Genomic DNA, 43,858 nt, shown 5'->3' on the forward strand with positions numbered 1-43,858 from the left:
CAACCGCCGCTTCGCCGAAGCCACCTCACGTGCCGCCGCGCGCGGCGCGACCGTGTGGGTGCAGGACTATCAGCTACAGCTGGTCCCGAAGATGCTGCGCGAACTGCGGCCCGACCTGACCATCGGCTTCTTCCTGCACATCCCCTTCCCGCCGGTCGAGCTGTTCATGCAGATGCCATGGCGGACCGAGATTGTCGAGGGCCTGCTCGGTGCCGACCTGGTCGGATTCCATCTGGCCGGCGGCGCGCAGAATTTCCTGTTCCTTTCCCGGCGGTTGATCGGCGCGAACACATCGCGCGGCGCGGTCGGGGTGCGGGCGCGGTACGGCGAGGTGGACCTCGGGTCCCGTGTCGTTCGGGTGGGCGCCTTCCCCATCTCCATCGACTCCAGTGCACTCGACCAGACGGCCCGACACCGCGGTATCAGGCGGCGCGCCAAGGAGATTCGGGCCGAGCTCGGCAACCCCCGCAAGGTGCTGCTCGGGGTCGACCGGCTCGACTACACCAAGGGCATCGATGTTCGCCTCAAGGCCTTTTCGGAGCTGCTCGCGGAGGGCCGCGCCAAGCGCGACGACACCGTGCTGATCCAACTGGCGACACCGAGCCGCGAACGGGTGGACAGTTACCAGCAGCTGCGCAACGACATCGAACGCCAGGTCGGCCACATCAACGGCGAATACGGCGAAGTCGGGCATCCGATGGTGCACTACCTGCATCGACCGGTCCCCCGCGACGAACTCATCGCGTTCTTCGTGGCCGCCGACGTCATGCTGGTCACCCCGCTGCGCGACGGGATGAACCTGGTCGCCAAGGAATACGTCGCCTGCCGCAGCGATCTCGGCGGTGCACTCGTCCTGTCCGAATTCACCGGCGCCGCCGCCGAATTGCGGCAGGCGTATCTGGTCAACCCGCACGACCTCGAAGGGGTCAAGGACATGATCGAGGCCGCGCTCAACCAGACCGTCGAGGAAGGACGGCGGCGCATGCGGTCACTGCGCCGCCAGGTGCTCGCTCACGACGTCGACCGGTGGGCGCGGTCATTCCTCGATGCGCTCGCCGAGGCGCGACCCCATGATGCCGATTAGCCCGGATACGCAAGGACCCATGGTGTTTGCGCGCCAACGCTGTGATACTCAAATCAGCGTGCTGGGAGGAATCACATGAAGCTCCGTCACGGACTTGCCGCGGGTGCCGGCATTTTCACGGCCGTCGTAACGGGAATCGCGCTGCAATCCGGCGAACCGGCCAAAGCGCTCGGGCCGCCCGCGGACGGCAACTACTCCTTCAACGAGGCGGGGGTGTCGGGGGTTACCTGGACCGTCACGGCGATATGCGATCAGCCCTCCGGAACGCGCAACATGAACGACTATTCCGACCCCATCGTATTTGCCATGAACTGCGCGCTGAACATCGTGAGCTTTACGGATGAGCGGATCAGCGCCGCCGACAAGCTGCAGAACTTCAGCGGCCGGGCGCGGATGTCCGGCATGCTGTGGACTTTCAAGATCGACAAGGACAACGGTGTGTCCTGTCCGGGCGGCGGCACCGCACAGTCCACCGAAACCTTCGCGTTCAGCGACGAAACGATGAGCGGCACCCACACCACGCTGCACGGCGCCGTGTGCGGGCTGCAGCCGGAGATGAAGAAGCAACCGTTCTCGCTGGCGATGACCGGGCCGCCGCCCAGCCCGGTAGAACGTTACCCGTTGTACTGCAACGGTATTGCGATGTGCTACTGACTTCGACCGATTACCGGCGGGACTAGATCGGCGTGATGTAGGCGATCAGCCACTGCTTACCGATCTTTTTGAAGTCCACCCGCAACCGGCTGCCGTCGTATAGCGGCTGGCGTGACTTGTCGGTGACCGTCCGGTTCATGTAGACCATCACAGCTGCCGACTCCCGTTTGGCGGACATGACTCCCACGCCCACAACGTTGGCCTGCACGACCACTTCGCGCTTCTTGGCCTCGGGAATGATCTGCGTGTTGGCGCTCTTCTGGAACTCCGCACGATAGTCGGGGGTCAACAGCGGGTACGCGGCCGACAGGCTCCGTTCGACGGTTTGGTAGTCGTAGGCGAAGACCTCGGGTATTTCCTTCGCCGCCAGGCCGGGCAACACCGCACGAGCCGACTGCTCACCGCGAACCTCGACCCGCTCCCAGTACATCCAGCCGGCGACCGCGGACAGCCCGACGAACGCCACGGCCAGAAGGTAACCCGCGACGATGAGCAGCCGACGGCGCCATCGCATCAATTACCCCCGTCTGGGTACTTCAGGTCGTAGCCGCTCATCCGTCCGGCGTCGTCTTCGTGCACGATGACGCGCAACCGGTAGGGCATCGACGGCTTGTTGACCCCGTCGATGTCGGCGACCGTAACGCGCACCGACACCAACACCGAGGCGTTATCACTAACGGTGTCAATGCCTTCCAGTGCGGCGCCGTTGACGACGGCTTCGGAAGTCGCGTTGGTGGAGCGGAACAGTGCCTTGAGGTTCTCGGCGTTGTTGTTGGCGCCGAGCATGCCCCGCAGTGGGCCACTGGTGCCGTTGATGAAGCGGTTGACGCTCTCGTCGATGTTGTCCTGCTTGTAGCTGAACATGTTGACGACCGTCTGCGTGGCGGTGTCGACGAAACGCTGATCGCGTGCCTGCGCGGCGGTGGCGTGGCGGTGCTGCACGATCAGCAAGGCCACGCATCCGGCCAGCACCCCCACCGCCAACAGCGCCGCCGCAAACGAGATCCACGCGACCAGGGTGCGGTGCGGCTGCCGACGTGGCGGCGGCTTGATGGACTTGAGGGCCTTGACGGGTTTCGCCGGCTTCTTCGGCGTGGCCGGAGCATCGGTCTGGACCGTGACGTCCTGGGTCGACTCACCCTTGGCGGGACCCGCCGCGCGCGACGCTCGGCGACGAACACGCGGCTGGGTTGTTTGTTCGTCCGCCACGGCAGGGTCCACTCCAGCGTCCATTACATAGGCCTTGGATCAAGCATCAGGTCCACCCACTTCTCGGCACCGGATGTGCCAGTGGCGCCGGCCGCGAAGATACCAGTGCCGCCGGCCGGATCGACAAACGCGCCGGTCTTTTCGTCGTAGGTGGCGTAGGACGGGCCGCTGGCCTGCGGCTGCGGCCCAGGCGGGGGACCCCACGGCTTCTCCGGCCCCGGGCCCGCCGGCGGCGGATTGATCCCCTGCGGCGGCGCCGGAGGGGGCAGCCACTTCGGATACGGCAGCTGGGGCGGCACCGGGGGTACCCCGGGTGGCTGCCACGACGTGAATGGCGGCGGCGGCCCATTGTCGTTGGGGGGCGGCGGATCGTAGGCCGGCTGCTTGTTCGGCAGCGGACCCGGACCGGGCACCACACCCGGCGGCGGCGGTCCGACGATCGGGGTACCGGGGTCGGGTTCAGCACCCGGCGGGATATAGGGAAACTTGTTGGGCGGCAATGTGTTCAACCCATTGGTCACCGGTGTGTCGTAGGGCACCGGCGGACCGCGCCACGGGTTGCGACCGATCGGCACGTACCCCTTCGGGTCGCGGCAGAGCTGAATAGTGGGGGCGCGCTTCCCGGGGAACTCCTGGCACGGGTAGTTGCGGGCGCCACGCACGGTACTGGGATCGTTTTGCGCGGTCTTGCAGTACATGTCTTTCGGAAGTTCACGCACCGTCTCGTCGGCCGGGGTGCGCATCAACGGCGGGGGCAGGAAGCCGACGGCGCATGGCGGCGGGTCGTTGAGGTCGAGCTTGAAGTCCAGCTTGCCGCCCTCGTCGAGAGGAGGACCGCCCGCCATCGTGATGATCGCGGCGAACAGCGCCGGCAGGACCACCAGGAGTTGCTCGATCGACTTGTGGTAGATCACGCCGACCCGACCCAGGTTGGCCAGGCTGGCGGCCAATGCCGGGAAGCTCGGGCGGATACCGGAGAACGCGGTACTGGCCTCGTCGGTGGCGCCCGGGGCGGTCGTCAACGTGTCGCGAAGCTGCGGGTCGGCCTGACGCACCTCGGAGGTGAAGCGCGCCAGCCCATCGGACAGCGACTTAATGTCACCCCCGGCACGAATCTGGGCCTGCAGGAACGGGCCGACCTGATCGATCAACTGCGAGACCTGCGGATAGTTGGCGTTGGCCTCGTCCACCAGCAGCCGGGCCGACTCGAACAGCCGGGCCAACTCGGGGCCGGAGCCATTGGCCGCGATGAACGTCTCGTGCAGCAGCTCACGCAACCGGGTGTCGCCCAGGCTGTTGACCAACGTCTCCGAACGCTTCAACAGGTCGGCGACGTCCTGGCCGATCCGGGTGTTCTGCCGCTCGATGCGAGATCCGTTGCTCAGCTTGCTCGATGCCGGTGCCTTCGGGGGCACCAGGTCGATGTACTGCTCCCCGACGGCCGACACACTTTTGACGGTGGCGGTGACGTTCGACGGGATGGCGGTCTCGCTGTTCAGCCGCATCTGAGCGATCACGCCGTTGGGACTCAGGCCCACCCCCTCGACGCGGCCGACGGCAACGCCGCGGTAGGTGACATTCGCGTTTTTGTACAGGCCGCCGCCGGCAACGAAATCGGCGCTCACGCCGTAGGTTCCGATACCGAAGGTCGCGGGCAGCCGCAGGTAGAAGATCGCCATCACGGTCAAGGTGATGACCGTGATCACGGCGAAGATCGCCAGCTGGATCTTGGTCAGTCTGTCATGCATCTGCGTCCGCCCCTACCGTCCCTCAGAACCCGAAGCCGTGCCGGGCGGAATCTTGAACGGATCCGCGGCCTGTCCGGACAGGTTGGCCAGTTCCCCGGTCAAGAAGTCCGGTGGGTTGAGGATCTCGTCCATGTGGGCCATGTTCGGGTCGAAATACGCCGTGGTGAAGAACGTTTCACCGAGCCGGCGCAGGGTGAGGTCGAACGTGGTGAACACGTTGAGGTAGTCACCCCGCACGGCCTGTTTGATGCCGTAATTGGGGAACGGGAATGTCAGCAAGATCTGCAACGAGGTGACGAAGTTCTTTCGGTTGTCGTTGAGCGCCTTCACGACCGAGTACAGGTCCTTCATATCGGCGGCGAAGTCCACCTTGGTCTTTGCCAGGATGTGCGAGGTGACATTCGCCAGTTTGTGGAGCGCGCCGAAGGCCTCGACGATGTGGTCGCGGTTCTTGTTGAGCACACGAACCGCTTCGGGCAACGTGTCCAGCGCCCGGCCGAGGTTGTCCTTGTCGCGCGCCAGGGCCGCCGAGAATCGGTTCAGTCCGTCGACCGCATCGATGATGTCGTTGACCTGACGGTTCAGCCCCGAGGTCAATTCCGCCAGCCTGGGGACCAAGCCGACGAACTGGTCCTGTCGGCCCGCGACGGCCCGGTAGGTCTCGTCGGTGATCTCTTCCAGGGCACCGACATTGCCCTTGTTCACCACGACGCCGAGCGCCGAGAGCACCTCTTCGGTGGTGGGGTAGCGACCGGTGTTGGCCTCCGCGATCTTCGACCCGTCGGTCAGCCGGCCGACGGCCGGCTTGTCCTTGGGCCGTGCCAAGTCGATGTGCATCGAACCGAGCAGCGATGTCTGGGCGACCGTCGCGGTCGAGTTGGCGGGCAGCGCGACGTTTTTGTTCAGCGCCAATTTCACTGCCGCATAAAACGATCCGTCGGCCCGTTGTTCGGCCGCAATACCGGAAACACTGCCGACGGTGACGTCGTCGACCATGACCGGCGAGTTCTGCGGCAACGTCGCCACGTCGGGCAGCTCGACGGTGACTGAGTAGGCGCCACTGCCATGACCGGCGGTGCCGGGCATCGCCAACGAGTTCAGGCCGTTGAACTGGCATCCGCCCAGCAGCATGGCACCCATTGCTAATCCGCTGGTGCGCAACCACATTCGGTTCATCCGCCACCACCCAAGCCGGCGGCCGGTCCGCCAGGCGCCTGGCCCGGAGGCGGACCCGGCAGCGGGCCGAACGCGCTTCCGGGAGCGGGGCCAGGGGCGGGCGCGGCGCCGGCCGGCGCGGGACCGGCGGGCGGGGCCGGCGGGATCAGCAACGCCTGCAGATCCGCCGGGTTCTGGGCGCCCGGATTCTGGGCGCCCTTGGCCGGGACCCAGGTCAGCTCCGGGACCGGGGTCGCCGCCTTGGCCTGGGTTTCCGGGGTGTCGTAGATGATCTGGCCCTTGTACGCCGTGATGGTGTTGAGCGGGTGGAACATCAACGGCGGATAGTTCGCGGTGAGCCGGCGCAGCACCGGCCCCAGCCGCTCGCGACACAGCTCGGCGCGCTTGAAGTAGTCCGGTGCCCTCGGCCCCGCCGCGGTCTCGAAGGAGCCGCCACAGATGAACTGCACGGGGTTGGCGAATTCCGGTATCGACAACAGACCGTTGAGCGTGCCCTGCGCGGGGTCATAGATGTTGTAGAAGTTGGCGATACCCGGCCCCGCCACGTGCAGCACCTGCTCGATGTTGTCGCTCTGGTCGCTCAACGTCTTCGCGAAGACGTTGAGGTTGTTGACCGTATCGATGATCGTCGAGTTGTTTTCGTGCAGGAACCCACGGATGTCTGACAGCGCCGTGTTGAGGGTCCCCAGGGTGCCGTCGAGATGGCGCGAGCTGTCGGCGAGCACCTGCGACACCGAGGCGACGTTTCCGGCGAATTGCACGATCTGTTCGTTGCTGGACGAGAGCGCGTTGACCAGCACCTGCAGGTTCTTGACGGTGCCGAAGATGTCGCCCCGCGAATCCCCCAGCCGCCCGGCGGCTTGCGAGAGCTCGCGCAAGGCGCTGTGGAACGACTGGCCCTTGCCGTCGAAGGTGTCGGCGGCCTGGTTGATCGCCGAGCCCAGCGGACCCTGCATCGATCCGGCCGTCGGGCCGAGTTGGACAGCGAGCTGGGTCAGCGACTCCTTGACCTCATCCCATTCCACCGGGACTGCGGTGCGGTCCTGGCCGATGCTGGCGCCGTCGGCCATCGCCGGCCCGCCGGTGTATGCCGGTGTCAACTGGATGAACCTGGCCGCCACCAGGTTTGGCGACATGATGACGGCCTTGGCGTCCTTCGGGACTTTCACGTCCGTGGACACCGACATGGTGATCTTGACGTCGGACGGCCGCGGCTCGATCGTGTCGATGGTGCCGACCGGAACCCCCAGAATGCGAACCTGGTCACCGGGATACAGACCCACGGCCGATGCGAAGTAGCCGACGATCTTGCGGTTATTTGCCTGCGACGACAGCACATACACGCCACCCACCAGCACCGCGACGAGCGCGATGATGGTGGCATAGCGCAGTCCCCGACTGCCGGCGATCCGCTGCATCATGGTGACTTCGGCCTGATGACCCAGCGTTCCTGAATCAACCCGCGCAGGTAGTCGGCGAGGCTGGCCGGCATCTTGCCCGGCTGGTAGAAGAAGTCGAACATCGTGGCAAGCAGCGGCGCCGGGATCACACCGTAGACGTTGACATTGAAGCCGGGGCCAGACCCGACCACCTCACCCAACTCGGTGGCATAGGTGGGCAGCCGCTTGAGGGCCTCGGCGATGTAGTCGCGACGCTCATTGAGGTTGGACAGCACGTCGTTGAGTTTGCTCAGCGCGGGCCCGAATTCCTTGCGGTTGTCGGCGACGAAGCCGGAGATCTGCGCCGAGAGATCCTGGATGCCCGAGATCAGCTGACCCAGGGCATGGCGGCGTTCGTCGAGCGCGGCGAACAACTCGTTACCGTCGTCGACCAGCTTGTCGACCTGTTCGGCGCGCTGGGACAACACGCCGGTGACCGACTTCGCATGCGCCAGTAGGCTTTGCAGCGCCTCGTCGCGGCGGTCCAGGGTGCGCGACAGCGACGTGACGCCGTCCAGCGCGCCCCGCAGCTCCGGGGTGGCTTCGTGCAACGTGTCGGTCAGCACGTTCAACGCCTTCTCGAACTGCGGCTTGTTCAGGTTACTCGCGTTGGAACCCAAGTCCTCGAGCGCGCCGGCGAGCGTGTACGGCGTCGTGGTGCGGCTGAGCGGGATGGTGGTTGCCTTGCCGCCGCCGGCCGGGCTCACCGAGATCGAGCGCTCACCGAGGATGGTGTCGGTGCGGATCGCGGCCAGCGACTGGTCACCGACCGCGACGTGGCGGTCGACGCTGAAGCTGATCTTGGCGCTGTCGCCGGCCAGACCCACGGAGGTCACCTTGCCGACTTTGAAACCCGAGACGTAGACGGCATTGCCGGGGTTGATTCCGCCCGCGTCGGTGAAGTAGGCGTCGTAGATTTTGCCCTGCGGCCAGAACGGTAATCCGGCGTAGCCGAAGGCAATGAGCACGACGCAGACCACCAGCACCACGCCGAAGATGCCGGTGCGCAGGGGGTCACGTTCGTGCTTCGCGTTACTTGGCAAAAGCGCACCTCCCCTTGCTGGGATCCAGCTGACCGCCCAGCGGCAGCAAGATGTCGCCACCGGCCGGGCCGTTGATCTTGATCGTCACGGAGCAGAAATAGATGTTGAAGAACGACCCGTAGGCGCCCAGGGCGGCCAGTCGGAGATAGTCCTCGCCCAGCTGCTCGATGTCGTTGTTCACCTCGGCCTCGCGGTTGTCTATCTCGGTGGCCAACGGGCGGGTGTTCTCCAGGATGCCCTGTAGCGGCCGGCGCGAATTCTTCAGCAGCTCCGTCAAATCCGTCGTCGTCGAGGCCAGCGGGGGGATGGCACCCGCGATGTCGTCTTTGTGCTCGGCCAGCCCGGTGATCAGTTGTTGCAACTGGTCGACGCTGGTCGAAAATTGTGCGCTGCGTTGGTCCACGGTCGTCAGCACCGTGTTGAGGTTGTTGATGACGTCACCGATGAGCTGGTCGCGCTGGCCCAGCGCCGAGGAGAACGCGCTCGTGTCGGCCAGCACATTCGACAACGCCCCGCCCTGGCCCTGCAGCAACTGGATGACCGCACCGCTGATGGTGTTGACCTTGTCGGCGTCAAGGCCTTTGAGCACCGGCCGCAGGCCGCCCAGCAGCGCATCGAGATCCAGTGCGGGCTGGGTGTGCTGGCTGTTGATCGTTCCGCCCGCCGGTATCCTGCGCAGCTCCCCCGGGCCGGAAGTGATCTCCAAATATCGGTCGCCGACCAGGTTTTCGTAGCGGATCACCGCGCGCGTCGACGAGTAGAGCGTGTAGCGCTTGTCGACCCCGAACGCCACGTCGATGGTGTTGTCGTGATTGAGCTTGATGTCCGACACCGCACCCACCGGCACCCCGGCGATGCGCACCTTCTGGCCGGACTTGAGCCGCGATACGTCGGTAAACGTTGCGTGGTAGGTGCTTTCGGGGCCGAACCGGAAGTCGCCGAAGACCACCACCAGCCCCGCCGACACCAACAACATCGCCACCGCGAAGATGCTGACCTTGATCATCATCGAGCGGTGCGACGGCATTCCGGAGGCGGCCATCAGAAGTCGTCCCGTTCCGCGAAGGCGCCGTGGAACAGGAACTGCAGCGTCGAGGGCGCGTCGAACTGCAACTCGGTGAACGGCTCGTACGGGATATTCGCGTTGTCGGTGACCAGGAACGGCGCCCGGTACCACGAGCCGCCGTGTTGCTTGTTCGGGATGTCGGGCAGCCCACGGCAGTTCGGACCGCCCGAGGCGTTGACGATCGGCAACGATTCCGGGTAGGTGTACGACGGCGCGCCCAGCACGAAGCTCGACGACGTGAACAGGCCCGCCTTGCGAACACCGAGAATCGGTCCGAACTCTTTGAGGCCCCGGTCGATACCGCCGAACAGGCAGCCGAATTCCGGTGAGTACTCACCAGCCACCTTGAGCGGGGCTCGCAACCGGTTGATGGCGTCGATGAAGTCCTGTTCGGCCGGCGCCAACGTGTCATAGGCGTTGTTCGACAGGCCGATGGTGGCCAGAAGCGTGTTGTCGAGATTCTTCTGCTGGTCCACGACGGTCTTGTTGATCGTCGGCAGGTTGTCGACCACGGTGGTCAGGTCGGGGGCGGCGTCGGCGTAGACGTTCGCCACAACCGCGGCCTTGCGAAAGTCCTCCTGCAAGGCGGGCAGCTTCGGATTCGCTTGGCGCGTCAGCGTATTCAAACCCGACAAGATGCCGCCCAGGTCGTCGCCATGGCCACGCAGGCCTTCGGCGAACGCGCTCAGCGTCCCGTTGAGTTCGACGGGGTCGACCTTGTGCAGCAGGTCCATCAACGACTGGAACAAGGTGTTGACTTCCAGCTGCACCGCCGACGCCGCGACATGCGCGTCGGGACGAAGTGAAGTCGGCGAAGGCGATTGAGGCGGAAGGAATTCCACCGCCTTGGCACCGAAAATGGTGTTGCCCGCGATATGCACCGTCGCATTGGACGGGATGAAATGCATGTCATCGCTGTCGATGCCGAGCGTCAGCCGGGCCTGGTCACCGGAATAATCGATCGTCTCGACCTTGCCGATCTGGATGCCGCGGTACTTGACTTTGGCGCCCTTCTCCATCACCAGCCCGGCCCGCGGCGCCGACACGGTGACCGTGTCGATCGACGCGAAGGCCGCCGTGTACGAAAGGTAAGTCAGCACAGCGAAAGCCACCATCAGGCTGGCCAGCACCGCTGCTGCCAGCCGGACGGTTGTGCGTTTCGCCCCTGTGTCTGCCATGTCCTTTTAAGCGGTCCTCTTATCCGGAGAGGTTGAAGTTACCGGACGCCCCATACACAGCGAGCGAGATGAACAAAGTGATGACGACCACGACGATCAACGACGTCCGCACGGCCTGGCCGACCGCGATCCCGACGCCGACCGGACCGCCGCTGGCGTTGTAGCCGTAATAGGTGTGCACGAGCATGACCGCGATCGACATGACGATGGCCTGCAGGAACGACCATAGGAGGTCCGACGGGATCAGGAACGTATTGAAGTAGTGGTCGTAGAGGCCTTTCGACTGCCCATTGATGTACACCGTGGTGAAGCGGGCGGCGAAGAAGGCGGCCAGCACCGACAGCGAGTACAGCGGAATGATCGCGATCAGGCCGGCGATCAGGCGGGTCGATACCAGGTAGGACACCGAGTGCACCGCCATGCACTCGACGGCGTCGATCTCCTCCGACACCCGCATGGCACCCAATTGGGCGGTGGCGCCGGCACCGATGGTGGCCGCCAGCGCGATACCCGCGATCACCGGCGCGACCACCCGGACGTTCAGGAAGGCGGACAGGAACCCCGTCAGTGCCTCGATGCCGATGTTGCCCAGCGACGAATACCCCTGTACGGCAATGACCCCGCCGGAGGCCAGGGTCAGGAACGCCGCAACACCGACCGTGCCGCCGATCATGACGAGAGCTCCCGCGCCCATGGTCATCTCGGCGATCAGCCGGATCGTCTCCTTGCGGTACCGGGTGAGTGCGTTGGGGACATACCGCATGGTCTGCCCGTAGAACAACGCCTGCTCACCGAAGTCGTCAACCGGCTCTTGCAGCCGCGAAAAGACGCGACGAAATCGCAGCGTGACGTCGTAACTCATTGCGTGCTCACCCGTCTCGTCACTTCGCCGAAATTCGCACGCCGACGGCGGTCATCACCACATTGATCACGAACAGACAGATGAAGGCGTAGACCACGGTTTCGTTGACCGCATTACCCACGCCTTTGGGGCCGCCCTTGACGGTCAGGCCGCGGTAACAGCCCACCATCCCGGCCATCACACCGAACAGCAGCGCCTTGACCTCGGCGAGAACCAGCTCGCGCAGACCGGTCAGCACGGTCAAGCCGTTGATGAACGCGCCCGGGTTGACGCCCTGCAGGAAGACGGAGAACACGTAACCACCGGAAAGACCGATGGCGCAGACCAAGCCGTTGAGCAGCAGCGCCACCACCGTCGACGCCAACACACGGGGTACGACGAGTCGCTGGATCGGGTCGATGCCCAGCACCCGCATCGCGTCGATCTCCTCGCGGATCGTGCGGGCGCCGAGGTCGGCACAGATCGCGGTGGCACCGGCGCCGGCCACCACGAGCACGGTCACCACCGGACCCAGCTGGGTGATCGTGCCGAATGCCGTCCCGGCGCCGGACAAGTCGGCGGCGCCGATCTCGCGCAGCAGGATGTTGAGGGTGAAGGCCACCAACACCGTGAACGGGATGGACACCAGCAGCGTCGGAACCAGCGACACGCGAGCGATCATCCACGTCTGATCGAGAAACTCACCAAATTGGAACGGCCGGCGAAAAGCCGCCCGGCCGGTGTCCATCATCATTTCGAAGAATCCGCCGATGGCGCGGGCGGGGACCGAAAGTTGCTCAATCAACTCGGTTCCCCCCTCGGCTGGTCTCGGCGAAGTCTATGGCTGGCTTTCGCGTTGTCTACGGTCGCACGGGGCTCGGTGTGAGCCGGATCATATTAACTCAGAACAAGTTCACCGTGTCAATGAACAGCACTTCTTATCCCAACCGTTAATTCGCCAGGTCAGACGCACTTGTCACGTGTCAAACTGACACACGTTCTACCTGGCGATTCCCCCCAATCGATCGGCCGCGAATGGCTATTGTGCCATCAGTCCGCTCGCCGAAAAATTGTGCTCAGGATCACGGCCAGCAAAGTAATCCTGCAATGTCGCGCTCAGCTGCGCAGGGTCCCAAGCGGCGCCGTTGGCGCTGAATTTGCGCTCCACGGTCGGCGCAGCGACCAATGTCACCTGTGGACCGTAGACGATGAACACCTGGCCGTTGACTTCCGCTGCGGCCGGAGACGACAGGAACTTGACCAGGTTGACGACGTGCTCCGGCGACAACGGGTCGATGCCCCCCGCTTCCGCATCCGGTGCGTCGCCGAAGACGTCGGCCGTCATCGCGGTGCGCGCGCGGGGGCAGATGGCGTTGGCGCACACGCCGTAGCGGCCCAGCGCCCGCGCGGCCGTCAGCGTGAGGGAAATGATGCCGGCCTTGGCGGCGCCATAGTTGGCCTGCCCGACCGGGCCGACCAGGCCGGCCTCCGACGCGGTGTTGACGATCCGGCCGAAGATCTGGCCGCCCGCCTCCTTGGCCTTGGAGCGCCAGTAGGTGGCGGCGTTGCGGGTCAGCAGGAAATGACCGCGCAGGTGCACGGCGATGACCAGGTCCCACTCCTCGTCGGACATGTTGAACAACATCCGGTCGCGGGTGATCCCCGCGTTGTTGACCACGATGTCGAGCCCACCCAGCCCGTCGGCCTGCGCGACCAGCTCGTCGGCCGTGGCGCGTTCGCTGATGTCGCCGGCCACGGCAATCGCCTTCGAGCCCGCGGAGTTGATTTCGTCGATGACGTCGGAGGCATCCAACGCGGCGGCGATGTCGTTGACGACGACGGTCGCTCCCAGGCGTGCCAGGCCCAGCGCCTCGGCCCGTCCCAGGCCCGCGGCCGCACCGGTCACCACCGCGACCTTGCCGGAGAGATCGGTCGCGTTCGTGCTGCTAGTCAATTTATGAATACCTCTAGTTTCGGGTTGCGCGCTCTGGGCTCGGATTAGTCGCCGCGGGAAAGCGCGGCGCGCGGGCATTCGGCGATCGCCTGCTCGACCAACTGCTCCTGATCGGCGGGAATGGGGTCGAGTTTCACCACGGCGTAGTCCTCGTCGTCCAGGTCGAAGATATCGGGTGCAATTCCCAAGCACACTGCGTTACCTTCGCACCGGTCACGGTCCACGATCACCCGCACAGCACACCCTCCTTGAACCTGGCCGTCACCGAGGACACGCCTCATCTGTATGTAGGTCCACCATAGGGCCCCGACACCTCTGGCGAAACGGTCGCTGGATTCCCAGACTAGAACGTGTTACAACCGGGAAGGCGAACGGGTAGCCGTTGGTCAAGCTGCAGCCTGTGACGAGGCTTGTTACTCCGACGTCGTTAACGTGAAGGACGGCTGAAATGCGTATCAGTTACACCCCGGAACAGGAGGAGCTGCGTCGCGAGCTGCGGTCGTACTTCACCACGCTGATGACCCCGGAACGTCGCGAGGCGCTGACCTCGACACAGGGCGAGGTCGGGACCGGCACCGCCTACCGTGACACCGTCGCGCAGATGGGCAAGGACGGGTGGCTCACCCTGAACTGGCCCAAGGAGTACGGCGGCCAGGACCGCTCCCCGATGGACTCGCTGATCTTCACCGACGAGGCCGCGATCGCGGGCGTGCCGGTGCCGTTCCTGACGATCAACAGCGTGGCGCCGACGATCATGGCGTTCGGCACCGAGGAACAGAAGAAATTCTTCCTACCCAAGATCGCCGCAGGCGAGCTGCACTTCTCGATCGGCTACTCCGAGCCGGGCGCCGGCACCGACCTGGCCAACCTGCGCACCACCGCCGTGCGCGATGGCGACGACTACGTGATCAACGGCCAGAAGATGTGGACCAGCCTGATCGCCTATGCGGACTGGGTGTGGCTGGCGGTGCGCACCAACCCCGAGGCCAAGAAACACCGCGGCATTTCGATGATCGCGGTGCCGACGACCGCCGAGGGCTTCTCGTGGACGCCGGTACACACCATGGCCGGTGTGGACACCAGCGCCACCTATTACTCCGACGTGCGCGTCCCGGTGACCAACCTGATCGGCGAGGAGAACGGCGGCTGGAAGCTGGTGACCAACCAGCTCAACCACGAGCGGGTCGCCCTCGTCTCTCCGCAACCGATCTTCCTGGCCCTGCGCGAGGTTCGCGAATGGGCACAGAACACCAAGGACGCCGGTGGCGCCCGGCTCATCGACTCGGAGTGGGTGCAGCTCAACCTGGCCCGGGTGCACGCCAAGGCCGAGGTCCTCAAGCTGATCAACTGGGAGCTGGCATCGGCAGCGAGTGAAGCCCTGTCGCCCGCCGATGCATCGGCGGCCAAGGTGTATGGCACCGAGCTGGCCACCGAGGCCTACCGACTGCTGATGGAGGTGCTGGGTACCGCGGCGACGGTGCGCCAGAATTCGCCGGGCTCGTTGCTGCGCGGCCGGGTCGAGCGGATGCATCGGGCCTGCCTGATCCTGACCTTCGGCGGCGGCACCAACGAAGTGCAGCGCGACATCATCGGCATGGTCGCCCTCGGCCTGCCCCGAAACCGTTGAGCCGCTAGGTAATAGAAGGACGGACGTTCATGGATTTCACCACAACCGAAGCGGCGAACGACCTCGGCAACCTGGTCGACACCATCGTGGACTCGGTATGCACACCCGAACACCAGCGTGAGCTCGACGGGCTCGATCAGCGGTTCGACCGTGACCTGTGGCAAAAGCTGATCGACGCCGGCATCCTGTCCAGCGCGTCGGCATCATCGCTGGGCGGCGACGGCTTCGGCGCGCTCGAGCAGATCGCGATCCTGGTCGCGCTGGGACACCAGCTGGCCGCGGTGCCCTACCTGGAGTCGGTGGTACTGGGCGCCGGGGCGCTGGCCCGGTTCGGCTCCGAAGAGCTGCAACAAAGCTGGGGCGTGCCGGCGGTCAACGGCGAGAAGACGCTCGGCGTCGCCCTCGACGGCGAGATGGGCGAGGGCCCGGTGCGGGCGGTCGGCGCCGGCGCCGGCTACCGACTGACCGGAACGCGCACCCAGGTCGGATTCGGCCCGGTCGCCGACGCTTTCTTGGTTCCCGCCGAGACAGACTCCGGCACCGTGGTTTTCCTGGTTACCGCCGACGACCCCGGCGTCACCGTGACCGCGTTGGAGACCACCGGCCTGGGCAGCGTCGGGCACCTCGCGCTGGAGGGGACCGAGGTGGACGAAAGCCGCAAGGTCGGCGGCCCCGAGGTCGTGACGTGGCTCGGCGCGCTCGGCGACTTGGGCCGCAGCGCTTTCCAGCTCGGAGTGCTCGAGCGTGGCCTGCAGATGACCGCCGAATACGCGCGCGAGCGTGAGCAGTTCGACCGCCCGATCGGCAGCTTCCAGGCGGTGTCGCAGCGACTGGCCGACGGCTACATCGACGTCAAGGGGTTGCGGCTCACGCTCACCCAGGCTGCCTGGCGAGTCTCGGAAGACGTTCCGGCCGAGATCGACGTCGCCAGCGCGGCGTTCTGGGCCGCCGACGCCGGTCACCGGGTGGCGCACACGATCGTGCACGTGCACGGCGGCGTCGGCGTCGACACCGATCACCCGGCGCACCGCTACTTCCTGGCCGCCAAGGAGACCGAGTTCGCCCTGGGCGGCGCCACCGGGCAACTGCGGCGCATCGGCCGTGAGCTGGCGGAGACGCCCGCTTAGGCGAGATGGAACTCACCGACGACCTGACGGTCACCAAGCTGCTGGCGCCGCTGACCGAGATCGACGATCGGGGTGTCTACTTCGAGGACTCGTTCATCAGCTGGCGTGATCACCTGCAGCATGGTGCCGCGATTGCCGCGGCGCTGCGTGAGCGCCTCGACCCCGCCCGGCCGCCGCACGTCGGCGTGCTGCTGGAGAACACCCCCTTCTTCTCGGCGATGCTGGTGGCGGCGGGAATGTCGGGGATCGTGCCGGTGGGGCTCAATCCGGTGCGCCGCGGCGAGGCACTGCAGCGCGACATCGACCGGGCCGACTGCCAATTGGTGCTCGCCGACTCGAAATCGTCTGAGACGCTGGCCGATATCGAGCACCTGAACGCCGACTCCCCCGAGTGGGCCGACGAGGTCGCCGCGCACACCCTCTCCCGAAGCGGCGCGGAAATGTCTTTTCAGTCCGCCTCGCCGGCCGACCTGTTCATGTTGATCTTCACGTCGGGTACCAGCGGCGAGCCGAAGGCGGTCAAGTGCAGCCACGGCAAGGTCGCGATCGCGGGTGTGACGATGTCGCAGCGCTTCGGGCTCGGCCGCGACGACGTCTGCTACGTGTCGATGCCGCTGTTTCATTCCAACGCGGTCCTGGTCGGTTGGGCCGTGGCCGCGGCGTGCGAGGGATCAATGGCCTTGCGACGCAAGTTTTCCGCGTCGAACTTTATCGTCGATGTGCGCCGTTACGGTGCCACCTACGCGAACTACGTGGGCAAGCCGTTGTCGTACGTGCTGGCCACGCCCGAGCGGCCCGACGACGCGGACAACCCGCTGCGCGCGGTGTACGGCAACGAGGGTGTACCCGATGACATCGAGCTCTTCGGCCGCAGATTCGGCTGCGTCGTCCAGGACGGGTTCGGTTCCACCGAAGGGGGTGTGGCCATCGCACGCACACCGGACACACCGCCGGGTTCCCTGGGCCCACTTCCGCAGGGAATCGACATCGTAGATCCCGAAACCGGCGCGGTGTGCCCGCCGGGCGTGGTCGGCGAGCTGGTGAACGCCGCCGGGCCCGGGCGGTTCGAGGGTTACTACAACGACGAGGCGGCCGAGGCCGAGCGGATGGCCGGCGGGATGTACCACAGTGGCGATCTCGCCTACCGCGATGACGCCGGATACGCGTATTTCGCTGGGCGGCTGGGTGATTGGATGCGCGTCGACGGCGAGAACCTCGGTGCGGCCCCGATCGAGCGGGTGTTGCTGCGCCACCCCGACCTCACCGAGGTGGCGGTGTACCCGGTGCCCGACGCGATAGTCGGAGATCAAGTCATGGCCGCCGTGGTGATGGCGCCGGGCACCCAGTTCGATGAGGAGAAGTTCCGCGCCTTTTTGGCCGAGCAGCCGGACTTGGGACCCAAGCAGTGGCCGTCGTACGTGCGGGTCAGCGCCGAGCTCCCGCGGACGGTGACCTTCAAAGTGCTGAAGCGACAGTTGGCCGCCCAGGGCGTCGACTGCGCCGACCCCGTGTGGAAGATCCACCGCTAGCGCACCGGGCCGACGCGTTTTGGCAACGTGCCCGACGGGCGTCGCGATCCATATCGATCGTGGCCTGCGCGCGTTGTGCGACACTTCATGAGCATGCCGCGAAGAAGAGGAGATGCGATGGTTGATGCGCCGGATCCCCGCCTCGGCACATTGGTCACGCACGCCGATACCGAAACCGGCGCATGACTGCACGCCCTCTGGAGCTCGCGCTCGAGGCGAGCTTTGAGCAGCTTTCCGCCGCGCTACCGGCGAGCGTCGGCGTCGCCATCGCCCGGCCGGACAGAACGTTTTCGCTGGGGAGCTGGTGGTCCGGTGTGGCCTGGTCGACGATCAAAGTGCCCCTGGCGATAGCGGCGCTGCGCAACGACTGGCTCGGGGCCCGCGATTTTGCGGTGAAGGCCATCACCGAGTCCGACAATCGCGCGTCCGAGCGGTTGTGGTCGCAATTGGGCGAGCCGAGCAACGCGGCGCGGCAGGTTCAGGTCGTGGTGGCCGAGGGCGGTGACACCGCGACGGTGGTCGAGTCACGCCGACTCCGCCGTGGCTTCACCGCGTTCGGCCAAACCCAGTGGAACCTGCAGCGCCAAGCGCGGTTCGCGGCAGAGCTGCCGACCATTCCCGACGCCGCCGAGGTGATCGACCTGATGCAACAGCTCACCACCGGTGACCGATGGGGATTGGCCGCCAAAGGGGTTGCCGCAAAGGGGGGTTGGGGGCCGGGGGCGCACGGTGAGTACCTGGTCCGGCAATTCGGGATCGTCCCCACCCAATCCGGGCAGTGGGGCGTGGCGCTGGCGGCGGACGCCCACGACGGCGCGTTCGAAACGGGAGTCGACGTGGTCAATACGCTGACCGACTGGCTGCTGAGCAGGGTGCCGAGCCTAGCCCGTTATTGACGGCACGACGGCGTCGATCAAATGCGGCCCGGGTTGCGAGAACGCCTCGCGCAGCGCATCGGCGAACTCCTCGCCGGTGGTGACCCGTCGGGCGGGTACTCCCATGCCCTCGCTGATCTTCACGAAATCCATTGTGGGGCAAGATAAATCGAGCAGAGAGAGCGCCTCGGGCCCGGGGGCCGATCCGGCACCGACCCGTTGCAGCTCGATCCGCAGGATATCGTAGGCGCTGTTGTTGTACAGCACGGTGGTGACGTTGAGGTTTTCCCGCGCCTGGGTCCACAATCCGGAAATCGTGTACATCGCCGAGCCGTCGGATTCCAGGCACAGCACCGGCCGATCCGGGGCGGCGATCGCGGCACCGATCGCCGCCGGAATGCCATAGCCGATCGCCCCGCCGGTCAGGGTCAGCCAGTCGTGCGCCGGCGCCCCGGCGGTGGCCTGCGCGAGCAGCACGCCCGACGTGTTCGACTCGTCGACCACGATCGCCCGGTCCGGCATCAGCGCCCCGATCACGTCGGCCGCCGACGCGGAAGTCAGCGCGCCCGTGGGCAGCTTGGGACGCGACGCGGCCGCCACCGGCGCCACTGTCCCGGACGCCACCTGATCCGCCAGGGCGATCAACGCGTCCGCCGCGCCGCTGTGTTCGGCGAGCGCGTGCACCTCGCAGCCGGCCGGCACCAGGTCGCTGGGCATGCCCGGGTAAGCAAAGAACGACACCGGCGACTTGGCACCGGCCAACACCAGATGCTTGGCGCCGTCCAACTGGGCCGTGGCGGCCTCGGCGAAATAGGCGAGCCGGTCGACGGCGGAGATACCGGCGCCACGCTCCAGGCGGGTGGGAAAGGTCTCGCACAGCACGCGCGCGCCCGTCGCCGCGGCGATCCGGGTGGCCGCGGCCAGGCCGGCGCGGCGGGTGGCATCGCCGCCCACCATGATCACCGTCGGCTCCCCGGAGCCCAGCACCTCGGCCACCTCGGCCCCCAGCAGGGGGTCGGCGCCCGCCGGGTGTGCCTCCAGGTTGGAGAACAGCTGGGCGCCGTCGGACCAGGACACGTCGGCGGGCAGGATCAGCGTCGAGATCTGCGATCCCCATCGGCTGGCCGCGATGCCCTCGACGGCGTCGGCCGAAACCTGGGAGGCGTCGCCCGTGCGGCGCACCCATCCCGAGACGGTGCGGGCGAGGGCGTCGATGTCGGATTCCAGTGGGGCGTCGTATTTTTTGTGATACGTGGCGTGGTCGCCGACGACCACCACCATCGGCACATGGGCGCGCCGCGCGTTGTGCAGATTGGCCAGGCCGTTGCCCAATCCGGGGCCCAGATGCAGCAGCACCGCCGCCGGGCGATCGGCGATGCGCGCATACCCGTCGGCCGCGCCGGTGGCGACCCCCTCGAACAGTGCCAGCACGCCACGCATCCGCGGCACAGTGTCCAATGCGGCGACGAAGTGCATCTCCGACGTGCCCGGGTTCGCGAAACACACGTCGACACCACCGTCGACCAGGGTGTTGATCAGGGCCTGGGCGCCGTTCACGTGATCGCCTCCAGTCGAAACACTCGTTCGGCATTGCCGCGCAAGAAGTCTCGTCGAGCCTCGTCGGACAGCCCGAGTTCGTCCAGCCCCGCCAGCGCATGCTCGTGAAAGATCATCGGGTAATTGGTGCCGAACAACACTTTCCGTTGCCCGGTACGAGTTTTCATGAATCTGATGAGTTCTTCCGGCAACCGCCTGATCGTGTACGCCGACGTGTCGATGTAGACGTTTTCGTGCTTGCGGGTCACCGCAACCATCTCTTCGGTCCACGGGTAGCCGACGTGACCGCAGACGATCACCAGTTCGGGAAAGTCGAGGGCCACCTGGTCGATGTAGGGAATCGGCCGGCCGGTTTCCGACGGACGCAGCGGCCCGGTGTGACCGACCTGGGTGCAGAACGGCACCCCGGACTCCACGCATTGGGCAAACAGCGGATAGTAGCGGCGATCGGTGGGCGGGGCGTTCCACAACCACGGCACCACCCGCAGGCCGACGAACCCTTCTCCGACTCGCCGTCTCAGCTCGCGGACCGCTTCCATCGGGCGGTCGAGGTCCACGGCGGCAAGTCCGGCGAACCGGTTCGGGTGCGCGGCAACCCATTGCGCCACCTCGTCGTTGGAGACGAGGTCTTGGCCATTCGGGCCGCGCCAGGCGCTGAGTATGCCCCGTTGCACGCCGGCGGCGTCCATCGACGCCAGCGTCGCCTCGATCGGGATTTCAGCGTCGGGGATCGATCCGCCCGTCCAGCGCCGCAGGGACGCCAGCATGTCGCTGCGCAGGAACCGTTGCGTCGGGTGTTGCATCCAGACGTCGATCGTCATCGGGATCGACAGTAGCCCGGCGACGATGCGCGCCGCGTGGGGGCGGGAGGAGAAGGCGGGCAATCCGACTGTAGACGCCGCTCAGGCGGTCAGCGCGGCGCGGGCGGCGGCGGCGGTTTGTCGGGCGTATCCGCCGCCGAACAGCACGACATGGGCCAGCAGTCCGAACAGCTGGTGCAGCCCCGTGCGGTCGCGCCAGCCGGGTGTCAGCGGCCGCACCCGCTGATAACCGTCGAGGACGGCGTCGTAATGCGGGCAGCCGAACAGCGCGAGCATCGCCAGGTCCGTCTCGCGGTGACCGCCGTGCGCGGCCGGGTCGATCAGCACCACCCCACCGGGCGTCCACATCACGTTGCCGCTCCACAGATCACCGTGCAGCCGGGCCGGCCGGTCGTCGTCGTCGTCGAAATCGCCCGCACGGCAACGCGTCGCGACGGCGTCGACGGCCTCGCGGGTCGCGGCGTCCAGGCGCGCCGCCGCGAGTTCGGCCATCGGGACCAGCCGCTCCTCCGCGTAGAACTCGCCCCAGCGTCGGTGGGGTCGCAGCGACATCGGCAGGGGCTGCGACAGCGGCCCGAAGAAGCCGGGCCCGTCCCATCCGTCGGGGCCCGCGCCGAAAGCCGCAGCCCCGGCGTCGTGCGTGATGGCCAGCTGGCCGCCGAACGCGCGCGCCGCCTCGGGGGTCGGGCTCACCGAATCGAGCCGCCGCAGCGTCAGGCTCGTCGCGGTGACGGAAACGACCTGCGCGCATGGCACGCCGCCGTCGACGCCGGAAAGCCAGCGCAGGCCGGCGGCCTCCCAAGCGAAGTAGCCGGCGGGAACGTCAGGGTGGTGCTTGACGAAGTCGGTCGTCACGCACCGGTCGCGGCGTGAGCGGCATGCACCTCGTCGGCCGGACGCGCCTCGGTCTGCTCCTTGGCCCAGCGGTAGTCCGGTTTGCCGGCGGGCGAACGCTTGACCTCGTCGACCAGCCACAGGCTGCGCGGCACCTTGTATCCGGCGATCGCGGAACGCACGAAGGCATCCAGCTCCGGCAGTGCGGGGCGGGTCCCCGGCCGCGGCTGGACGACGGCGGCGACGTGCTGCCCGTACCGCGCGTCGGGCACACCGACCACCAACGCGTCGAAGACGTCGGGATGCCCCTTGAGCGCGGCCTCGACCTCCTCGGGGTAGATCTTCTCGCCGCCGCTGTTGATCGACACCGAGCCGCGGCCCAGCATCGTGACGGTGCCGTCCTCCTCGACCGTCGCGAAGTCGCCGGGGATGGCATAGCGGACGCCGTTGATGGTCTTGAACGTCTCGGCGGTCTTCTTCTCGTCCTTGTAGTAGCCGACCGGGATGTTGCCCTTCTTCGCGATGAATCCGCGCACACCGGAGCCGGGCTTGACCTCGTTTCCGTCCTCGTCGAGGACGACGGTGCGGTGGTCGATCGTCACACGCGGGCCGCCGCTGTGCGGTGCGTCCTTGGCGACGATGCTGGTGCCACCGAACCCGGTTTCCGACGAGCCGATCGAGTCGGTGATGACCCGGTTGGGCAGCAGCTCGAGGAATTTCTCCTTGATGCTCGGCGAGAACAGGGCCGCGGTGGAGGCGAGCAGGAACAGCGACGACAGGTCGTACTCGTTCCCCTTGTCCTGGTGCGCCAGCAGCGCGTCCAGCAGCGGCCGCGCCATCGCGTCACCGGTGAAGAACAGCAGGTTCACCTTGTGGTCGTGAATCGTGCGCCAGACCTCGTCGGCATTGAATTCCGGTGCCAGCACGGTGGTTTGGCCCGAAAAGATCGACATCCAGGTGGCCGACTGGGTGGCGCCGTGGATCATCGGCGGAATAGGGTGGCGCACCATCGGCGGATTGGCCGCGGCGGCCTTGGCCAGGTCGTACTCGTCCTTGACGAATTCGCCTGTGGCGAAGTCGGTTCCACCGAACAGGACCCGGTAGATGTCCTCGTGGCGCCACATCACGCCCTTCGGGAAGCCGGTGGTGCCGCCGGTGTACAAGATGTAAATGTCGTCGGCACTCCGCTCACCCAGCAGCTCGGCGAAGTCGCGCTCGGGCGAGCTCTGCGCGATCGCCGAGTAGAACTCCACGCCGCCGTAGCGCTGGAAGTCGTTGTCGCTGCCGTCCTCCACCACCAGGACCGTCTTGACACTGGGAGTCTCCGGCAACACGTTGGCCACGCGGTCGGAGTACTGACGCTCATGGACCAGCGCGACCATGTCGGAGTTGTCGAACAGGTAGCGCAGCTCGCCCTCGACGTAGCGGTAGTTGACGTTAATCAGAATGGCGCCCGCCTTGACGATGCCGAGCATCGCGATGACGATTTCGATGCGGTTCCGGCAGTAGAGACCGACTTTGTCGTCCTTTTTCACCCCCTGATCGATCAGGTAGTGGGCAAGGCGGTTGGCCTTCTCCTCCAGCTGGGCGTAGGTCAGCTTCTCGTCGCCGCAGATCAGGGCGACACGCTCGGGCACCGCGTCGATGGCGTGCTCTGCAAGATCGGCAATATTCAAGGCCACGGCCACCAAATTAGAACGTGTTACATTTCGAGGCAAGCTCGTGACCGTTGTCGAGGGAAAGGCGGTAGCCGTGGCCGTGGAGAACGCCGGAGCCCCAGCAAACACAGAAAACGGGGAAACCGGGCCTGACGCGCTGGTGGAACAGCGTGGTCACACCCTGATCGTGACCATGAATCGGCCGCACCGCCGCAACGCTTTGAGCACGGAAATGATGGAGATCATGGTCCAGGCCTGGGATCGGGTCGACAACGATCCCGACATCCGCTGCTGCGTCCTGACCGGGGCCGGTGGCTACTTCTGCGCGGGCATGGACCTCAAGGCCGCGACGCAAAAGCCCCCGGGCGACTCATTCAAGGACGGCAGCTACGACCCGTCGCGAATCGATGCGTTGCTGAAGGGCCGCCGGCTGACCAAGCCGCTCATCGCTGCCGTCGAAGGGCCGGCCATCGCCGGCGGCACCGAGATCCTGCAGGGCACCGACATCCGCGTAGCGGGCGAGAGCGCCAAATTCGGCATTTCCGAGGCCAAGTGGAGCCTGTACCCGATGGGCGGGTCCGCGGTGCGGTTGGTGCGCCAGATCCCCTACACGGTGGCGTGCGACCTGCTGCTGACCGGGCGGCACATCACCGCCGCCGAGGCCAAGGAGATGGGCCTGATCGGCCACGTCGTTCCCGATGGGCAGGCGCTGACCAAGGCGCTCGAGATCGCGGAAGTGATCGAGAACAACGGGCCCTTGGCCGTGCAGGCGATTCTCAAGACCATCCGCGAGACCGAGGGAATGCACGAGGAAGAGGCCTTCAAGCCCGATACCGCCAACGGGATACCGGTGTTCCTCTCCGAGGACTCCAAGGAAGGCCCGCGGGCGTTCGCCGAGAAGCGCAAGCCCAACTTCCAAAACCGCTAGCCCGGCGCGAGCCGTCGCGGGCGTAACCGCACTGCGAAGTTGCGCCCGGTTTTTCGCAATGCGGTTACGCTCGGCGCAAGACCGTCAGCCCAGCAGCGGCGCGCTCGGGGTGAACACCACCGGCATGGCTTCCAGGCCGCTGACGAAGTTGGCCCGCCGCAGCGGCAAAGCCGAGTCGTCGGCCAGTCTCAGATCCGGCAGCCGCTTGAGCACCCGCTCGGTCATCATCGAAAGCTCCAGCCGGGCCAGCTGATTCCCGAGGCAGAAGTGCGTGCCGAAGCCGAAAGACACGTGGCTGTTCGGGTTTCGGCGGATATCGAAGCTGTCCGGATCGTCGAACACTGACTCGTCGAAGTTGCCCGACTCGAACAGCAACATGACCTTCTCGCCCTCATGCAGTGAGGTGCCGTGGAATTCCGTATCAGCAGTCAAGGTTCTGCACATGTTCTTGACCGGCGACGTCCAGCGCAGCATCTCCTCCATCGCGCTGGGAAGCAGCGAGGGGTCGCGCACCAACGCATCCCACTGGTCGCGGTGGCGGACCAGCTGTTCTGTCCCCCCGCTCAAGGTGTGCCTCGTGGTCTCGTCGCCGCCGATGAGGATGAGCAGCGTCTCCATGACGATCTCGTCATCGGACATCCGCTGCCCCTCCACCTCGGCGTTCACCAGGATGGAGAACAGGTCATCGGTGGGCTCGGCTCGCCGCTTGGTGATGATGTCGGTGGTGAATTCGGTGTACGCGGCGAATGCGGCCATCACCGCCTGGGCTTCGTCCGACGCGGGGTCGATGTGCGAACTCAGCCCGCAGACCAGGTCATCGGACCATTTCAACAGCATGCCGCGTTCGGTGGGCAGCACGCCCAGCATGTCGCCGATCACCGCCATCGGCAGCGGGGCGGCGATATCGCGGACGAAGTCGCACTCGCCGCGCTCACACACCGCGTCGATCAGGGTGTCGCACAGCTTCGCGATGGACGGCTCCTTCTCCTTCACCCGCTTGCGGGTGAAGCCGGCGTTGACTAGCTTGCGCCGCAACAGATGTGCGGGATCGTCCATGTCGATCATGTAGGGCATACCCGGCTGCTCGGGGCGGATTCCTCCGGTGCTGGAGAACAACTCCGGATTGCGCTCGGCGTCGAGGATGGCTTGATAGGTGGCGGCACCGGCCAGGCCATTGCGATCGCGAAATACCGGCTGGTTGGCGCGCATCCAGCGATAGGCCTCGCGTGAGGCGCGCCGGTCGGCGTAGAAATTGCCATCGGTCAGGTCGATATTCGAAATTGCTTCCGGGATGGTCGAAGTCATCTACAGCCTCCAAATGTTGACGAACGGATTACAGTAACCGGCATGGCTGAGTCACAACACATCGTTGCGGGGACAGTCCTCACCATGCCGGTGCGGATACGAAAAGCGGACGTGCACGCCGCGATGTTTTCGGTGGATGCACAAGCGGCGCAACGCCTTGTCGATTACAGCGGCCTGCAAGTCTGCCAACACCGTCCCGGCCGGGCGGTGGTCAACCTGATGCTGGCCCGCTATATCGACGGCGATCTGGGGCAGTACCACGAATTCGGTACCTGCGTGATGGTCAACCCGCCCGGTTCGACGGCGCGCGGCTGGCGGGCGCTGGGCGACGCGGCCGCGTTCATCCACCATCTGCCGGTCGACCAGAGCTTCACCCTGGAAGCCGGGCGCTCCATCTGGGGATTCCCGAAGATCATGGCCGACTTCACCGTTCACGAGCACGGCCGGTTCGGATTCGACGTCAGCGCCGACGGCGCGCACATCGCCGGCATCGACTTCGCCCGGGGATTGCCGGTACCGTCGCTGTTCACGTCGCGGCCGCAGGTGCTCAAGACCTACACCTTCGCCGACGGCACCACCCGCGAAGTGCCCTGGGAGATGCGGGTGCGCGGGCTGCGCGGTCGGGTCGGCGGCGCGACGTTGCGACTTGGCGATCACGCCTACGCCAAGGAGCTGGCATCGCTGGGCCTGCCAAGGCGGGCGATGGTCTCTGGATCTGTCGGCCACGTCGAGATGACGTTCGGCGACGCCCATCCGCTCGGCTGACCGGCCGGACCGGTGTCGATTGCCCGGCTCCACCTCGTCGCGCCGCGCGCTCGGCATCGTCGTCGGGCCTGTCATCCGGACAATCTAGAACGCGTTCTAAGCCCCTGGCAAGAAAACTAGAACGTGTTCTAGATTTCTATGTGCGGCTGTCAGATCAGGCTCGCCAGCTCGCGGACCTGCTCCGTACTGCGGCCAGACACCACCATCATGGTGACGCCGGCGGCCTCCCAGGCCTTGATCTGCTTACGCACGTAGTCGACGTCGCCGACGATGGCGGCGTCGTCGATCACCTCGTCGGGGATGATTTCCGCGGCTCGTTCTTTGCCGTCCTTGCGTCCACTGCGGAACAGCCTCGTCACGTCGTCGACGACCTCGGAGTAGCCCATCCGGCGGTAGACGTCGGCGTGGAAGTTGGTGTCCTCGGCGCCCATCCCGCCCATGTAGAGCGCGATGTAGGGCTTCATGGCCGCGAACGCGGCGCTGCGGTCCTCGGTGATGACGATGTTGGCCGTCGCGCAGATCTCGAAGTCCTCGCGGCTGCGGCGTGCGCCCGGGCGCGCGAACCCCTCGTCCAGCCACTCGTTGTAGGTGTCGGCCATGCGCGGCGTGTAGAAGATCGGCAGCCAGCCGTCGCAGATTTCGGCGGCCAGCGCGACGTTCTTCGGACCCTCGGCACCCAGCATGATCGGGATGTCAGCCCGCAGCGGATGGGTGATGGGCTTGAGCGGCTTGCCCAGACCTGTTGCGCGCTCGCCGGTCAGCGGCAGCGGGTAGTGCGGCCCGTTACTCGTCACCGGCGCCTCCCGCGCCCACACCTGCCGGATGATGTCGATGTATTCACGGGTCCGGGCCAGCGGCTTGGGGAACGACTGGCCATACCAGCCCTCGACCACCTGCGGGCCGGAGACGCCGAGGCCGAGGATGTGTCGGCCGCCGGACAGGTGGTCGAGCGTCAAAGCGGCCATGGCGCAGGCCGTCGGGGTGCGGGCGGACAGCTGGACCACCGAGGTGCCCAGCCGCACCCGGGATGTCGACGAGCCCCACCAGGCCAGCGGTGTGTAGGCGTCGGATCCCCACGCTTCGGCGGTGAAGATGGCGTCGTATCCGGCCTCCTCGGCGGCGGCGACGAGCTCGCCGTGGTTCTCCGGCGGCTGAGCGCCCCAATATCCCAGCTGCAATCCCAGCTTCATCGTCTTTGCCCTTCCGGTGGTCGTCCCGATCCAAGAAAGATTTGAATCCGTTCTTAGAACCTGTTCTACTCGATGGCGTGACAGCCAGCTCGAGTAGCCCGCCCCTGATGGATCACCCTGAACCACCGCTCTCCGCGCCATTGACGTTGTCCTTCGACTACACCCGTTCAGTCGGCCCCACGCTGAGTAAGTTCTTCACCGCGCTGCGCGATCGCCACGTCCTGGGGGTGCGCGGATCGGATGGCCGGGTGCACGTGCCACCGGCGGAATATGACCCGGTCACCTATGAGCCGCTGGGCGAGATGGTACCGGTGTCCAGTGTGGGCACCGTCGTTTCGTGGACCTGGCAACCCGAACCGATGGAGGGTCAGCCGCTGGACCGGCCGTTCGCGTGGGCGCTGATCAAGCTGGACGGCGCGGACACCCCGCTGATCCATGCCATTGATGTCGGAGCTGCGGGTCCTTCCGCCATCAAGAGCGGCACCCGGGTGCATGTGCACTGGGCCGACGAGCCGGTGGGCGCCATCACCGACATCGCGTACTTCGAGCTGGGCGAGGAGGCCGAAGCCGTCGCGGAAAAGTCGGACGGCGAAAAAGACCCGGTGACAATGATTGTCACGCCGATCTCGCTGACCATTCAGCACACCGCCTCGCACGAGGAGAGCGCCTACCTGCGCGCCATCGCGCAGGGCAAACTGCTGGGCGCGCGCACCGGGGAGGAAGGAAAGGTCTACTTCCCACCGCACGGCGCTGACCCGGCCACCGGCCAGCCGACGACCGAGTTCGTCGAGCTGCCCGATAAGGGAACGGTGACGACGTTCGCGATCATCAACATCCCGTTCCAGGGCCAGCGCATCAAGCCGCCGTATGTGGCCGCCTATGTGCTGCTCGACGGATCCGACATCCCTTTCCTGCATCTGGTCGCCGACATCGACGCCCACGAGGTACGGATGGGCATGCGCGTGGAAGCGGTGTGGAAACCCCGCGAGGAGTGGGGTTTTGGCATCGACAACATCGAGTACTTCCGGCCGACCGGGGAACCCGACGCCGACTACGACACCTATAAGCACCACCTGTAAAGGGCTTAGGAACACATGAGCGCTCGCAACGTTGCGGTAGTCGGCTTTGCCCACGCACCACACGTCCGCCGCACCGATGGCACCACCAACGGCGTCGAGATGTTGATACCGTGCTTCGCCGAGCTGTATGAGGAGCTGGGCATTGACAGGACCGATATCGGCTTCTGGTGTTCGGGATCATCCGATTACCTTGCCGGGCGGGCCTTTTCGTTTATCTCGGCGATCGACTCCATCGGCGCCGTTCCGCCGATCAACGAATCGCACGTCGAGATGGACGCGGCGTGGGCCCTCTACGAGGCCTACATCAAAATCTTGACCGGTGAGGTCGACACCGCGCTGGTGTACGGCTTCGGGAAGTCCTCCGCCGGCGTGCTACGGCAGATTCTGTCGCGGCAGACCGACCCGTACACCGTCGCGCCCTTGTGGCCCGATTCGATCTCGATGGCCGGGCTGCAGGCCCGCATCGGGCTCGACACCGGCAAGTGGACCGAGGAGCAGATGGCGCGCGTGGCCTACGACTCCTTTGCGAACGCGCGCCGGGTGGACAAGGTGGAGGGCTCGATCAGCGTGGCGGAGTTGCTCGAACGGCCGTATTACGCCGACCCGCTGCGACGACACGACATCGCACCGATCACCGACGGCGCCGCGGCGATCGTGCTCGCGGCCGGGGACCGGGCGCGCGAGCTGCGCGAAAACCCGGCCTGGATCACCGGGATCGAGCACCGCATCGAAACCCCGTCGTTGGGCGCGCGCGATCTCACCGAGTCCACGTCGACCAAGGCCGCGGCCCACATCGCCACCGGCGGCAGGACCGACAACCTGGACGTCGCCGAGATCTGCGCACCCTTCACCCACCAGCACCTGATCATCGCCGAAGCCATCCGGATACCGGGACCGACTAAGGTCAATCCGTCCGGCGGTGCGCTGGCGGCCAACCCCATGTTCGTCGCTGGCCTCGAGCGTATCGGCTTTGCAGCACAACACATCTGGAACGGTTCCGCTGAGCGGGTGCTGGCGCACGCCACCAGCGGGCCCGCGCTACAACAGAACCTGGTCGCGGTCATGGAAGGGAAGAACTGATGGCCGGTGCAGGGCCGAACATTGCTGCGGTACTAGGTACCGGACAAACGAAGTATGTCGCCAAGCGCCAGGATGTTTCGATGAACGGCTTGGTGCGCGAGGCGATCGATCGCGCGCTGGCCGACTCCGGTTCCACCTTCGACGACATCGACGCCATCGTGGTCGGCAAGGCGCCGGACTTCTTCGAGGGCGTGATGATGCCCGAGCTGTTCATGGCCGACGCCATGGGTGCCACCGGCAAGCCGCTGATCCGGGTGCACACCGCGGGATCGGTCGGCGGCTCCACCGGCGTGGTGGCCGCCAGCCTGGTGCAGTCCGGCAAGTACCGGCGCGTGCTGGCGATGGCCTGGGAGAAGCAGTCGGAATCAAACGCGATGTGGGCGTTGTCAATTCCGATCCCCTTCATCAAGCCGGTGGGTGCGGGCGCGGGTGGCTACTTCGCCCCGCACGTGCGCTCGTACATCCGTCGATCCGGCGCGCCGACGAACATCGGCGCCATGGTCGCGGTCAAGGACCGCCTCAACGGCAGCAAGAATCCGCTGGCGCACCTGCACCAGCCCGACATCACCCTGGAGAAGGTGATGGCGTCGCCCATGCTGTGGGACCCGATCCGCTACGACGAGACATGCCCCTCGTCGGACGGCGCCGCCGCCGTCGTGATCGGCAACGAGGAGGCCGCCGAAGCCCGTTTGGCGCAAGGCAATCCGGTGGCATGGATCCATGCCACCGCGTTGCGCACCGAACCGCTGCAGTTCTCCGGGCGCGACCAGGTCAGCCCGCAGGCCGGCCGCGACGCGGCCGCCGCGCTGTGGAAGGCCGCCGGCATCACCAGCCCCATCGACGAGATCGACGCCGCGGAGATCTACGTGCCGTTCTCCTGGTTCGAGCCGATGTGGTTGGAAAACCTGGGGTTTGCGCCCGAGGGCGAGGGCTGGAAGCTCACTGAAGCGGGCGAAACCAAGATCGGCGGCCGGCTGCCGGTGAACGCGTCGGGCGGCGTGCTGTCGTCGAACCCGATCGGCGCCTCGGGCCTGATTCGCTTCGCCGAAGCCGCGATCCAGGTGATGGGCAAGGGCGGCGACCACCAGGTGCCGGGCGCGCGAAAGGCCTTGGGACACGCCTACGGCGGCGGCTCGCAGTACTACTCCATGTGGGTGGTCGGCGCCGACAAGCCCGCGGCCCAAAAGCTCGACGCGTGAACGCGCCGATGACTGAGCATCCCGCACACGAGGCCGGCCGCCGCTCCCGCGAGGCGGTGGCGGCCAGGGACAAGGACGCCTGGCTGGCGGTGTTCGCCGACGACGCCATCGTCGAGGACCCGATCGGCCCCTCGGCGTTCGACCCCGAAGGCAAAGGGCACCGCGGCCGTGACGCGATTTCGGCGTTCTGGGACAAGGCCATCGCCCCCACCGCGAAGATCGAGTTCGTTTTCCGCGACACCTATCAGTGCGGCAACGAAGAGGCCAACGTCGGGCACATCCTGATCACGACGGGCGAATATCAGACGACCGCCGAAGGCGTGTTCACCTACAAGGCCAACGACGAGGGCAAGCTGGTGGCCCTGCGGGCCTATTGGGAGATGGACCGCGCGGCGGCCAACACGCGCAAGGTCTAGATCGGCTCCAACCCGGCCAGATGCCGCTGGGCGAGGTCGCGGTAGGCCTGCGGATTCACCTTTACCCACATCTCGGCGCCGGTTCCGGCGACCGGGCCCCTGATCTGGGCCGGTGCGCCGACGGCCAGCATCCCTGGCGGGATCTGGGTGCCGGCCGTGACCAGTGAATGCGCCGCAACGAGGCTGCGCGCGCCGATCACCGCGCCGTCCAGAACGGTGGCGTGGTTGGCGATCAGCGCCTCAGGCCCCACGTGTACCCCGTGTATGACGCACAGATGCGCCACCGTCGCACCGGGGCCGATGTCCACCGGGATACCGGGAGGGGCGTGCAGCACCGACCCGTCCTGCACGTTGGCGCCCTCGCGCACCATGATGGGCCCGTAGTCGCCGCGCAGTACGGCGTTGAACCAGATTGAGGCCCCCGCCTCCACGACGACGTCGCCGATCAGAGTGGCCGTCGGGGCCACGAAAGCGGTGGGATCGACCCGTGGTGACCGGCCCTCGAACGCAAACAGCGGCATCGTTTAGATATACCCCAGCGCGCATATGACCCAGCCAGGCCCGCCGTCATTGCGCGCCCCCCGCGCAAAACTGTAACGTGTTCTAGTTAGAGGGCCATTAGTTGGAGGTGACAGGTGAGTACCGACACCAAGGCGGTCGGCGTCCGGGAAATCGATCCCGGCGCTTTGCCGACCAGATACGCCCGCGGCTGGCACTGCCTGGGCGTCGCGAAGGACTTCCAGGACGGCAAGCCGCATTCGATCGAGGCTTTCGGCACCAAGCTGGTGGTCTTCGCCGACTCCCATGGGGATGTCAAGGTCCTCGACGGCTATTGCCGGCATATGGGCGGAGACCTGTCGCGGGGCACCATCAAGGGCGACGAGGTCGCCTGCCCGTTCCACGACTGGCGCTGGGGCGGCGACGGCCGCTGCAAGCTGGTGCCGTACGCCAAGCGCACGCCCAAGACGGCGCGCACGCGGTCGTGGGCAACCGACGTGCGCGGCGGCCTTTTGTTCGTCTGGCACGACCACGAAAACAATCCGCCGGATCCCGCCGTGCGGATCCCGGACATCCCGGAAGCCCACAGCGACGAATGGACCGAGTGGCGGTGGAACAGCATCCTCATCGAGGGGTCCAACTGCCGCGACATCATCGACAACGTCACCGACATGGCGCACTTCTTCTACATCCATTTCGGATTGCCGACGTACTTCAAGAACGTCTTCGAGGGTCACATCGCGTCGCAGTACCTGCACAACGTGGGCCGGCCCGATGTGAGCGATCTCGGCACGTCGTACGGCGAGGCACACCTGGATTCCGAGGCGTCCTACTTCGGACCGTCGTTCATGATCAACTGGCTGCACAACAGCTACGGCGGCTTCAAGGCCGAGTCGATCCTGATCAACTGCCACTACCCGGTGACCCAGAACTCGTTCGTGCTGCAGTGGGGCGTCACCGTCGAAAAGCCCAAGGGCATGGACGACAAGATGACCGACAAGCTGTCGAAGGTGTTCACCGAGGGCGTCAGCAAGGGCTTCCTGCAGGACGTCGAGATCTGGAAGCACAAGACCCGCATCGACAATCCGCTTCTGGTCGAAGAAGACGGCGCTGTCTACCAGCTACGCCGTTGGTATCAGCAGTTCTATGTCGACGTCGCCGACATAGAGCCGGAAATGGTGGAACGCTTCGAGATCGAGGTGGACACCACCCGCGCCAACGAATATTGGAACTCCGAGGTCGAGGAGAATCTCAAGGCCAACGGATCCGAGGCGGACGAGACGGTTACCGACGACGTCCCGGCGGAGCACCACTAGGAATCATGGGCGACGATCAGCCAGCGGTACCCGACGTCGATCGGCTCGCGCGGTCGATGTTGCAGCTGCACGGCGATCATCACGACCACGAGGAGGAGCCCGCCCGCGACGATGGCTCCGGATCATGGTCGAAGTCAGGGGATTTCGCCAATGATCCGCAGCGGGCGGCGGCGGTGGCCGAAGCCAGCCGGGCCGACCGTGAGCGCTACCTCAACTCGGGTCTGTTGCCGGTGGACTGCCGTTTCTGCCACGTCCGCGTCACGGTCCGCCGGCTTGGGCCGGGGCACACCGCCGTGCAATGGAACACCGAAGCGTGGCAGCGTTGCGCACACTTCACCGAAGTGCGCGAGTCCGGTGGCAATACCGCGCGCACCCGGTCCTGCCCCAAACTGAGCGACAGCATTGAGCACGCCGTCGCCGAGGGCTACCTCGAAAGTCCGGACGAAGGCTGATTCCGCGAGGCTGTAACTACCGACAGTGTTACTCGCGAAATATGTTGCCAGTTGTAGTCTCGCGGCGGTCACAGGCCGGCGAAGCGCTCCCTGACCTCTTCAGCGGTGAGCCCATAGTCGGCCAGTGAGTACTTGTGCTTCGGAGCGCGGGCCCCGGTCTGACTCTCGGCGTGGCTGTCCTCCATGGCCTTTCGAGCCGCGTCGGTCAGCGTCAGGCCGAAGTGTCCGTATACGTTCGCGACGGTTCCCAGCGGGTCGTCGATCAACTCGCGATAGTCGACGTCATAGAACTGAGCCGGGTTGTACTTGGCGCGTGCGGTATGGAACTGCTCTAGGCCGCGCGACCAGGTTTCGATTGCGTCGGCACCGATCTGAACACCGGAGAAGGTCGTCGACCACCCCTCGGCAGTGTGCTGCGCCAACGAGCACATCGACGCCAGGATCGTTTCCACCGGCCGGTGGGTCTGTATCACCAACGCGTCGGGGTAGGTCGCCATCAACGCGTCCAGCGCAAAGAGGTGGCTGGGATTCTTGAGCACCCAACGCTTTTCGGCGTCGTTCAAACCGATCAGCTGAAGGTTGCGGCGGTGCCGCTGATAGGACGGTGTCCAGTCCTGCCGGGACAGCCACTGCGAATAGGTGGGTAGGTGCGACAGCGTCTCGTAGGATACCGAATGCAGCGACTGCCGCAGCAGTTGCCAGCATTCCTCCAACTCGTAGGCGGCCATGAAATGCAGGCCGGTGTACTCCGGGTTCTCCGCGTGAGCTTTGTCGAACTGCGCGTTCAGCTGGCTGTACCACGGGTTGGAATCCCACGTGTCGCGAGGCGGACGCGGTTGCGGGAACTCCGCCAGCCACAGGTGCAGACCCTGATGGATCGGGTCCGCGCCCAGCAGGCGGTGCAAGATTGTCGTGCCGGTGCGCGGCAACCCGGTGACGAAGATCGGCCGCTCGATGCCGACGTCGGCGTGCTGCGGGTACTGCTTCCATGCGGACTCGGAGAACAGCCTGGCTACCAGCGCGTTGCGCAGGAAGAAGCGATTCATTTTGCTGCCCAACGCGGTTAGCGCGGCATCACGCCGGTAGGAGTCCAGCAGCACACCGAGGGCCTCGCGATAGTTGTCGTTGTCGACGCCGAAGTCGTCGAGCCCGACAAGCTTGGTCGCCGACGCGTGCAGGTCCTCGACGGTACCGACATCGGTACGCTCGGTCATCAGGTGTGGTACTCCCCGCAGTTGACGTCCAGGGTCTGTCCGGTGATGCCGCTGGACAAGTCACTGGCCATGAACAAAATTGCCGAGGCGACCTCGTCCTCGGTGGGCAGCCGCTTGAGGTCGGAGTTCGCCGCGGTGGCCTCATAGATCTGCTCGGCCGTGGTGCCGTACTTGCCGGCCTGATGGTTGAAGTAGGCCTGCAACGTGTCACCCCAGATATATCCGGGCGCAACGGAATTGACGCGGATCCCCTGTTCGCCGAGCTCGGTGGCCAGCGACTGCGACATGGACAGCAACGCAGACTTGGCCATCTTGTAGGCGCCGTACTTGGCCTGCGAGTGCCGGATCACCATGGAGTTGACGTTCACGACCGACCCCTTGGATTCCGCCAGCGCCTCGGTAAAGCCCTGGATCAGCCGCAGCGCACCGAGCGCGCTGAGTTCGATCGCATCACGAATATGCTGAAACGTGGTGCCGGCCAACGGCTTCATCGACGGCACCCGGAACGCGTTGTTGATCAGCACGTCGGCCTTGCCGTAGGCCTCTAGCGTGGCGGCGACCAGGTTGCTCACCTGGTCGTCATCGGTGATATCGGTGCGCACCGTCGTCGCACGGCCCCCGATGTCGGCGATCTGTTTGGCGACGTCGTCCAGGCGTTCTGGCGTGCGCGCCGCCAGCACCAGATCGGCGCCCTCCCGCGCGCATCGGTGCGCCAGCGTCGTACCCAGACCCGGGCCGACGCCGCTGATCACCACAACCTTGCCATCGAGCAACTTCGTCATCCCAGCATCCTCGCCTGAATTTGTTGATGACGCAGGGCGATTCGCGCGCGCCAGTCTTCGTCGGAAATCTTGTTGTGCTCGAAGTACGGCAGCGCGGCCGGCACCTTGTCGGTGTCAACCAGCTCGACCGACGGGCCGTCGACATCGGTCAGTTGACGCGACACCCGCTGCCAGCGAAACTGCAAGATGCCCTTCCGATGCCCGAGCGTCTCCACCCAGTTGGTCACGCCGGGGTTCTGGTCGGCGACGACGATGCGTACCTTACCGTCCGGATCCGCTTGCGCCTGAGTGTTGTTCAGCGAGGTCTGGTGGTTGATGTAGTCCAGCGAGATATACCACAGGCTGCCCAACTGGAACCCGAGGTAGGGAGCGTCGGTGACCGGGATGGTGATCACCAACGCCTGGTCGGGCCGCAGCTCGTAGTGCCCGACCGACGAGTACTGGGTCGCCAGCCCGCCGGGCGTCAACCGGGGCGCGACCATGGTGTTGACCGGGATGTTGAAATAGAACCACTGCGGGAACTGCAGCCACGTCTTCACCCGGTTCACAAGTTGCTTTCCGGCTGTGGCGAAACGCTTTTCGATGGTTGCGCGAGTGAGCGGCGGCGGCGCGGTGCCCGCGGTGTCCAGACGAGAAATCGCCAAGGTGCCGCGCTGAGCCGCCCAGTCGCCGTATACCTCGCGGATCACCAACTGTCCGGGGCTGTTCGGTCGCACCCGCCACTCGAAGCTGCCGTCGGCGGCGATCTGCAGCTCCCGGTCGTCGAACGCGGCCTGGCTGGCGGGCACGTTGTCGTCGGTGTACTCGCCACCCAGCAACTGGAAACTCAGGTCGGTGGTGGTGCCGCGCCGGCCGGTGACGACGTAATCGTGGTTGGCGTGCACCCGGGTGCCGAAGTACAGCGTGTCGGGGTTGTCCAGGCCCATCTTGGTGAACGGCCCGGTGCCCGACTGCAAGAAGGGATGGTCGCGGTCGTAGTCGAAGGCCAGATGCGTGCAGGCGGCGATACACCCGGCCAGATATTGGAGTCCTTCAAGGAGGTCGGCTTCGGTCTCGATGTGCGGTGCGGCCGCCACGAGCTCTTCGGCCTCGGCGATCGCGGAGGTGAGCGGGCCCGAAAAGGAATTTGTGAACACGCCTAGACGCTAGAACGTGTTCTACTTTTTCGTCAATGGCGAACGTTCCCGCGCGTCGGCCGCAGGGTTCAAGGACGAGGCCGGCTCGCTACGGTGGGCACGCGTGGGACAGGTCGATCAGGTGCTGGCGGACGTCGGGATGCCGATTCAGGTAGTCGACGACGTTGCCGTTACCGCCCTCCGACTGCGACTTGGCGATCAGCTGCTGGTGGAGGTCGGGATGCCGCTGCAGATACGAGTCGATGGATTGACCCACGTCCTGATTGCACTGGGGATCCGCGCTGGCTGTGCCGGCCAGGGGCAGCGCGATCACCGTCGCGGCGGCCGCAGTCAATAGCCCCCCGGCGAGCAGGCCGAACAGTCCGCGGCCACGGGTGCCGACCGTTTTGGATGTGCTCATGGGTACAAGGCTACGCGCGATAGCTTTGTGCAGCCTGTGCGCGGCGTCAGCAAAGCGCAGGTCAGCGGGAGGCCGCGGTACCGCTTTCTTGTTCGCGCTTGATCTCCAGCGCGATGTCGATGAGTTGGTCTTCCTGGCCGCCGATGAGTTTGCGCTGGCCGGCCCGGTGCAGCAGCTCATGCGCCGGCACGCCGTAGCGCTCGCCCTGGCGGATGGCGTGTTTGAGGAAGCTCGAGTAAACCCCCGAGTAGCCCATGATCAGGGCGTTGCGATCCAGCAGGCACTCCGCGGGCATGGCGGGGGCGACGACCTCTTCGGCGGCGTCGGCGATGTCGAAGAAGTCGATGCCGGTCTTGACGCCGATCTTGTCGAACACCCCGATCAGGGCCTCGACGGGCGCGTTGCCCGCCCCGGCGCCGAAGCGGCGGCAGGAGCCGTCGATCTGCTTGGCGCCGGCGCGAACCGCCTCCACCGAGTTGGCCACCCCCAGGCCGAGGTTTTCGTGGCCATGGAAACCAACCTGGGCGTCGTCGCCGAGTTCGTCGACCAGCGCCGCGACCCGGTCGGCCACGCCTTCGAGCACCAGCGCCCCGGCCGAATCAACCACATAGACGCACTGGCAGCCGGCATCGGCCATGATGCGGGCCTGGGCGGCCAGCTTCTCCGGCGGAATGGTGTGGCTCATCATCAAAAAGCCGACGGTCTCGAGGCCGAGTTCGCGGGCCAGGCCGAAGTGCTGGATCGAGACGTCGGCCTCGGTGCAGTGCGTGGCGATCCGGCAGATCGAGCCGCCGTTGTTCTGCGCCTCTTTGATGTCTTCCTTGGTGCCCACACCCGGCAGCATCAAAAAGGCGATCTTGGCCTCTTTGGCGGTCTGGGCGGCGTGCTTGATCAGCTCCTGCTTGGGGGTCTTGGAGAACCCGTTGTTGAAACTCGAGCCGCCCTGGCCGTCGCCGTGGGTGACCTCGATGACGGGCACGCCCGCGGCGTCCAGGGCGGCCACGATGGCACCGACCTCGTCGGCGGTGAACTGATGGCGTTTGTGATGCGAACCGTCGCGCAGCGACGTGTCGGTCATCCGGACGTCCCAGATCGGGTTGAAGAAAATATCGGCGCTGGTGGTCATGGCTTCGCTCCTCCGGCCGTCGCCGCCAGGCTCTCCTTGGCGATCTCCTCGCCGACCTTGGTCGCCGCGGCGGTCATGATGTCCAGGTTGCCCGCATAGGGGGGCAGGTAATCGCCGGCGCCCTCGACTTCGACGAAGGTGGTGACCAGGGTCTGGCCGCCGGAATTGATCGACGGGTCGTCGAACTGGGGCTCGTTGAGCAGCCGGTAGCCGGGCACGTAGGTCTGCACCTCGGCCACCACGTCGTGGATCGATTTGGCGATCGCGTCGCGGTCGGCGTCCTCGGGGATGGCGCAAAAGATGGTGTCGCGCATGATCATTGGCGGGTCGGCCGGGTTGAGGATGATGATCGCCTTGCCCCGCTTGGCGCCGCCGATGGTCTCCACACCCTTGCTGGTGGTCTTGGTGAACTCATCGATGTTGGCCCGGGTGCCCGGCCCTGCCGACAGCGAGGCGACCGAGGCCACGATCTCGGCATAGGGCACGCCACCGACATCAGCCACCGCACGCGAGACCGCGTACACGACCGGGATGGTGGCCTGTCCACCACAGGTGATCATGTTGACGTTGGGCGCATCGAGGTGCTGGCGCAGATTGGCCGGCGGGATCACCGCCGGGCCCACCGCGGCCGGCGTCAGGTCGATGGCCCGGATGCCGGCGGCCGCATACTTGGGGGCGGCGTCGCGGTGTACGTAGGCGCTGGTCGCCTCGAACACCAGATCGGGCTTCTCCGACTGCGCCAGCAGCCAGTCCACCCCCTCATGGGTGGTCTCCAAACCCAGCTTGCGGGCCCGCGCCAAACCCTCGGACTCCGGGTCGATGCCGATCATCCAGCGCGGCTCCAGCCACTCCGATCGCAACAGCTTGTAAAGCAGGTCAGTGCTGATGTTCCCCGACCCGACAATTGCCACACTCGCCTTAGTCGGCATGATGCCCCTTTTCGAAGCTCCTGAGATTTAAGTTAGTCGATTTAATTCGAGCCTATTCGAACGATAGACGCACCGAACCGAGGCCCGCGAAGTCGGCGACGAAGTTGTCGCCTGGGTGTGCGTCGATCGCTTTCGTGCACGATCCGGGCAACACCACGTCGCCCCTGCGCAGCCGCACCCCGAAGCCGTCCACCTTGCGCGCCAGCCAGGCCACCGCGGTGACCGGGTTGCCCAGCACCGCGTCCGTGCGGCCCTGCGCGACGACCTCGCCGTTGCAGCGCAGCACCGCGTCGATCCCCTTGACGTCGATGTCGCGGGGGGACACGCGCGCCTCACCCAGCACGAAACCCGCCGACGAGGCGTTGTCGGCGATGGTGTCGCACAATCCGATCTTCCAATCGGTGATCCGGGTATCGATCAACTCGATAGACGGGACCAGCGCCTCGGTCGCCGCCAGCACGTCGTCCTCGGTGCAGCCCGCGCCCGGCAGGTCGGCGTTCAGGACGAAGCCCACCTCCACCTCGACCCGCGGATACAGGTAGCGGTTGGCCTTGACCGGGGTGTCTTCGAACAACTGCATCTCGTCGAGCAAATGCCCGTAATCCGGCTCGTCGACCCCCATCATCTGCTGGATCGCCAACGACGACAGCCCCACCTTGTGCCCCAGCACCCGGGCCCCCTCGGCGACCCGCTGACGAATATTGATCAGCTGAATCTCATACGCGTCGACGACGTCGATGTCCGGATAGGCGGCAGTCAACGGGGCAATCGACTCACCGCTCCGCTCGGCCTGCGCCAAGTCGGCAGCGAGCTCATCGCGGGTGGCAACACTGAGCATTTTCAAACTCTCCTCGTACGGTCGACCGGGCCAGTAGCGGCCGCCCTGGGCAATTCTATAACGTGTTCTACATGTCAGCGCAGGAGTACGACGTCGTCGTGGTCGGGAGCGGCGGAGCCGGCATGGTGGCTGCCCTTACCGCCGCTCACCGGGGTCTTTCCACCATAGTCATCGAAAAGGCCCCGCACTTCGGAGGTTCGACCGCACGGTCGGGCGGCGGCGTTTGGATCCCGAATAACGAAGTGCTCAAGCGTGACGGGGTCAAGGACACCGCCGAAGCGGCCCGCACCTATCTGCACGGGATCATCGGCAGTGTCGTCGAGCCGGAGCGCATCGATACCTACCTCGAGCGCGGGCCCGAGATGTTGTCTTTCGTGCTGAAGCACACACCCTTGAAGATGTGCTGGGTGCCGCGTTACTCCGACTACTACCCGGAGTCGCCTGGCGGCCGCGCGGAGGGCCGGTCGATCGAGCCGAAGCCGTTCAACGCCCGCAAGCTCGGCGCCGATGAGCCCGGCCTGGAGCCCGCGTACGGCAAAGTCCCGCTCAACGTCGTGGTGATGCAACAGGATTACGTGCGGCTGAATCAGCTGAAGCGCCACCCGCGGGGCGTGCTGCGCAGCCTGAAGGTCGGCGCCCGCACGATGTGGGCCAAAGCGACCGGTAAGAACCTCGTCGGCATGGGCCGGGCGCTGATCGGGCCGCTGCGAATCGGGCTGCAGCGAGCCGGGGTTCCGGTTGTGCTCAATACCGCTCTCACCGACCTGTACGTCGAAGATGGCGTGGTGCGCGGCGTCTACGTGCGTGGCGCCGGTGATGCCGAATCGGGTGAGCCCCAGCTGATCCGGGCCCGGCGGGGGGTGATCCTGGCGTCGGGTGGGTTCGAGCACAACGAACAAATGCGGGTCAAATACCAGCGCGCGCCGATCACCACCGAGTGGACCGTGGGCGCGGTGGCCAACACGGGCGACGGGATTTTGGCGGGCGAAAAGCTCGGCGCCGCATTGGACGTCATGGAAGACGCCTGGTGGGGCCCGACCGTCCCGCTGGTGGGTGCACCGTGGTTCGCGCTGTCCGAGCGTAACTCGCCGGGGTCGATCATCGTCAACATGTCGGGCAAGCGGTTCATGAACGAATCGATGCCCTACGTCGAAGCCTGCCATCACATGTATGGCGGCGAATACGGTCAGGGGCCCGGGCCCGGCGAGAACATTCCCGCATGGCTGGTATTCGACCAGCGGTACCGGGACCGTTACATCTTCGCGGGATTACAGCCCGGACAACGCATTCCCCGCAAGTGGCTGGAGTCCGGCGTCATCATCGCCGCCGACACGCTCGCGGAGCTGGCGCAGAAGGCCGGTCTTCCGGCGAGCGAATTCGCCGCCACCGTCGAGCGTTTCAACGGCTTCGCGCGTTCCGGCATCGATCTCGACTACCAGCGCGGCGAGAGCGCCTACGACAGGTACTACGGCGACCCGACCAACAAGCCGAACCCCAACCTCGGCGAGATCAGTCACGCGCCGTACTACGCCGCCAAGATGGTGCCCGGCGACCTGGGCACCAAGGGTGGCATCCGCACGGATGTCCACGGCCGGGCGCTGCGCGACGACGGCAGTATCATCGAAGGCCTTTACGCCGCCGGCAATGTCAGCGCCCCGGTGATGGGCCACACGTACCCCGGTCCGGGTGGCACCATCGGTCCGGCCATGACGTTCGGTTACCTGGCGGCATTGCACATTGCCGGCGGAGCCGGGGAAAGGTAACCGAAATGCCCATCGACGTCGACGTCGCGCTGAATGCCGAGCTGGATCCCATCGAATTCTCTTGGGTCAGCAGCGATATCCAGCTCTACCACCTTGGCTTGGGCGCCGGAGCGGACCCGATGGACCCCCGCGAGCTGCGTTACCTGGTGGACGACACCCCGCAGGTGCTGCCGACGTTCGGCAACGTCGCCGCCAGCTTTCACATGACCAAGCCGCCGACCGTTCAGTTTCCCGGCATCGACATCGAGCTGGGCAAGGTGTTGCACGCGTCCGAGCGCGTGGAAGTGCCCGGGCCGCTTCCGCCTTCGGGCAAGGCCAAGGCCGTCACCCGGTTCACGGACATCTGGGACAAGGGCAAGGCCGCGGTGATCTGGAGTGAGACGACGGTGACCGCGCCGGACGGCACGCTGTTGTGGACTCAGCGACGGTCGATCTTCGCGCGCGGCGAAGGTGGCTTCGGTGGTGAACGCGGTCCGTCAACCTCGGACGGCGCACCGGACCGAGCTCCCGATCTCGAGGTCGACGTGCCGATCTTGCCCCAGCAGGCGTTGTTGTACCGGCTGTGTGGCGACCGCAACCCGCTGCACTCGGATCCCGAATTCGCGGCCGCCGCAGGCTTTCCCAGGCCCATCCTGCACGGGCTGTGCACGTACGGCATGACCTGCAAGGCGATCGTCGATGCGCTGCTCGACGGTGACACCGGCGCGGTGGGTGCCTACGGTGCGCGTTTCGCCGGGGTGGCCTTTCCCGGCGAAACACTCAAGGTCGGCATCTGGAAGGACAGCGGCCGCTTTGTGGCCAGCGTTGTCGCGCCCTCGCGCGACAACGCCGTCGTGCTCTCCGGCGTCGAGTTGGTCCCCGCCTAGGGCCCGCTCCGGCCTTCTTGCGGGCTTCCTTCGGGCTCGAGCGTGACGCCACAGTCACATTCGCCCTCGAGCGTGACTGCACTGTCATGCTCGACCGGCAAGGGCGTTGCGCGCCCTGCGGACGATATCGGCGGGCCGGTCACCGGCTATTACCCGCACCACAATCCACCCACGACGCTGCAGTCTCTCGAGTCTCGCAATATCCCAAGCGAATTGAGAGTGATCACTACGATGCTGGTCGCCGTCATATTCAACGGCAACCTTCACGTCCTCCCAACCCATGTCCAGATAAGCAAATGCACTGCCTAGCTCATCCACCACCGGAATCTGGGTCTGCGGCCGCGGCAATCCGGCCTGCACGAGTACCAGCCGCAACCAGGTCTCCTTGGGCGACTGGGCACCCGCGTCGACGAGGTCGAGCGAGGCGCGAGCACGCTCAATGCCGCGACGTCCGCGATATCGCTCAGCCAGCAGCTCTGCATCAGCCGCCTTGACATCGGTCGCCCGCGCGAGCGCGTCGATCGCGGCGACTGCCGTCGTCGTGGGATACCAACAGGCGAGGTCCAGGGCAGTGCGTGTCGGAGTCGTAACCACGACTCCGTCGATCCATTCGAACTCGTCGCCCTCGAGCCGATCGCCCCAGGTCTTTAGACCCAGTGCCGCATGCCGGTTGTCATGAATGATGTCAACGGGCCGCGCCGCATCGACCCAGTTGCTGCCGTGAAGGCTCGCAGCCGAAAAGCCCGCGAGTACGCCACGACGCCGCGACCACAGCCAGGCGGCCCGTGAGCGCACCACGTGCGTCAGCTCGGTGCCTTCGGTGACATAGACGTCGGGGAAAACACGCGTGTATTTGCGGCGTAGCTGGCCATGCGAAGCCACGCCGGCCGCTACGGCCTCACTGCCGATGAACGGTTCTTTCATGGCGGGAGTGTGCCATCGCCCACTGACACCGCCTCGAGCATGACAGTGCAGTCACGTTCGAGCCCGAGCGTGACTGCAGTTTCACGCTCGACGGCAAATCCCGAGCGCTCGGCGGCACAGCCCGGTAGCCGGCCCGGAAGCCGGCTCACTGGCCGCTCCGCTAGCCGAGGATGAGGCCCGACGTGGGCACGCCGGTACCCGCGGTGACGAGGACGTGCTCGACGTCGGGCAC

General features: G+C 66.0%; 44 protein-coding genes. 16 read left to right on the forward strand and 28 right to left on the reverse strand.

Annotated elements, in window-relative coordinates; translation table 11 throughout:
* Both Q0W90_RS05960 and Q0W90_RS05965 read left to right on the forward strand, forming a co-directional pair.
* Positions 1-1,084, forward strand: a 1,084-nt coding sequence (locus Q0W90_RS05960) for a trehalose-6-phosphate synthase (protein WP_297773609.1), incomplete at its 5' end; no start/stop codon positions are given.
* A 75-nt stretch (positions 1,085-1,159) separates the two neighbouring features.
* Positions 1,160-1,738: a hypothetical protein gene (locus tag Q0W90_RS05965; RefSeq protein ID WP_297594962.1), complete on the forward strand. Its 579-nt coding sequence runs from the start codon at positions 1,160-1,162 to the stop codon at positions 1,736-1,738.
* Positions 1,739-1,760: 22 nt separating this feature from the next.
* On the opposite strand, the gene Q0W90_RS05970 is transcribed toward Q0W90_RS05965, so the two are convergent.
* The 12 genes from Q0W90_RS05970 to Q0W90_RS06025 form a co-directional block, all read right to left on the reverse strand.
* A complete protein-coding gene (locus tag Q0W90_RS05970; RefSeq protein ID WP_297594963.1) occupies positions 1,761-2,252 on the reverse strand; it encodes a mammalian cell entry protein in 492 nt (163 codons plus the stop codon).
* A complete protein-coding gene (locus tag Q0W90_RS05975) occupies positions 2,252-2,971 on the reverse strand; it encodes a mammalian cell entry protein (RefSeq protein WP_297697877.1) in 720 nt (239 codons plus the stop codon). Before Q0W90_RS05975 ends, Q0W90_RS05970 begins: the two co-directional genes overlap by 1 nt.
* The gene (locus Q0W90_RS05980; protein WP_297773613.1) at positions 2,971-4,695 is read right to left on the reverse strand and encodes a virulence factor Mce family protein; all 1,725 of its coding nucleotides are present in this window, start codon (positions 4,693-4,695) and stop codon (positions 2,971-2,973) included. Before Q0W90_RS05980 ends, Q0W90_RS05975 begins: the two co-directional genes overlap by 1 nt.
* Positions 4,696-4,707: 12 nt before the next feature.
* A complete protein-coding gene (locus tag Q0W90_RS05985; protein ID WP_297594966.1) occupies positions 4,708-5,871 on the reverse strand; it encodes an MCE family protein in 1,164 nt (387 codons plus the stop codon).
* Positions 5,868-7,292 carry a virulence factor Mce family protein gene (locus Q0W90_RS05990; RefSeq protein WP_297594967.1) on the reverse strand — a complete coding sequence of 475 codons (1,425 nt, stop codon included), beginning with the start codon at positions 7,290-7,292 and terminating at the stop codon, positions 5,868-5,870. Before Q0W90_RS05990 ends, Q0W90_RS05985 begins: the two co-directional genes overlap by 4 nt.
* Positions 7,289-8,353, reverse strand: coding sequence for a virulence factor Mce family protein (locus Q0W90_RS05995; RefSeq protein ID WP_297594968.1), 1,065 nt, complete (start codon positions 8,351-8,353; stop codon positions 7,289-7,291). Before Q0W90_RS05995 ends, Q0W90_RS05990 begins: the two co-directional genes overlap by 4 nt.
* On the reverse strand, positions 8,343-9,395 hold the full coding sequence (locus Q0W90_RS06000; RefSeq protein WP_297594969.1) for an MCE family protein: 1,053 nt from the start codon (positions 9,393-9,395) through the stop codon (positions 8,343-8,345). Before Q0W90_RS06000 ends, Q0W90_RS05995 begins: the two co-directional genes overlap by 11 nt.
* Positions 9,395-10,597 carry an MCE family protein gene (locus tag Q0W90_RS06005; protein WP_297594970.1) on the reverse strand — a complete coding sequence of 401 codons (1,203 nt, stop codon included), beginning with the start codon at positions 10,595-10,597 and terminating at the stop codon, positions 9,395-9,397. Before Q0W90_RS06005 ends, Q0W90_RS06000 begins: the two co-directional genes overlap by 1 nt.
* Before the next feature lie 19 nt (positions 10,598-10,616).
* On the reverse strand, positions 10,617-11,459 hold the full coding sequence (locus Q0W90_RS06010; protein WP_297594971.1) for an ABC transporter permease: 843 nt from the start codon (positions 11,457-11,459) through the stop codon (positions 10,617-10,619).
* A gap of 19 nt (positions 11,460-11,478) precedes the next feature.
* Complete coding sequence (locus Q0W90_RS06015) at positions 11,479-12,243, reverse strand: ABC transporter permease (RefSeq protein WP_297594973.1); 765 nt, start codon at positions 12,241-12,243, stop codon at positions 11,479-11,481.
* Positions 12,244-12,477: 234 nt separating this feature from the next.
* On the reverse strand, positions 12,478-13,392 hold the full coding sequence (locus Q0W90_RS06020; protein ID WP_297773616.1) for a 3-oxoacyl-ACP reductase: 915 nt from the start codon (positions 13,390-13,392) through the stop codon (positions 12,478-12,480).
* A 44-nt stretch (positions 13,393-13,436) separates the two neighbouring features.
* Entirely contained in the window at positions 13,437-13,628 is a 192-nt protein-coding gene (locus Q0W90_RS06025) for a ferredoxin (RefSeq protein WP_297594976.1), read from the reverse strand.
* A 212-nt stretch (positions 13,629-13,840) separates the two neighbouring features.
* Here Q0W90_RS06025 and Q0W90_RS06030 point away from each other — a divergent pair, with 212 nt between their 5' ends.
* From Q0W90_RS06030 to Q0W90_RS06045, 4 genes are all read left to right on the forward strand, one after another.
* On the forward strand, positions 13,841-15,019 hold the full coding sequence (locus tag Q0W90_RS06030; protein ID WP_297594977.1) for an acyl-CoA dehydrogenase: 1,179 nt from the start codon (positions 13,841-13,843) through the stop codon (positions 15,017-15,019).
* A 29-nt stretch (positions 15,020-15,048) separates the two neighbouring features.
* Positions 15,049-16,146, forward strand: a complete 1,098-nt coding sequence (locus Q0W90_RS06035; RefSeq protein ID WP_297594979.1) for an acyl-CoA dehydrogenase family protein — start codon at positions 15,049-15,051, stop codon at positions 16,144-16,146.
* 5 nt (positions 16,147-16,151) lie between these two features.
* The gene (fadD17, locus tag Q0W90_RS06040) at positions 16,152-17,675 is read left to right on the forward strand and encodes a long-chain-fatty-acid--CoA ligase FadD17 (RefSeq protein WP_297594980.1); all 1,524 of its coding nucleotides are present in this window, start codon (positions 16,152-16,154) and stop codon (positions 17,673-17,675) included.
* Between the two features lie 182 nt (positions 17,676-17,857).
* Positions 17,858-18,571 carry a hypothetical protein gene (locus tag Q0W90_RS06045; RefSeq protein WP_297594982.1) on the forward strand — a complete coding sequence of 238 codons (714 nt, stop codon included), beginning with the start codon at positions 17,858-17,860 and terminating at the stop codon, positions 18,569-18,571.
* Here the strand turns inward: Q0W90_RS06045 and Q0W90_RS06050 are convergent.
* From Q0W90_RS06050 to Q0W90_RS06065, 4 genes are all read right to left on the reverse strand, one after another.
* Entirely contained in the window at positions 18,557-20,107 is a 1,551-nt protein-coding gene (locus tag Q0W90_RS06050) for an acetolactate synthase large subunit (RefSeq protein WP_297773619.1), read from the reverse strand. The two genes, Q0W90_RS06045 and Q0W90_RS06050, sit on opposite strands and share 15 nt — an antisense overlap.
* Positions 20,104-20,928, reverse strand: coding sequence for an amidohydrolase family protein (locus tag Q0W90_RS06055; RefSeq protein WP_297594984.1), 825 nt, complete (start codon positions 20,926-20,928; stop codon positions 20,104-20,106). The genes Q0W90_RS06050 and Q0W90_RS06055 overlap by 4 nt, the downstream gene beginning before the upstream one ends.
* Before the next feature lie 81 nt (positions 20,929-21,009).
* On the reverse strand, positions 21,010-21,783 hold the full coding sequence (locus tag Q0W90_RS06060) for a fructosamine kinase family protein (protein ID WP_297594986.1): 774 nt from the start codon (positions 21,781-21,783) through the stop codon (positions 21,010-21,012).
* A complete protein-coding gene (locus Q0W90_RS06065) occupies positions 21,780-23,450 on the reverse strand; it encodes an acyl-CoA synthetase (RefSeq protein WP_297594987.1) in 1,671 nt (556 codons plus the stop codon). The genes Q0W90_RS06060 and Q0W90_RS06065 overlap by 4 nt, the downstream gene beginning before the upstream one ends.
* A 70-nt stretch (positions 23,451-23,520) precedes the next feature.
* Between Q0W90_RS06065 and Q0W90_RS06070 the strand changes: the two genes are divergently transcribed.
* A complete protein-coding gene (locus tag Q0W90_RS06070; RefSeq protein WP_297697892.1) occupies positions 23,521-24,348 on the forward strand; it encodes a crotonase/enoyl-CoA hydratase family protein in 828 nt (275 codons plus the stop codon).
* A gap of 84 nt (positions 24,349-24,432) precedes the next feature.
* Here Q0W90_RS06070 and Q0W90_RS06075 read toward each other — a convergent pair whose 3' ends face one another.
* Positions 24,433-25,641 (reverse strand): cytochrome P450, encoded by a 1,209-nt coding sequence (locus Q0W90_RS06075; protein WP_297594999.1) that lies wholly within the window; start codon positions 25,639-25,641, stop codon positions 24,433-24,435.
* Between the two features lie 54 nt (positions 25,642-25,695).
* On the opposite strand from Q0W90_RS06075, the gene Q0W90_RS06080 reads away from it, so the two are divergent.
* On the forward strand, positions 25,696-26,418 hold the full coding sequence (locus Q0W90_RS06080) for an acetoacetate decarboxylase family protein (RefSeq protein WP_297773622.1): 723 nt from the start codon (positions 25,696-25,698) through the stop codon (positions 26,416-26,418).
* Positions 26,419-26,567: 149 nt separating this feature from the next.
* On the opposite strand, the gene Q0W90_RS06085 is transcribed toward Q0W90_RS06080, so the two are convergent.
* Positions 26,568-27,608, reverse strand: coding sequence for an LLM class F420-dependent oxidoreductase (locus Q0W90_RS06085; protein ID WP_297594990.1), 1,041 nt, complete (start codon positions 27,606-27,608; stop codon positions 26,568-26,570).
* 77 nt (positions 27,609-27,685) lie between these two features.
* Between Q0W90_RS06085 and Q0W90_RS06090 the strand changes: the two genes are divergently transcribed.
* From Q0W90_RS06090 to Q0W90_RS06105, 4 genes are read left to right on the forward strand one after another with little or no spacing between them, the layout of a single operon-like run.
* Entirely contained in the window at positions 27,686-28,687 is a 1,002-nt protein-coding gene (locus tag Q0W90_RS06090) for a Zn-ribbon domain-containing OB-fold protein (protein WP_297594992.1), read from the forward strand.
* A 15-nt stretch (positions 28,688-28,702) separates the two neighbouring features.
* The gene (locus Q0W90_RS06095; RefSeq protein WP_297594993.1) at positions 28,703-29,767 is read left to right on the forward strand and encodes a thiolase domain-containing protein; all 1,065 of its coding nucleotides are present in this window, start codon (positions 28,703-28,705) and stop codon (positions 29,765-29,767) included.
* Positions 29,767-30,966 (forward strand): thiolase domain-containing protein, encoded by a 1,200-nt coding sequence (locus tag Q0W90_RS06100; RefSeq protein WP_297594994.1) that lies wholly within the window; start codon positions 29,767-29,769, stop codon positions 30,964-30,966. The genes Q0W90_RS06095 and Q0W90_RS06100 overlap by 1 nt, the downstream gene beginning before the upstream one ends.
* A gap of 8 nt (positions 30,967-30,974) precedes the next feature.
* A complete protein-coding gene (locus Q0W90_RS06105) occupies positions 30,975-31,382 on the forward strand; it encodes a nuclear transport factor 2 family protein (protein ID WP_297594995.1) in 408 nt (135 codons plus the stop codon).
* On the opposite strand, the gene Q0W90_RS06110 is transcribed toward Q0W90_RS06105, so the two are convergent.
* The gene (locus tag Q0W90_RS06110; RefSeq protein ID WP_297594996.1) at positions 31,379-31,903 is read right to left on the reverse strand and encodes a gamma carbonic anhydrase family protein; all 525 of its coding nucleotides are present in this window, start codon (positions 31,901-31,903) and stop codon (positions 31,379-31,381) included. The genes Q0W90_RS06105 and Q0W90_RS06110 overlap by 4 nt on opposite strands.
* Positions 31,904-32,017: 114 nt before the next feature.
* Between Q0W90_RS06110 and Q0W90_RS06115 the strand changes: the two genes are divergently transcribed.
* Positions 32,018-33,196 (forward strand): Rieske 2Fe-2S domain-containing protein, encoded by a 1,179-nt coding sequence (locus Q0W90_RS06115; RefSeq protein WP_297594997.1) that lies wholly within the window; start codon positions 32,018-32,020, stop codon positions 33,194-33,196.
* Between the two features lie 5 nt (positions 33,197-33,201).
* The gene (locus tag Q0W90_RS06120; RefSeq protein WP_297594998.1) at positions 33,202-33,648 is read left to right on the forward strand and encodes a hypothetical protein; all 447 of its coding nucleotides are present in this window, start codon (positions 33,202-33,204) and stop codon (positions 33,646-33,648) included.
* 68 nt (positions 33,649-33,716) lie between these two features.
* On the opposite strand, the gene Q0W90_RS06125 is transcribed toward Q0W90_RS06120, so the two are convergent.
* The 7 genes from Q0W90_RS06125 to Q0W90_RS06155 all read right to left on the reverse strand — a co-directional run bounded on the left by Q0W90_RS06125 (position 33,717) and on the right by Q0W90_RS06155 (position 40,073).
* Positions 33,717-34,862, reverse strand: a complete 1,146-nt coding sequence (locus Q0W90_RS06125) for a sulfotransferase (protein ID WP_297773626.1) — start codon at positions 34,860-34,862, stop codon at positions 33,717-33,719.
* On the reverse strand, positions 34,862-35,644 hold the full coding sequence (locus tag Q0W90_RS06130) for an SDR family oxidoreductase (protein WP_297601907.1): 783 nt from the start codon (positions 35,642-35,644) through the stop codon (positions 34,862-34,864). Before Q0W90_RS06130 ends, Q0W90_RS06125 begins: the two co-directional genes overlap by 1 nt.
* The gene (locus tag Q0W90_RS06135) at positions 35,641-36,780 is read right to left on the reverse strand and encodes a hypothetical protein (protein ID WP_297601909.1); all 1,140 of its coding nucleotides are present in this window, start codon (positions 36,778-36,780) and stop codon (positions 35,641-35,643) included. Before Q0W90_RS06135 ends, Q0W90_RS06130 begins: the two co-directional genes overlap by 4 nt.
* Before the next feature lie 88 nt (positions 36,781-36,868).
* A complete protein-coding gene (locus tag Q0W90_RS06140; RefSeq protein ID WP_297601911.1) occupies positions 36,869-37,180 on the reverse strand; it encodes a hypothetical protein in 312 nt (103 codons plus the stop codon).
* A gap of 61 nt (positions 37,181-37,241) precedes the next feature.
* Complete coding sequence (gene dmpG / locus Q0W90_RS06145) at positions 37,242-38,306, reverse strand: 4-hydroxy-2-oxovalerate aldolase (RefSeq protein ID WP_297773628.1); 1,065 nt, start codon at positions 38,304-38,306, stop codon at positions 37,242-37,244.
* The gene (locus Q0W90_RS06150; protein WP_297700724.1) at positions 38,303-39,235 is read right to left on the reverse strand and encodes an acetaldehyde dehydrogenase (acetylating); all 933 of its coding nucleotides are present in this window, start codon (positions 39,233-39,235) and stop codon (positions 38,303-38,305) included. The genes dmpG and Q0W90_RS06150 overlap by 4 nt, the downstream gene beginning before the upstream one ends.
* Before the next feature lie 52 nt (positions 39,236-39,287).
* Positions 39,288-40,073, reverse strand: a complete 786-nt coding sequence (locus Q0W90_RS06155; RefSeq protein WP_297594681.1) for a 2-keto-4-pentenoate hydratase — start codon at positions 40,071-40,073, stop codon at positions 39,288-39,290.
* A gap of 71 nt (positions 40,074-40,144) precedes the next feature.
* Here Q0W90_RS06155 and kstD point away from each other — a divergent pair, with 71 nt between their 5' ends.
* Positions 40,145-41,836 (forward strand): 3-oxosteroid 1-dehydrogenase, encoded by a 1,692-nt coding sequence (kstD, locus tag Q0W90_RS06160; protein ID WP_297594683.1) that lies wholly within the window; start codon positions 40,145-40,147, stop codon positions 41,834-41,836.
* Between the two features lie 5 nt (positions 41,837-41,841).
* Positions 41,842-42,702 (forward strand): MaoC family dehydratase, encoded by an 861-nt coding sequence (locus Q0W90_RS06165; RefSeq protein WP_297594686.1) that lies wholly within the window; start codon positions 41,842-41,844, stop codon positions 42,700-42,702.
* A gap of 84 nt (positions 42,703-42,786) precedes the next feature.
* Here Q0W90_RS06165 and Q0W90_RS06170 read toward each other — a convergent pair whose 3' ends face one another.
* Positions 42,787-43,626 carry a hypothetical protein gene (locus tag Q0W90_RS06170; RefSeq protein WP_297773632.1) on the reverse strand — a complete coding sequence of 280 codons (840 nt, stop codon included), beginning with the start codon at positions 43,624-43,626 and terminating at the stop codon, positions 42,787-42,789.
* 160 nt (positions 43,627-43,786) lie between these two features.
* Positions 43,787-43,858 (reverse strand): hypothetical protein (locus Q0W90_RS06175; protein WP_297773635.1); only part of this gene is annotated, 72 nt, incomplete at its 5' end.

This window comes from Mycobacterium sp., from assembly GCF_025933915.1.
Classification (GTDB): Bacteria; Actinomycetota; Actinomycetes; order Mycobacteriales; family Mycobacteriaceae; genus Mycobacterium.

What these genes read in the sequence shown, in the direction of transcription:
- Q0W90_RS05965 (WP_297594962.1), top strand. Translation starts at nt 1,160, where the DNA reads ATGAAGCTCCGTCACGGACTTGCCGCGGGTGCCGGCATTTTCACGGCC.
- Q0W90_RS05970 (WP_297594963.1), bottom strand. Translation starts at nt 2,252, where the DNA reads ATGCGATGGCGCCGTCGGCTGCTCATCGTCGCGGGTTACCTTCTGGCC.
- Q0W90_RS05975 (WP_297697877.1), bottom strand. Translation starts at nt 2,971, where the DNA reads ATGGACGCTGGAGTGGACCCTGCCGTGGCGGACGAACAAACAACCCAG.
- Q0W90_RS05980 (WP_297773613.1), bottom strand. Translation starts at nt 4,695, where the DNA reads ATGCATGACAGACTGACCAAGATCCAGCTGGCGATCTTCGCCGTGATC.
- Q0W90_RS05985 (WP_297594966.1), bottom strand. Translation starts at nt 5,871, where the DNA reads ATGAACCGAATGTGGTTGCGCACCAGCGGATTAGCAATGGGTGCCATG.
- Q0W90_RS05990 (WP_297594967.1), bottom strand. Translation starts at nt 7,292, where the DNA reads ATGATGCAGCGGATCGCCGGCAGTCGGGGACTGCGCTATGCCACCATC.
- Q0W90_RS06000 (WP_297594969.1), bottom strand. Translation starts at nt 9,395, where the DNA reads ATGGCCGCCTCCGGAATGCCGTCGCACCGCTCGATGATGATCAAGGTC.
- Q0W90_RS06005 (WP_297594970.1), bottom strand. Translation starts at nt 10,597, where the DNA reads ATGGCAGACACAGGGGCGAAACGCACAACCGTCCGGCTGGCAGCAGCG.
- Q0W90_RS06010 (WP_297594971.1), bottom strand. Translation starts at nt 11,459, where the DNA reads ATGAGTTACGACGTCACGCTGCGATTTCGTCGCGTCTTTTCGCGGCTG.
- Q0W90_RS06030 (WP_297594977.1), top strand. Translation starts at nt 13,841, where the DNA reads ATGCGTATCAGTTACACCCCGGAACAGGAGGAGCTGCGTCGCGAGCTG.
- Q0W90_RS06035 (WP_297594979.1), top strand. Translation starts at nt 15,049, where the DNA reads ATGGATTTCACCACAACCGAAGCGGCGAACGACCTCGGCAACCTGGTC.
- fadD17 (WP_297594980.1), top strand. Translation starts at nt 16,152, where the DNA reads ATGGAACTCACCGACGACCTGACGGTCACCAAGCTGCTGGCGCCGCTG.
- Q0W90_RS06045 (WP_297594982.1), top strand. Translation starts at nt 17,858, where the DNA reads ATGACTGCACGCCCTCTGGAGCTCGCGCTCGAGGCGAGCTTTGAGCAG.
- Q0W90_RS06055 (WP_297594984.1), bottom strand. Translation starts at nt 20,928, where the DNA reads ATGACGATCGACGTCTGGATGCAACACCCGACGCAACGGTTCCTGCGC.
- Q0W90_RS06080 (WP_297773622.1), top strand. Translation starts at nt 25,696, where the DNA reads ATGGCTGAGTCACAACACATCGTTGCGGGGACAGTCCTCACCATGCCG.
- Q0W90_RS06085 (WP_297594990.1), bottom strand. Translation starts at nt 27,608, where the DNA reads ATGAAGCTGGGATTGCAGCTGGGATATTGGGGCGCTCAGCCGCCGGAG.
- Q0W90_RS06095 (WP_297594993.1), top strand. Translation starts at nt 28,703, where the DNA reads ATGAGCGCTCGCAACGTTGCGGTAGTCGGCTTTGCCCACGCACCACAC.
- Q0W90_RS06100 (WP_297594994.1), top strand. Translation starts at nt 29,767, where the DNA reads ATGGCCGGTGCAGGGCCGAACATTGCTGCGGTACTAGGTACCGGACAA.
- Q0W90_RS06105 (WP_297594995.1), top strand. Translation starts at nt 30,975, where the DNA reads ATGACTGAGCATCCCGCACACGAGGCCGGCCGCCGCTCCCGCGAGGCG.
- Q0W90_RS06110 (WP_297594996.1), bottom strand. Translation starts at nt 31,903, where the DNA reads ATGCCGCTGTTTGCGTTCGAGGGCCGGTCACCACGGGTCGATCCCACC.
- Q0W90_RS06120 (WP_297594998.1), top strand. Translation starts at nt 33,202, where the DNA reads ATGGGCGACGATCAGCCAGCGGTACCCGACGTCGATCGGCTCGCGCGG.
- Q0W90_RS06125 (WP_297773626.1), bottom strand. Translation starts at nt 34,862, where the DNA reads ATGACCGAGCGTACCGATGTCGGTACCGTCGAGGACCTGCACGCGTCG.
- Q0W90_RS06130 (WP_297601907.1), bottom strand. Translation starts at nt 35,644, where the DNA reads ATGACGAAGTTGCTCGATGGCAAGGTTGTGGTGATCAGCGGCGTCGGC.
- Q0W90_RS06140 (WP_297601911.1), bottom strand. Translation starts at nt 37,180, where the DNA reads ATGAGCACATCCAAAACGGTCGGCACCCGTGGCCGCGGACTGTTCGGC.
- dmpG (WP_297773628.1), bottom strand. Translation starts at nt 38,306, where the DNA reads ATGACCACCAGCGCCGATATTTTCTTCAACCCGATCTGGGACGTCCGG.
- Q0W90_RS06150 (WP_297700724.1), bottom strand. Translation starts at nt 39,235, where the DNA reads ATGCCGACTAAGGCGAGTGTGGCAATTGTCGGGTCGGGGAACATCAGC.
- Q0W90_RS06155 (WP_297594681.1), bottom strand. Translation starts at nt 40,073, where the DNA reads ATGCTCAGTGTTGCCACCCGCGATGAGCTCGCTGCCGACTTGGCGCAG.
- kstD (WP_297594683.1), top strand. Translation starts at nt 40,145, where the DNA reads ATGTCAGCGCAGGAGTACGACGTCGTCGTGGTCGGGAGCGGCGGAGCC.
- Q0W90_RS06165 (WP_297594686.1), top strand. Translation starts at nt 41,842, where the DNA reads ATGCCCATCGACGTCGACGTCGCGCTGAATGCCGAGCTGGATCCCATC.
- Q0W90_RS06170 (WP_297773632.1), bottom strand. Translation starts at nt 43,626, where the DNA reads ATGAAAGAACCGTTCATCGGCAGTGAGGCCGTAGCGGCCGGCGTGGCT.